The following is a 57,671-nucleotide window of genomic DNA, read 5'->3' as shown; positions in this document are numbered from 1 at the left end:
TCTTTTCAAGGGGTCCTAATGCTTTAGTTACAGCTGTTAGCATACCATCTTCAATACTACCTACAAGTGTATCTCCAGATACAGCAAATTTATCAGACTCATATTTAGGAAAAATCCCTAAAGACTTTCCACCAATAAGTCCCGTACTGTATATACGTACAGTGCTTGATTTTGAAAATTGGAAATCTTCTTCTTCTACTGAAAATTTAACAATCAATTTACCAGTCTTATTTTGGTATGCGATATCTAATACTTTACCAACCACCAGACCATTTATAGTAACAGGTGCTGCAGAGGCTAAACCTTCTACATTACCATATTCTACAAAAAAGGTACGGTTTTTCTCAAGCAAATTTGTGCCTTTAAGATAGCTATATCCAAAAATGAATAATAGTATCGCACCAATTGCGAGGATTCCTGTTTTAACTTCTCTTGAGAGTTTCAAATTGTGTGATTGTTTTAAGAAACAAATTTAACAATAAATCTTGTTAATTATCCTTTGTACTGAGCACTTCTGAAAGTTTAACTTTTTTTCCTCCTTTATAAGCAACTACAAAGGCTGAGGAGTACCCTTTTTCCTGTGCATAGGTTTTCATAAGTTGAATTTTAGTGTAATCTGAAGTATTTCCGTAGTAATACTTGTATAAATCTCCCTCTTTATCACGATCAACATCTTTAAGACCTTTAAAATTTTGAGGTTTTGTTTCTAGTTTTCTTTTACTTGCTGCTAGTTGCACTTTAAAATCAACACCTTTGTAAATATCTTCTTCTGAAATTTTAATAGCTTCCTCAATTTCCTGCTCCGTTATTACTGGGTTTTGCGCTCCACTGGTAGCTAATTTAATATTATTTTTATAAGTAATAATCCCATTTGCTACTTCTCTAGCCAATTCTCTTCTACCTTTTTTTGAATTTACATAAGGACCTTCTTGTTTATTAGTTAAAAAACCAAGTTCAACAAGAACACTAGGCATATATGAACTGTGGAGTACCCAAAAAGGAGCTGAGCGCACACTTCTATCTTTTCTTTTTAGATTGTTAACTATGTTTGTTTGTATTAATCCAGCAAGTGTAATACTTTGATCTAAATATTCTTCTTGCATTAATGTCAAACCAATTAACGATTCAGGTGAGTTAGGATTAAAACCAGCATAATTTTCTTCATAATTTTCTTCTAAGAAAATAACTTCATTTTCCTTTTTAGCTGTTTCTAAGTTTTTTTCAGATTTAGCAACCCCCATTACAAAAGTTCCTATTCCGTGTGCTTGGTTTGTAAAAGCATCACAATGTATAGAAACAAAAATATCTGCATCTGCTTCATTTGCAATTGGCCCTCTTCTGTATAAATCAATTAAAACATCTGTTTTTCTTGTATAAATAACTTTAAAATCTGGAATTTTTTCTAGAATCGCTCCTATTTGCAAAGTAACATCAAGGACAATGTCTTTCTCTATAAAGCCATTACCTAGATTCCCTACATCAGTTCCTCCGTGTCCTGCATCTAAAACTACGACAAAAGGTTTCGTATTTTGTGCCTTTGTAGTGAAACAGATGGCATTGAACATCGTCATTACTGCAATAAATATTAAAGATAAAGGTTTCGTTTTCATATGAGTATCAACGCGGAATTTATAAATTTGTTTTTTTAAATCGAAGCAAAAAAAATATGCTTAGTTTTGACGTTCCAAAAACTAAGCCAAAATACAAAATAATCGACGTATAGGGTGCCGTACAAACAGCTTAATTTATTCATTTTATTCACATTTCTGCTTTGCTTGAATGCACAACTCTTTGCGCAAGAAATTCCTACCACGGAAATCCCAAATATTCCTGCCGAAGAAACACCAGAATCTATTGTGATTCCCGCTACTGAAATACTTCAAGAAGTTAATGAACGTGAAGTAGATAGCACTAAAAATGACACTATAAAAGTACCGAAAGAAGTACTTACAGATATCGTTGAATACTATGGTGAAGACTACGTATATATTGACAACTTAAACAGTAAAATATATTTATACAACAAAGCTTATTTAATCTATGGCGATGTGCGTATTGATGCTGGTGAAATAATACTTGACTACGCTACAAATGAAGTTTATGCTAGAGGTATTGACAGCACAGGAGCTTATACACAAAGACCTGTTTTTACCCAAGGACCTAATGTAGTTGAACCAGATTCTATTAAATTTAATTATGATACTGAGCAAGCAATAGTTTACAACTCAAGAGGTGAAGAATCTGGTTTTAAATACATTGCTGAAAAAACAAAGAAAATAAATGACTCCGTTATATTTCTTCGAAACGTAAAGTTTACTACATCTCGAGATATAGAAAATCCTGACTATTACTTCTATACTCGAAAAGCCAAGTTTGTTCCTAAAAAGAAAATTGTAACAGGACTAACTAATATGTACATTGCAGATGTCCCTACTCCCATTGGACTTCCATTTGCCTATTTTCCTTTGACAGACGATCGTACTTCAGGATTTATTCTCCCAACATTTGGAGAAAATAGTAGTCGTGGATTTTTCTTCCAAAATGGAGGGTATTACTTAGCGCTTTCTGAATATTTCGATTTAACGTTATTAGGTGATTACTATACCAATGGTAGCTACGCTTTACGAACAGAATCATCTTACGCAGTTAAATATAAATTTAGCGGAAACTTAAACCTACGTTATGAAAACATTATTACTGAAGAAAGAGGTTTTCCAGATTTTGCACAGAGTACAATTTATAATATACAATGGAGTCACTCACAAGATCAAAAATCTAGTCCTAATTCTCGATTTAATGCACAAGTAAATTTTGGTAGTAGTGAGTATTTTAGACAGTCAGTTAACATCGTAAACAACTCAAGTGTTTTAAACAACCAGTTAAGTTCGTCTGTTAGTTATTCTAAAACTTTTGAAGGAGAGCCACAGATAAATACTTCAGCAGCAATTAATTTACAACAGAATACACAAACGCAACAAATCAATATGTCCTTGCCAAATGTTACGGCAAACATATCTCGTATTTTTCCATTCGCACCTAAAACAGGTGTCAAAAAAGGAATTATTGATAACATCAATTTACAGTATGATGTGACCGCACAAAACAGAATCAACACTACTGATTCATTGTTTTTTACTGCTGAAATGTTCGATGATGCTTTGATAGGTGTTCAACACAGAATTCCAATAAGTACAAACTTTAAAGTACTTGATTATTTAAGTGCTTCAGCAAGTACAACATTTACTGAAACTTGGACTTTTACAACTTTTGAACAACGATATGATGAAACTGCAAATGATGGTGATGGAGGTGTTGTAACAGATACTGTAAATGGATTTGATAGATATTCAACGTATAATTTTTCAGCAAGTTTAGGAACCACAGTATATGGTTCGTTTAATTTTGGTGATGATAAAAAAATTCAGAAATTAAGACACGTAATGCGTCCTTCGGTTAGCTATTCTGTCAATCCAGGATTTGAACAGTACTATGATGAATATACTATTCCCGCAACAGCAGATCCTGATTTAAATGATGAAATTGTTCAATATTCTCGCTTTCTAGGGACTCTAAATGGAGCGCCAGGACGCGTTTATTCAAGTAATGTGGGCTTAGCTTTAAGCAACACATTTGAAGCCAAAATACGTGATAGCGACACTACTGCTTTAGAACCTAAAAAGGTAATTCTTTTAAACAATTTAAACTTTACAACTAGCTATAACCTTGCTGGTGATTCCTTACAATGGAGCCAATTAAATGTTCGTGGAGCAATCCCTATTATTCCAAAATTAGATATTAACTTTAGTGGTGAACTAGATCCTTACGCTTTAGATAACAACAATCAAAAAATTGATGTTTTCAATATTGATAATGGCGGTAGTTTATTTAGATTAAATCGTGCTAACGTGAGTTTAAACTATTCTTTTTCAAGCAAAGATTTTGAAGGTAAAAGCGAAGAAGATGAACGAGAAGATAATCAAACCTTTAGAAATGGTGGTCGACAGGATGATCTTTTTGGAGATACCACTGATAGATTTAGAGGTGATGATTACGGAGATGACGATGAAGAAAAAACTGTAACCAATAAAGATTGGTATAATTATAAAATTCCTTGGGACTTAAGACTCGCCTACACGATAACCTATAACAATACTGCAAGACAGGATGAGATTTCATCTCAATCCTTAATGTTTAGTTCTAACCTAGAATTGAGCCCGAGATGGAAAGTAGGATTTTCATCAGGATATGATTTTAAAAACAAGGGGGTTACTCAAACAAATTTTAGATTTCAAAGAGATTTAGAAAGTTGGAAAATGAGTTTCAATTGGACTCCTATTGGTTCTGTAAATACTTCTTGGTACTTTTTCGTAGGGATTAAATCATCAATACTTAGCGATATTAAATACGATCAAAGAAGAGAACCTGATCAGGGATTATAATTTTATAATTCTGAAATTTTCATTTAAATCAACATGTAATGAGTAAAAGAATAATTAACACAGACAAAGCCCCTGCTCCTATTGGACCGTACAACCAGGCAGTATTACACGGTAATATGCTTTATACTTCAGGGCAAATTGCTATTAACCCTACTACTGGGGAATTAGAGATAGCAGAAATACAAGCAGAAACTACTTTAGTTATGGAAAATATGAAAGCTGTTTTAGCTGCTGCTGGAATGACTTTTGAAAACGTAATTAAATCATCAATTTTCATAAGTGATATGAACAACTTTAGTAAGATCAATGAAGTATATGCTCGTTACTTTGACGAAGCTACTGCACCAGCTAGAGAAACGGTTGAAGTTGCAAACCTACCTAAGTTCGTAAACGTAGAAATATCAATGATTGCTAGCTTATAGCAACTTGTTATCCATTAAATAAAAACTTAATTAGTCTTCCTCTCGATTACCTTTATCATTTAGATTTTCTGGTGGAAGACTATTATCATCTGGAATAATAGGCTTTTCAGCTGCTTCTTTCTCTTTAGAAATTTTCTTACCAAATAGCTTATTAACTAGTTCGCTTAAAGTATCAAAATCTACTGAATAAGACATTCCTAGTCCTTGTTCAAAAATTTGATCTTCACCAATAAATTGAATATCTGCTTGACGATTAAAGAAATTCATACGTAAAGTTCCATCTTCATTTATTAACCATTGCACTTCAATATCACCGGCAATAGCAGTTTCACTTACACCACCCACAGGTACACCAACTTTACCATTAATCAATATACGCTCGTTAATTTGGGTTTGTAACGTTATACCTACCCTATCTGCTGTTTCAGCATTAGGCAACCTGCTACCTTGAGAATAATCAAGCCCTACACTAAACTTTCCATCTTCATCAGCAAAAAGTTCATTAACAAGTCCGCTTACACGATCAGCTAAAGTTCCTGTAATATTTGCACCCCCTAGGTTATCATTAACAAAACCACCTGTTGCAAGCAAAAATATAGCTTGTTTTTCACGTTCCTCTTGGTTCTGTAATTTAAAATCTAATTCACTTCGAACAGTAGAACCAGTTCTTGGAAAATCTATTCTAAAATTTAAATCGGGTTGTATAATCTCGCCAGTTAAATCAATAAGTACTTCAACAGGTATTTTTTGATTGAATGAAGGGTTATCTAATAAAACTGAAGGATTAGCATCTGTTTCATATTTCGCACTAATATTTAGTCGTGCTCTCTCCGGTTCTCCATCCCAATTGATGTTACCACCAGGAACAACACCAATTTTCTTTTGAATAATTCCGCTATATCTAAAATCGTAAAGTCCTTCAATTACTGTAAATTCTCCCCACATATTAAACTTTCCTAAGGTATTTAGCCTAATTAATAAAGTCCCTGCTCCTCTACCTTTTAATGTGGAGTTATTTACTTTATCAATTACAACTTCTACTTCAGCTTTATCGTTAATGTCAAGATCAAAATCAATTGTCAAACCCTTCACATCTTCACTTACAATTTGCTCTCCACTAATTCTGGCTTGCTTTTCTTCAGGAGAAAGAAATTTTATAAAACTATCATCTCCTATTGATTCTGTATCACTTAAAGGAATTTTAAATGATGTTCCTTCTTCGGTTGTAGCAAATACTTTTATTACTAACTCTTCTACAGGACCAGATATTTCGGCATTACCACTAATAAAGGCAGTACCGTAATAGAGCTCATCCTCATCTGGAGGAGTATCAAGAACTAAAAGTCTTTCTGGTGCTTCTATATCTAGTTTTAAAGCCCAATCACCAAAGTTTTTATGTGTAGCAATACCCGTAAATATTCCTTCTGTTTTGTATTTAGTATCTGTAATTTCCGTTTCGCTTATTTCAAGTTTGTTTTTAGTTAATACAACTTGAGTTGTATTGCTCAAATCAAAATCTGTATTTAAATAAGGAATTTTTAATCCACTTTTGTTTAGATTAAGTCGCCCTTGGATATCAGGTTCATTATAATTTCCTGAGACTTTTGCACTACCTGAAGCAAAACCTCGAATATCTGTAATTACATCACCTCCAAAAGGACTAAATGCTCTTAGATTAAATTCATTAAGTACCACATCAAGATCGATTGTAGGATTTTTAGGAGCTACATCTATTACACCAGTTGCATTAATCGATTTAATTTTATTATTAGTTAATGTAGTATTTATATTATACTTAGTTAAATTTTTATTCCCTTCAATTTCAAGATTTAAATCCCCAAATTCAGTTTCGTTAATAGTAACGTTATCGATTGTAATTGAACTATTAGGGAAGTAAGCTCCATTTTCTTGTAAAAAGCTTAGGCTACCATTTGTATTACCAGACAATTTTAAACTGTCAACTGGTGGAACTAAATTACCAATGTTAACATCTGAAAATTTCACTTTAATATTTTTATAAGTAGAGTCTCTTAAAACCCCTGCCATTGCTATTCGCTCAAGGTTATGGTTTAGCATTAATGAATCTATTCTAACCGTATTAAAATTATCGTCAAATGTGACTTTATTAAGGTTATTATCGTTTTCATTAATAAACCACACATTATCCTTATAAGTGATGTCACTCTTTTTTATTCCTACAACAGATTTACCGTTTGGATTAATTGTGTGATATAATGACATATTAAAAAGATCTTCTTTTTTCTTACCACCTTTAAACTCAGATCTAATATATAATGTGTCTTTATACGTTTTGTTAATTAAGCTAAAATCAATTACATCATACACACCTGTATAAATTGAATCTATTTCGATATAGGTGTTAAATAATGGGTTATCATTATCAACTTGAATATTAATATTCGAAAGATAATTTTCTAAAAGTAAAATTTCAGGAGATTTAAAGTCAAGTTTAAACTTAGATTCGTCTGAAGAAACTGATCCTTTTATTCTAGAATTTTCTCCTAGCTGAATTTGAGGTACAAACAGTTCCACTATTTTATTGTACACTGTAAATTCATAGTCAATATATTGATTGGTAGTTACTTCCTGAGGAATGTAATTTGCATAAATACTACCAATTCCGTTTACAAATAGATTAGGAATATCTTCAATTAAATATTTTCCTGAAATTCGCCCATTAACAATATCTGGAGAGTTAACTTCAATAATATGCTCCCCTTTATTAAAAGAAGATAAAATATTGAAATCGTCAAAATAGTAATCATCTCTTTCATTTTGATAAAACGTTTCTTGGAATTGGATTTTACCAATCACATCATCAATGGTGGTTCCGTACATATCTACGGAAACTTTACCCGCAAAAACACTTACGCTGTCACGTTTAATTAAATTCAATTTGTTGAGTTCAGCAAAATGGACATCCGCTTTAAAGTCGTATTGATTTGCCTCTTCTGAAACATCAATCAAACCATCAAAATCTAACTTGATATTAGGGTCATCAATGGTCAAATCGCCATTAAACACAGGGTTTTTTAATTTCCCGGAAACCGAAATATTCTGGTAATTATACCCTTGGAATACAAAAGATGAAATGGTTCCATTAATTCGAGTATCAACAGTTTGCTGAGTAAAACCGCGTCCATCAAATTTTAGATCTGCTGTGATAGTACCAAGTGAACTAGTTTGCGTAAGTTTCCCTAAGTTAAATGCTTCTAATTTTACATCACCATCATATTCAGCTTTTTTAGTATCAGTATAATTTAACATTGATAATTTAGCCACGGCCTTCCCTAACTCACTTGAAAAAATCCCATCTGTTGTCAATTTTTTTGTTGAAACCTGTGTAGAACCTTCGTATTTAACAACACCTAATGATTTCAAATCACTTGGAAGATTATTACCCAAAACTCTAGGCATCAATCTTCTTAAATCGTAATAACTAGTTTTGATGTTGTGCCTTTGCAGGTTGACACTAAACGCATTACTTCCTTTCAGTAAGTTTTTAAAATAAAAATCTCCTGCAGCATAAGTACTTCCTGTTGCTACCCTTCCATTCTTAAAACTGAAATCATTTAATGTACCATCGATAGTTCCTGAAAAATCAAAAACTTGATTTGAGCCAAATTCATTATAGAACCCATTTAAATCGTTTGTAGCAAGTTTCGAATCTTTAAAATTTCCGACTAAAACCACGCGATTTTCAAAATCGGTGTAACCTTCTTCCCCATAAACCATTTTAATATCTCCTTGAATATTTGATTGCTCTGTTTCAAGCGTCATTTCTTCAAGTCGCATTTCGGTTAATGTATAAGCAAACTTAGTTTTAATATTTTTAATACTAAATCCACGTTGTGCATCTAGTGAAAGGGATTCAATATCAGCAAAAACTTCAGGACCTACAATGCGTAAGTCATCTGCTTTAGCGTTTACATTTTTTAAATTGAATACTTCTGGACTGGCTAGATTTTCATCACTAATTACTATGTGACTATCTAAAATTTGTACTTTATCGCTAGCCATTTTAAATACTGAAGTACTTTCACTACCAGTATTAAAGGAGTCTGCAAACATTGAAAGGTTGTCATTCTCTTCACCTTTATAGGTTTTTACGTATAATTTAGCTTTCGTTAAATCTATATTACCAAATCCTAATTCGCCTTTTATTAAATTTCTAAAGCTAAGTACGTTTGTTTGGAGTTCTTCAGCGTAAATTAGGGTGTCTTGATGGTGATCTGCAATATAAACATCGCGAGCATCTACTTCTCCTCGCCAGTTTAATCCTAATCTTTTAATATGAATGTCTGTACCATAAGTTTCGTTCAAACTATCGGTAACTCTCTCAGCTACTTTGGTTTGAACTGCAGGAATAGATAAAATAATCACCAATAAAAGCAACAGTAATACAAGGATTACGAAGGTACGGACAAGTATTTTTCTAAATTTTTTGATACGCTTATAAAGTTATAATTTTACAACCAAATAATATGCCTTAAACGCTCGTGGACGAAAAAAACTGTTATATTCTTGGTATTGAATCATCTTGCGATGATACTGCCGCTGCCGTAATCAACAATGGGGTTATCTTATCGAATGAGGTTGCTACACAAAAAATTCATGAAGAATATGGTGGTGTGGTTCCTGAACTCGCTTCTAGAGCGCATCAACAAAATATTGTTCCTGTTGTAAATCAAGCCTTAAAAAAGGCAAATATCGACAAAAAACAACTAAGCGCAATAGCATTTACAAGAGGTCCTGGATTAATGGGATCTTTACTTGTAGGCACCTCATTTGCAAAGTCTTTAGCCTATGGTTTAGACATTCCGTTAATAGATGTTAATCATATGCAAGCGCATATATTAGCACATTTTATTAAAGATGAAGGACATTCAACTCCTAAGTTTCCGTTTTTGGCTTTAACTATTAGCGGTGGTCATACCCAAATTGTAAAGGTGTCTAGTTATTTTGAGCAAGAAGTAATTGGTCAAACAATTGATGATGCTGTAGGTGAAGCTTTTGACAAAAGCGCTAAAATTCTTGGACTTCCTTATCCTGGTGGTCCATTGATAGATACATATGCAAAGGAAGGAGATCCTAAACGATTCAAATTTCCGAAGCCTCGTGTTGCTCCATTAGATTTTAGTTTTAGTGGTTTAAAGACTTCAGTACTCTATTTTGTAGAGAAAAATGTACTTGAAAACCCTAATTTCATAGTAGAAAACATGAATGACGTTTGTGCAAGTTTACAATTTACCATTGTTTCGTATTTAATGGATAAATTAAAAAATGCTGTTGCTCATACCGGAATTAAAGAGGTTGCTATAGGCGGTGGAGTTTCGGCTAATAGCGGAATTAGAGCTGCATTACTTGAAGCTGAAAATAAATATGGATGGACCGTACATATACCTAAATTTGAATATTGTACAGATAATGCTGGTATGATTGCTATTGTAGGCGAATTGAAATACAAAGAAGACATGTATGCCGAAAACAATGTTGCAGCTAATGCACGAATGAAACTTTAATTAAGACAACTAACTAACAGATATGCAGCTTTTTTATAGTTCAAATTTAAACTCTAGCTCTACTCTATATCAATTTGATAAGGAAGAGAGCCGACATATAAGCAAAGTATTACGCAAGCAGATAGGTGATACATTACAACTAACTGATGGTGTTGGGAATTTCTACAAAGCAACAATAAATTCTAACGACCCAAAGCGAACTGTTGTCACAATTGAAGAAATAGTTGAAATACAGCCACTTCCATATTTTTTACACATGGCAGTAGCTCCAACAAAACTTAATGATAGATTTGAATGGTTTTTAGAAAAAGCAACAGAAATAGGAATTCATAAAATAACTCCTATAATCTGTGATCATAGTGAACGTAAAATAATTAAACCTGAGCGTTACGAAAAAATTATACATAGTGCAGCAAAGCAATCACTAAAGGCACATTTTCCAATTTTAGAACCTATTAGAACATTCAAAGAATTTATCACGGAAAATCATTCTGAAGCGTTAAAATGCATTGCACATTGTGAAGATGATATTTTAAGAGCACCATTAAGCTCTCTACTTGAAGCTAAAAAATCACAACTTGTTATGATTGGACCAGAAGGAGATTTCTCAATTCCTGAAATACATCTGGCACTAGAAAACGGATTTAAAAGTGTCTCTTTAGGCACTTCAAGATTACGAACTGAAACTGCAGCAATTGTTGCTTGCCATAGTGTTTCTTTCATCCAATAAGTTATTTCGTCCTTTTTTATGGTCGTTTATCTGTACTTTTAACGATATTTCACACTTATTTTGGTGATTTCGTCGAAAATGGCTACAAAAACAAATATTTTACCAATAATTAGAAGTAAATTGCCTTACCCCCTAATTTATAAGTAATTACACAAATTTTGGAAACACTACAAAAAAGAAAATTAAGAACTACATTAAAACAATCTCCAGTCAATAAAACGACTATTGTTAAGGAGCATACAATTACTAATTTAATTGAAGAGCTCAATTCAAATCTTGTTGAATTAAAAGAACCTACATTAATAGAAGATTGGACAAATTTTACAAATGATCTTGGAGCTGAAATATTAGCAAAAATTTCCCTTTAATTATCCCCTTACTTCAATAAAGTATTCGTTATTTTTGATGCTATGAAAGCCTCTTTGTTCTTTATAGCTACACTTTTTAGTGCTACAATTGTTACTGCTCAAGAAATCGCAGTCCTACAATATGGTGGCGGAGGTGATTGGTATAGTAATCCTACAGCATTACCTAATCTAGTAAATTTTTGCAATAAAGAGATAAACACAAAAATTCAAGAAAAAACACAAGTTGTCAAGCCTGATAACATAGACATTTTTGATTTTCCTTTTGTTCATATGACAGGTCACGGAAATGTGTTCTTCACTTTAGAGGAAGCTGAAAATTTAAGAAACTATTTATTAAGTGGTGGATTTCTTCATATTGATGATAACTATGGTATGGATCAATATTTAAGAAAAGAGCTTGTTAAAATTTTTCCAAACGAAGAATTAAAAGAACTTCCATCAAATCACCCTATTTTTTCAAGTAAATATAAGTTTCCCGATGGCTTACCAAAAATACACGAGCATGATAGTTCTCGTCCACAAGCTTTTGGTATTGAAAAAGAAGGTAGACTCGTTTTACTATATACTTTTGAAAGTGATTTAGGCGATGGTTGGGAAAGTGAAGAAGTACACAATGATCCACCACAAGTGAGACTTAAGGCTTTAAGAATGGGAGCCAATATCATTAAATATGCTTTCGAAAACTAACAAAGTGACTTTGCTATGGCGCTTCAGTTATCTCACAACTCCACAACTTTAGGTTTACAAAAAAAATCACTCATCATAATATGTGATGGCGTGGATAGTCCTGCTAATGTAGGCGGATTATTTAGACTGAGTGATGCTTTAGGTATTCAGGAAATTTATTTCTGTAAAAACAGGCCAGATATTAAATCTGTTAGATTAAAACGTACTGCTCGCAATACACAAACTCATATTCCTTACAGCTATTATGAAAATACTGTGAATGCTATTTCCTTTTGTTTAAAAAATGAATATACCGTTGTTGCCCTTGAGTTAAGCAGTAAAAGTCAACCTTTAAACACTTTTAAAAATGATAATAACCAAAAAATAGCCCTCGTACTAGGTAATGAAAAAATGGGTGTTTCAGAAGAAATATTACAAATGATTGAAACACATCTTCACATTAACATGTATGGTAAAAATAGTAGTATGAACGTTGTTCAAGCTGCTGCTATTGCTTGTTATTCATTAACAAAAAATTGACACTCTCATCTTTTGAATCGTGTATATTTACAACGTGAATATTAAAGTTGTAGCATTCGGGATTTTAAGAGCCTTGGCCATTGTAGCTGGTGTGGTTTTATTACTTTGGTTTTTATATAAAATCCAAGCGCTTCTACTATATATAGGTATTGCTGCCGTTATATCTCTAATAGGAAGACCAATAATTATATTCCTTAAAGACAAAGTTCACTTAAAAAATACCGTAGCGGCTATTATTACTTTGTGTATTGCAATAGGAGCGTTTTGCCTATTAGCTTACATTTTTGTTCCTATAATTATAGAAGAAAGTAAAAATATTCAAGACATAGACTTCAATAGCGTAAAGAAAGATTTAAACGAATTAAACATTCAGGCTAGTGATTATCTTGGCGTAGAACAAATTGATTTAGTAGAAGCGGTAAAAAGAACTGAATATGTTAAAAATTTTAATACAGAAGTAGTTCCAAGTTTTGTAGATATCTTTTTTGGAAATGTCGGAAACGTGATAATTGGGGTGTTTTCTGTGCTATTCATTTCATTTTTCTTATTGAAAGAAGAAGATTTAATTAATCATTCTGTAACTGTTTTTGCCAAAAGTGGCACTGAACACAAGTATTTAAAGACACTTAATAAAATACGTGAACTTCTATCTAGATATTTTACTGGACTCTTATTTCAAATATTAATCCTAACCATTTTTTATACAGTATTGTTACTTTTCTTTGATGTCGAAAATGTAATTGCAATTGCAATGATTTGTGCTTTTTTAAATATTGTACCTTATTTAGGACCTATGTTAGGAATGGTATTGATGCTACTTGTTGTCACATCTAACAATTTAGGAGCAGACTTCTCTTCTGAACTTTTACCTCAATTAACATATATTTTTATAGGCTATTCAATTGCTCAACTATTTGACAATTTAATAACTCAACCTATTATATTTGGAAAAAGTGTAAGATCACATCCTTTAGAAATTTTCTTAGTAATACTTATAGGGGGTTTCGTTTTTGGTGTAGCAGGTATGATTCTGGCAGTACCAACATATACAGCATTGAAAGTTATTTCAAAGGAATTTATGTCAGAATATAAAATTGTAAAACGTTTGACCAAAGATTTATATTAGTGAATCCATTATTACTTAAACCCGAAGTTCAAAAATTTATTCGAGAATTTGAGCAAAAAATTACTACCCTAGCTTTTTCTGGAAGCCCCTTTGAGGGCATTACTGTTCAGGAATTAATAATTCAGGTTGAAAGTAGACAAAAGGCTCAAAAAAAGCTTCCTACTTGGTTTAAAACTGATGGAATATTATATCCTCCAAAACTAAATTTAGAACAAACCTCTTCAGAAAAAACAGCTGCATATAAGGCTTCACTGCTACCCTCCACAAGTACTATAGATGTTACTGGTGGTTTTGGTATTGACACTTATTACTTTTCAAAACAACACAATAAAGTTATTCATGTTGAACGTAACGAAAGTTTAGCACAGTTAGTTATACATAATGCTACCATATTAAAAAAGGATAATCTAACAGTACATATTGGCGATGGAATAGAATTATTGAAAGATAAAAAATTTGATTTAATCTATATTGATCCCTCAAGACGAAGTGATGAGAAAGGAAAAGTTTTTCTTTTGGAAGACTGTGAACCAAACGTACCAAAACTACTACCCTATTTATTAAAACATAGTGATCGTTTACTAATTAAAACATCACCAATGCTCGATATAAATGTAGGATTGAATGAACTAGATTATGTGAAATCAATTGATATTGTTGCAGTTGACAATGAAGTCAAAGAGCTTTTATGGATTATTGAAAAACATAACATTTCACCATTAATTATTAATACAATCAATCTTTTAAATAACGAGAATGAAACTTTTAGTTTTAGATACGAGAATGAAGCAATAGCAACATATAAACTTCCTCAGAAATACTTGTATGAACCAAATGCAGCCATATTAAAAAGCGGTGGTTTCAAAGTAGTGTCGTCAAAATTAGGTGTCGACAAATTACACCAACATACACATTTATACACTAATAATGAGTTAGTTAAATTTCCCGGAAGACGTTTTAATATTGAAGCTGTAATACCCTATAATAAAGCTGAAATGCGCCGTGGCATCACATTTGATAAAGCTAACATAACCACTCGTAATTTTCCAGAAAGTGTACAACAATTACGTAAAAAATGGAACATTAAGGACGGTGGTTCTATCTATCTATTTTTCACAACTGTGGAAAATGAAAAAAAAATGATGTTAATTTGTTCAAAAATCAAGAAATGAGAAAAATCTTTACGCTGTTATCCTTAGTATTTTCAATTGCTGCTGTGGCACAAAATGATTGTGACTACAAAATTAATGTAGATACTGATGAAGAAAAATTTCAGTTAACACAGGAAATTCTTACTGAATTTATTGTTGGTGGAAACCAAACCGTATTTATTTACTTTTCATTAATGCGTGAGGAAAACGTAAAAAGTGTTGTGTTACATTTATCATTAAATGCTATGCAACTGCCTCCTAAAGTATGCTATAATGACAAAAGCAGGTTGTCATTTGCTCTTGAAGATGGCTCATTTGTATCAGTCCCTTATTTAGGTGAAGTAACCTGTGGAAGACAAACTCAAGGAGAAGAAACAATGAGTAATAGTACTAGTGAGGCTTCTTTTTATATGGATGATTTTGCTTTAGAAAAATTAAGCTCATCCCCTATGAAAACGCTCCGTATAACAACAATGAATCAAAACTATGATGTTAATTTACAAGATGTTATTAGCAACGAGCAAATAACGGAACCTATCTATCCGAAAAATTATTTTATAAATAATCTTAAATGTATTGAATAGATACTATTTCAGAAAAACAAACAAAAAAAAAGATCTCCGCTTGGAGATCTTTTTTAATTAAAATTAAAAAAACTAAAATTCTAATTTTTAAGAATTTTGATTACTGTATTATCATTCATTGTAAAGAAATAGGTTCCTTTAGAATAAGTTGACATATCAATTGTAATTAATGAAGAAGAAGTAGTATATGATTGCTCAAATAACAACTGTCCCAGTACTGACTGTATTTTGATTTTTGATATAAATCCTGCGTTGTTTTCAATATTTAAAACATTGGTTACTGGATTTGGATAGTAACTAATTTGTTCTTCTAGATAATTAAAATCTACGTCAAGTACAATTTCATTATTAATACCAAATGTGGCTTGTTTAATAATAAAATCGCCTGTACCATTAGGGATTCTAGCGTACCCCATATCTGTTTCTTGTTCTCCAAATTCAACCGATTCTATAATTGTTCCATCTGCGTAAGATAAAATAGCGTTTTCCCCATCAGCAGAAAACTTAATGTCTGCATGCAAACCGTCTTGATCATCATCTTTATCACACCAAACAATTAAATAACTATCAGGATCTAAAGTAAGACCATCAGGAAATGCCCATTGTAATAAATCATCAGGATCATCTGAAAGGTATAAACCATCAAGACTTAAGGTCTCAGTACTATTGTTGTATAATTCAATCCAATCATCAAACTCACCATCTTGATCTGATGCAGTAGTTTCATTCGAAGCCATTAACTCATTAATAACTAAATCTCCTATTGGTAATGGAATATAGTTAGCAGTGATTGAGTAGAATTCGTGTTGCGCTCTTGCTGGTGAAAATGCACCTATATCATCATTTTCTGCATACACATAATATTGTGTGTAATCATTGGTAATAGTATAATCTACACCATAAACATTATCTCCAGCAGCGCCATCATTATGTGCTCCATCGTCAAACATTTGTATTGAATTAAATGGTGCATGTTCATCAGTTCTGTACCCTAATAATACTCCTGATGTATTTGAATTTAGTACAGTAGCAGTAAATGTTATTTCATTACCTACTTCAAGATCTGTAGTTGATACGTCTACGTTTGAAATTGTAGGTTGAGTTACTGTAAAATCTGACAATGCAGATAAATATGTACCACGAGCATCCATTAAATTTGTAAGTCCTGCCGCAGTATTCATTCCTAAATTATAATCTGTATCAATATTCCCAACAAATTGAGCATAAGTATAAAACTTATTTGTGTCTGCTGCAACAGCAGCATCTACTATGGCCTGATAATCATTAGCCATAGTTAAATATGCTGAGTTTGTAATATTCTCCGTTAATATCGTTTTGAAATGCGCTAAATACATTTTTTTGAAACGTGGAATAGAAAGCAATTTTGAAACTAATGGAAAGTCTGTACTAGTATCGTGTAGCAAATGATCCATTTCAGCTTTCTCTGTAGTTGAGTTTAACCCTCCACCACCTGGTCCAGGGCCACCTCCACCTTCGCCAGTATCAGCGAACGTACCAAATGACATATTTAAATCCCAAACTACCGAGTTAAACACTCCGTAATCTGATTGATACAAGTAATAGTTTTGTTTAAAAGCTCCTATATAACTATCAAGGTTTACAATTACATTATCAAAAGCTAACATCCATAATGCTCTGTCAACATCTAAAACAGATTCAATATTTGAGGTGTCGTTATTTAAAATATCAGTAAGCTCTATTAAATCATTCCAGTCTGCAACTGCTACTGTTGGATCAGTATCATCGTCAGATTTAATTTCGTAAGCATCTTCGTAGTTAGAAATAGAAGTTCCTAAATATTCTAGGTTTGGATAATCGTTAGATTGCGGTCCAGCACCATCTGGAGGACTGCAACTAAAAAAAGCATTGTCTTTAGATCCAAATCTAGAATCTACAAATGTTTTAGTAATAGCTTCAGTATTAGTATATAAACCTATTAACTCACCATTTACATATACATTAGCATAATTAGCTTCTGGTGCATCCATATATTGCCTAGCAATATTATAAGCTATAGTTTCACGAACAAATGATGGATCAAAATAAACATTAGCAAGTTTTATATCCTTATAACCTTGATAATCCTGATCAACATAAGTGTCTAACTCAATGTGAAACGGATTTTTATCATAACTCGCATTATAAGAGCTATTCCCTTTATATTTTACGCCCACTTGCTCAAAAAGCTCTCCATTAATTGTTACAGATTCGGCCTCTGTATAATTATTATCTCCAGCCTTTTCAGCATCTAATAGTTCGTCCCAATTAGACTGCGCGAAAACAATTTCAATAGTTTGAATTGTATTAATATCATATAAGTCTTGCCCGCTTACATTAGCTGTAACTGAAGCAAAAACTATAATTGATAACACTAGTTTAAATAGTTGTTTCATTAATTTATGTAATGGTGATTAATTAAATATTTACTATTTGACGATTAAGTAAATGGTATCCTTCGGAAATGTTAAGGAAAGATTAATTTTTTTTTATTTGAATAAAATGATGCTCAAATCTCTTTAATAAGAAGCGCATTTCAGCACAGAATAATTATCAAATAAAGTCCTATTTATGTAACAATAGTTACTGTAAACATGTCTCTCTATTTTTAATTTTACCTTATAAATAAAACATATACAATGGAAAATACTGAAACAATAAGTGTATATCCAATGCCAAGAATTGGAGATCAAGCACCCGATTTTAAAGCAAAAACAACTAAAGGAGATATTCAGTTTTCAACTTTTGCAAAAGACAAATGGACTGTAATGTTTTCACATCCAGCAGATTTTACTCCTGTGTGTACAACTGAAATGAGTGGTTTCGCTCTTCGTCAAGATGAGTTTACAGCATTGAATACGGAATTATTAGGATTAAGCATTGATAGTATTCACTCACATTTAGGATGGGTTAATAATGTACGTGAAAAAACAGGTGTCTATTTTGATTTTCCAATCATTGCAGATATAGATATGAAAGTATCTAAACGCTATGGAATGTTACAACCTAATGAAAGTGAAACTGCAGCAGTAAGAGCTGTATTCTTTATAGATCCTAAAAAGAAAATTCGCTTAATAATGTACTATCCTCTTAATGTAGGTAGAAATATGGATGAAATTTTAAGAGCACTTGAAGCACTTCAAATTTCAGATAAACATAGCGTAGCAATGCCATTAGATTGGAAAAAAGGTGATAAAGTTATAATCCCACCACCAAAAACATTAGACGAAATGAATGCACGTATCGCAGATGATACTTGTGAAAAAGTAGATTTTTATCTAGCCAAAAAATCATTATAATCGACGTATTTATTTTTTAGTTGAGGTTAGATAAAATAAAGCGGCGAGAAATCGTCGCTTTTTTTATAGTGTACGGTAACTTAAGTTACATTAATCTAGAAATTAAAGGAGTAGTTTTACTGTAGTAAAATTAATAAATGAAAAACCTATTACTAATTATGACTTTTTTAAGTTCACTCTTTGGATCAAAAGCACAACAAACTGATGCTATTAAAATATTAAATCCTTCGGAATATCAATCTGCAATAAATACTGAAAACATACAACTTGTAGACGTTCGTACCGCAAATGAATATAATCAAGGAACAATTGGCAAGGCATTAAACATAGATTTTTTTCAAAAAGAACATTTCAACACTAACTTTGAAAAATTAAATAAAGAACAACCTGTATATCTTTTTTGTCGTTCTGGCGCACGAAGTCAAAAAGCAGCTGCAAAACTTATAGCGATGGGGTTCACTAAAATATACGATTTAAAGGGCGGCTACATGAGTTGGCCTTTCAAAAAATAATACTTATGAAAACTGATATAACAGTACAAAACTTAAAATGTGGTGGTTGTGGAAATACTATAACTACACGCTTAGCTATATTACAAGGAATTAGTGACATTAAAGTTGACCCTGAAACATCGATTGTATCATTTAATTACGAGACTGAAGATGATTTAGCACTAGCTGAAATTAATCTTATTAAAATGGGATACCCACCTGAAGGTGTCGAAAACAAAATACTTAGTAAAGCAAAATCTTTTGTAAGTTGCGCAACAGGTAAATTTAATTAGCAACTACTATGGAACTTAAAACTACAGACAAATTAGCAATAGAACGTACTCGACTAGCAAATGAACGTACATTTTTAGCCTATTTTAGGTCATTTATTGTCTTTTTAAGTTCTGGATTTGCAATTATTAAATTAGACATTCTTCAAGAAATCAAATGGGTTGGATTTTTATTAATATTAATTGGTCCTATCCTGTTTTTTATTGGTCTTATTCGATTTTTGTATGTCAAAAGGAATATTCGTAAATTTTATAAATAATGTATTATGAGATTAAAAATATCAAGGATACTCTTCTTAATTATTATTGCTCTAACTTTTATTAACTGTAATAATAGTAACGAAAAAAAATATTCTAAAGTTACTGATGTGGATGAGCAATTAGCCTATACAGCTAAAGACCATCCAGGCAAAAAATTACTAGAGAACAATTGTTATGTTTGTCATAGTCCAAAATCTTCAATGAGTGAACGAATTGCACCTCCAATGGTTGCAGTAAAATCACATTACATTAACAATGATATTAGTAAAAAAGACTTTATTGAAGCAATTTGGAATTTCACAAAAAAGCCTTCTGAAGAAAATGCTAAAATGAGGGGTGCTATCCGTCGCTTTAATCTAATGCCTTACCAAAAATTTAAAGAAGAAGATATTAGGCTAATTGCAGACTATATGTATGATTATAAAATTGACGAACCAGAATGGTTCAAACAACATATAGAGGAAGAAAGTAATAGCAAAATGAAGTATAACAACAGAGGGAAATCTGTTGGAGATTTAGATTCAAACTCAATTATAACACCATCAGAAATAGGACTCGACTATGCTTTAAGTACTAAAAAAGAATTGGGAAAAAACTTAATGGGTACAATTCAAAAAAAGGGAACTTTAGAAGCAGTAGCCTTTTGTAATAAACAAGCATACCCAATTACAGATAGTATGGCTACAGCACAAAATGCTACTATAAGGCGCGTTTCAGACAAACCAAGAAACCCTTCAAATTTAGCAAATACAAAAGAAATTGGGATGATTAATAACTATAAAACTATTGTTGCAACTGGTAAAAAGGTAGAGCCAATTGTTGAAACAAAAGATGGAATCTCACACTTTTATTACCCAATTACAACCAACACGATGTGTTTGCAATGCCACGGTAATACTACAACACATATTGAACCGCTAGTTTTAAATAAAATTAAAGACCTTTACCCTACAGACAAAGCAGTTAATTACGATGTTAACCAAGTTCGCGGTATTTGGGCAATTACCTTTGATGAAACTAATATCAATTAACAACTATTTCACATTTGTAAAACCACTTAATACAACTATTATGAAACAAGTTTTAATAACTTTATTAGCCGTGCTACTTTTTTCAAGTTGTACTAGTGTAGAAAATAATGCTGAAATATTAAGTAAAAACAATCTTTCCTCTAAAGTCGAGTATGATGATAGAATGGTTACAAAAACTGTTTTTGACAGCCATTATAAAATGATTGTATTTGCTTTAAAAAAAGGACAAGATTTAGCGCCTCATAGCGCACCAATGGATGCTCCTTTGCTTATGCTTGAAGGAAGTGCAAAAATTACCATTGGTACTAACGAAACTATCGTTAGCAAGGGCGATATTATCACATTACCAAAAGATTTAGATCACGGAGTTACTCCAGTTACAGACTGTAAATTTCTATTAATTAAATAATTTAACTAAAATAAGTATATTTAAATCTTGAAGTTTTTATTTTCCATATCATTCACTCTTCTAATTCTACTCCAAAACTTTGGTGTGCATACTGATGATATACTTCAATTAGATGATCTTATTGAACATGCAAATTATCATAATGAACAATATGGAGACAGTTTAATTGTTTTTATTTCTAAACATTATGGTGAGCTAAAAGCGGATCATGATAAAGATCATAAAGAGGAACAAGAAGAACATGAACAACTACCTTTTCAACATCAATCTTGTAGTTCTGCATTTACAGGGATTATATTAAATACAACTAAAGAAGAGTTTAGAAACTTAGAGTTTATTGAATTAAAAAAGAATAATTTTTATTATCAATCACCTTCATCATCACTTCATTTAGAAGGGCTCTTTCAGCCTCCTAGGCATTCATAATTAATCAGATTAAATTTATTTAAGCACCTATACTTTTTAAAAAGTTGGGCGCTATTCACATTGATTATTTTATGAAAAATGCTATCATATATTATAAACTTCAGTATTAAGAATAAATTTGTTATTCTTTTATTTACAACGCTAATTATTGGATTTGGGTTGTACTCTTTATCACAAATACCCATTGGTGCTGTACCAGATGTAACGAACAATCAAGTTCAAGTAATCACTACTTCTCGTAATCTTTCTACACAAGATATGGAGAAATTTATCACTTATCCAGTTGAGCTAGAAATGGCAAATTTACCGGGTGTACTTGAAATTCGTTCAGTATCAAAGTTTGGTTTATCAGTTGTTACTATTGTTTTTGAAGACAATATGGGAACCTATTTACCAAGGCAACTAATTGCTGAAAAAATCAAATCGGCTTCAGAGAAAATTCCTGAAGGTTTTGGCTCACCAGAAATGGGGCCAATAACAACAGGTTTGGGTGAAATTTACCAATACATTCTAGATGTAGAACCAGAATTTAAAAATAAATACACTGCTGAAGATCTTCGCACTATTCAAGATTGGGTAGTAAAACGTCAACTTTCAGGAATTCCTGGAGTGGTAGAAGTAAATACTTGGGGAGGTTTTTTAAAACAATACGAAGTTGCAATTAATACTGACAAGTTAAACGCTATGAATATTTCGGCTAATGAAATATTTACAGCTCTTGAACAGAATAATAGTATATCTGGAGGTGGTTATATTGAAAAAGTAAATCAAGCTTATTTTATACGTGGCGAGGGTTTAGTAACATCCTTAGAAGACATTGAAAACATTGTAGTTATAAATATAAATGGGATTCCCATTTACATTAAAGATGTAGCAAAAGTCGGTTTCGGAAATGCTATTCGTTTTGGTGCTATCACGGGAAATGGAGAAGGCGAAAAAGTACTTGGGCAAGTAATGATGCTCAAAGATGCTAACTCTAAAAAAGTAATTGAAGCTGTAAAAGAGCGTGTAGCTTCTATCTCAAAATCATTACCTGAAGGTGTTTTTATTAACGCATTTCTAGACCGGAGTGATTTAATAGCAAAAACAACTTTTACAGTAAGCGAAAATTTAATTTTAGGCTGCCTTATTGTAATTTTTGTAGTGGTTCTATTATTAGGAAATCTACGTTCAGGATTGTTAGTCGCATCAGTAATACCTTTAACCCTATTGTTTGCTCTATCATTAATGTACGTATTTGGTGTTGATGCTAATTTAATGAGTTTAGGTGCTATTGATTTTGGAATCATTATAGACGGAGCAGTTATTATTGTTGAATTTATAGCCTTTAAAATAACTCAAAATAAAACTGAAATTACTACACTCTCTAAAACAGAAGGTCAGCTTTTAAAAGATTCTATTACTCTTAATGGCGCATCAAAAATGATGAATTCTGCCATTTTTGGACAACTCATAATTCTAATTGTATTTATTCCCATTTTATCCTTGAGTGGCGTAGAAGGTAAAATGTTTAAACCAATGGCATTAACCTTCAGTTTTGCTTTAATAGGTGCTATGATACTTTGTTTTACTTACGTTCCTGTGGTAGCTTCTATGTTTTTAAAACCATCAAATGTTACAGATAAGAATATTTCTGTGAGGTTAATGAAATGGTTAAATAAAATTTACGAACCTGTTATTGACTGGGCTTTAAAAAGCAAAAAAATAGTTTTAAGTATTGCGTTAGTACTATTAGCAGGAGCAACTTTTTTATATACGACTATGGGAGCAGAATTTGTACCTACTCTAGATGAAGGTGATTTTGTTATTCAGCCAGTTCTAAAAACTGGAACATCATTAAGTAATACCGTAAAAATTACTACTGAAATAGAAAAAATACTTTTAAAAGAATTTCCAGAAGTTAAACAAGTGGTTACTAGAATAGGCGCTGCTGAAGTACCAACCGATCCAATGTCAATGGAGGAAAGTGATGTCATTATAGTTTTAAACCCAAAAAGTGAATGGACATCTGCAAAAACAAAAGATGAGTTAGCTGATAAATTTAAAGAAGCACTTGCTATTATTCCAGGTATGGAAGTTGAATTTACACAACCAATTGAAATGCGTTTTAACGAACTTATTACGGGTGTTAGAGCAGATATCGCTATTAAAATTTTTGGTGATGATTTAGATATTCTCGCTAAAAAAGGAAATGAAATAGGTAGATTAATTGAAGGCGTAGCAGGAGCAGCAGATATTTCGGTTGAAAAAATAGCTGGATTACCAGAAATGAGTGTACAATATAATCGAGCAAAAATTGCGCGCTATGGTTTAAATATACAGGAGCTAAATGATATGATTTCAATGGGATTTGCTGGTAAAACGGCAGGTAGTGTATTTGAAGGTGAAAAAAGGTTCGATTTAGTTGTTAGGCTAGATAAATCGAAACGTCAAGATATTGAACATCTAAAAAACCTCTATATTGATGTACCTACTGGAGGAAAAATTCCATTAAGTGAATTAGCAACTATAACCTACCAAAAAGGTGCAGCAAAAATTTCGAGAGATGATACTAGACGTAGAATTGTTGTAGGTGTTAATGTAAGAAACCGAGACTTACAATCTGTAGTTGATGATGTGCAACGTTTAATAAACAAAAACATACAACTACCCACTGGATATACCATTACCTATGGAGGTCAATTCGAGAATTTACAAAGTGCAAAATCTAGATTGATGATTGCGGTACCCATTGCACTAATTCTAATTTTTGTTCTTCTTTATTTTGCTTTCAAATCTGTTAAAGAAGCATTAATGATCTACTCTGCAATTCCATTAGCGGCTGTTGGGGGAATTTTATTATTGTGGATGCGTGATTTACCTTTTAGTATTTCGGCTGGAGTTGGATTTATCGCATTGTTTGGTATTGCCGTACTAAATGGAATTGTTTTAATTGAACATTTTAAAGAACTTGAAAAAGAAGGTTTTGAAAGTATTGAAGCATTAATAAAACAAGGAACTAAAGATAGATTACGTGCAGTATTATTGACAGCTTCTGCAGCGGCATTAGGATTCTTACCTATGGCAATTTCAACTAATGCAGGAGCTGAAGTGCAACGGCCACTAGCGACAGTTGTTATAGGTGGACTGATAACTGCTACCCTATTAACTTTAGTAGTTTTACCTGTACTTTATGCTTATTTAAGCAAACGAAAATCAAAAAAGTATAATTCTAAAAAAGGAATATATAGTGCAACTATATTGGTGATATTATTTTCGGTGAATGCTCAAGCACAACAAGAACCACTTAATTTAGAGCAATTGATACCTATTGCAATTGAAAATAATATGGGTTTAAAAACAAGTGAACTTGAAGTTACTAGAGTTGATGCATTAATAAATAGTGCATTTAGTTTTGATAAAACTGAAGTTTTTTACCAATTTGATGAAAACAATCAGGCCTTTAATAATTTACCCTTACGAGTTTTTGGTGTTCAGCAAGATATTAAATTTCCAACAGTTTACTTTTCTGAAAAAAAATTAAACCAGGCGCATTCAAAAGTAGCTTCCTCTAGTTATGAAATAGATAAAAAGAAAATAGAACGTGAACTTACCATAGCTTATTACGATTATCAAATAGCAAGTAAAAAGGAAGAAACTTATATGCGTTTAGATAGTTTATTTACAAATTTTTCTGAAATAGCTGCAAGACGTTTTGAGCTAGGTGAGACTAATTACTTAGAAAAAATTACTGCTGCTTCTAAGCAAAAACTACTTAGTATGAAATATGCACAAGCTCAAAAGGATGTGTTATTAAGTTATACTACCTTATTAAAAATAGTACAAGTTGATGAAGCGATTAGTATTGAGATTGAAGATTCTAAAAAAGTAGAATTATTAAAACTAGAGATAAATAATAGTCCCGAAATTTCATACTACGAAAACAGAATAGTTATGCTAGCAGCAGAACGACGTTTTGAAAAACAAAAGTTATTGCCAGATATCAGTCTTAATTATTTTCAAGGTACAAATTCGCAATTAAATGGTAGTTTATATGGATATCAAATAGGTTTAAAAATACCTATCCTTTTTGGTGGTCAATCTTCTAAAATTAAAGCTTCTAAAATAGCCGAAAATATAGCTAAAGCTCAATCTAGTGAATATGAAGTGCAATTAAGGTCTAAGTTTAACAAACTCTCAATTAATCTTACTCAATTACAAGAAACATTAAATTATTATGAAAACGAAGGAGAAGCACTTTCTTCTGAAATATTAAAAACAGCTAACGGTAGTTTTAGAAATGGTGAAATAGATTTTTATCAATATATCCAAAGCCTAGAAAGCGCATACGAAATACAGTTAGATCATTTAGAAAAACTCAAAGAATACAATAAAACTGTTATTTCAATTAATTACTTAACTTTTTAAAATCAACGTTATGAAACGTAATATATATAAAATAGTAACTCTAACTGTAATAGTATTACTGTGGAGTTGTGGAGAAACAAATAATAAAATAGATACCAATGATACTGATAATTTAACAGTTGATGATGGATTAATAAAAGTAACTCAAACACAATTTGAACAAAATGAGATGAAGCTAGGAAAACTAGAAGAAAAAGCATTTCCTAAAATTATATCAGTAAATGGAATGATTGATGTACCACCAGAAAACAGAGCTGTAGTAAGTGCTACAATGGGAGGTTATATAAAAACAACACCACTACTAGTGGGAGATGTTGTTAAAAAAGGCCAAGTATTAGTTACCATTGAAAACCCTCAATTTGTAAGTCTTCAACAAGAATATATGGAGGTAAATGAACAACTCATGTATTTGAAATCTGAATACGATAGGCAAACTACAATGAAAGCTGAAAATATAACATCTCAAAAAAGTTATTTAAAAGCAGAGAGTGATTATAAAACAGCTGTCGCTAAACATACTGGTTTAGACAAGCAATTAAGGATGCTAAACATTTCTCCATCAAGAGTACGCGAAGGATTAATTAGTTCAATTGTTAGTATGTACGCACCAATTTCAGGAAGTATCACTAAAATGAATATTACAAAAGGGAGTTATGTTTCGCCTGCAACTGAAATATTAGAAATCATTGATACAGATCATATTCATTTAGAACTTTCAGTTTTTGAAAAAGATATTTTGAACATTAAAAAAGGACAAAAAATTGATTTTAAAATTTCCGAAGCCTCTTCAGAGATATATAAAGCTGAAGTGCATCTCGTAGGAACTTCAATACAACCAGATAGAAAAATAGCTGTTCATGGGCATATTGAAAATGAGGATGAAACTAATTTTCTAACAGGTATGTTTGTAGATGCTAATATTATTACTGAAACAACTGTATCTAAAGCATTACCAAGTGAAGCTATAGTTGAAGTTGATAATATTTCTTACATATTAATACTCAACAAAAAAGAAGACAATAGTTATTATTTTAGTCAAGAAGAAATTTCAACTAAGGTAAGTTATAACGGGTTTTCAATTATTGAAAAAGCACCTAACTTAACGCCAACTTCACAGTTTTTAACTAAAGGAGCTTTTAATTTGATAGGAGAATAATTATTCAAAATAAACTTTAGAAAGCAGCACACTAAGCATAATAAAATTAAAGGCTACAACAAACTACTGTGGCCTTTTTTTAAAGTTTCGTAGAAATACGCTTGTAATTGGAGCATTTCTTTTTTACCTGCTTGCTTACCTAATCTTCCCGAAAAATATAGAACAAACCACATTATAAATAAGGTTATTAGTGCAACAATAGGAAAAATGAAAGGATCGCCTAAAGCGATATTTGTATACATCCAGACTCCTGCTCCAATAAAGAGTGTTCCTACTACAAAATGCAAAAACATAAACATGGTCCATACAGTAGGATTAGGACCATAAAGACCTTTAATTATTGTAGGCTGACTTTCAATTTTATATATTTCTAAGTGTAATTGAGGAGACCAAAAATGTTGTTTGTTTTTTGGTATTCGGATAAAAACGTGATCATCAATCCTACTTATTACAAAATCTACCGTGTGTGTTTTAGATTCCTCAAAAGTAGCTAATAGTTTATCTGGAGCATCTGTGGACTCTATTGTAAACCTTGGCCGTAAAACAATTTCATTAGATAATTCCATAAGAATCTAAATATATCTATTTTTTCACTAGACTAAAATTAATAATAAAAAATATAATAAATGATTAATCAAATTTTTTAATTAATAACGGTTTATGTAACCTTAGTCACTTAAAGCACTCAACTCATAGTGTATCTTTATACCATAATTAATAACAATAAATTTAAACTATTATGGATAAGGAAATTTTATTACCAGAACAAGTTATTTCAATGCCTAGAATTGGAGATACAGCACCAGATTTTGAAGCTGTTACTACAAAAGGTAAAATAAAAATGTCAGAATTTGCTAAAGACAAATGGATTGTTTTGTTTTCTCACCCAGCAGATTTTACACCAGTTTGTACAACCGAAATGAGTGGTTTTGCTGTAAGAAAATCTGAATTTGATGCACTTAATACTGAGTTATTAGGATTAAGTATTGATAGCATTCATGCACATTTAGGTTGGGTACAAAATGTAAGAGAAAATACAGGAGTTTATTTTGACTTTCCAATAATTGCAGATATTGACATGAAAGTATCAAAATTATACGGAATGCTACAGCCTAATGAAAGTGAGACTGCAGCTGTAAGAGCCGTATTCTTTATAGATCCATCTAAAAAAATACGTCTTGTAATGTACTACCCTCTAAATGTAGGTAGAAATATGGATGAAATATTAAGAGCATTAGATGCGCTTCAAATGTCTGATGAACACAAAGTGGCAATGCCGCTAGATTGGAAAAGAGGAGACAAAGCAATTTGTCCACCACCTAAAACATTAGACGCTCTAAACCAACGTCTTGAAGATAAATCTATAGAGAAAATTACTTGGTATCTTGCTAAAAAAGATATCTAATTTAACAAAGGGCTTTGGTATATTTACTAAAGCCTTATTAAATTTATTTATTATGAATATAAAACAATTTGAATACAAACCTCTTGCCCACTATTCTTATGCAATTGTAAGTAATGGTGAAATGGCGGTAATAGATCCAGAACGTGATCCAAAAGCGTATTATGATTTTGCTAAAGTAAATAATGCTACTATAATTGCAGTTATTGAAACTCATCCACACGCAGATTTTGTGAGCTCTCATTTACAAATTCATAAAGAAACTGGAGCAACAATTTATAACAGTGAAAAATTAGGTGCAGATTACCCTCACAAAGCTTTTGATGACGGCGACTCAATCACAATAGGAGATATTACTCTAAAAGCTATAAACACGCCAGGACACTCACCAGACAGTATTACCATTGTAGCAACAAATAAAGACAAAACTGCATTATTTACAGGAGACACACTATTTATTGGTGATGTAGGAAGGCCTGATTTACGTGAAAAAGCTGGTAACATGAAAGCAAAACGTGAAGAACTTGCCAACATGATGTACAATACGATTACAACAAAATTTAACAACTTGCCAGACAATGCTTTAGTATATCCAGCTCACGGAGCAGGATCATTGTGTGGTAAAAATTTAAGTGAAGCAAATAGCAGCACGCTTGGAAATGAACGCTTAGGCAATTGGGCTTTTAAAAAACAAACCAAAGAAGAATTTATGAATACCATACTAGATGGGCAGCCATTTATACCTTCATATTTTGGTTTTGATGTAGATACTAACAAGGCAGGAGCCGAAAGTTTAAAACCTTCAATAGAAAGTATTCCATTTAAAAATAGTGAAAATGCCAAAGGTTTAATTGTAGATATACGTGATGAAGCAGATTTTAAAAAGGGACATTTATCAGGAAGTATTAACATAATGGGTGTTTCTGAAACTGAAAAATTTGAAACTTGGCTAGGAGCAATTGTACAGCCTAATGAACCATTTACACTAGTAATAGATTCAGAAGAGCAGAAAAATTATATTTTAAATAGAGTTGCAAAAATTGGCTATGAAAAGCAAGTGACACAAGTAATTACTATTTCAGAAGAAAATCTTTTAAAAACCGAAAAATTAAATTTGGTAGATTTTAAAGAAAACCCAGAAAACTATACCATCATAGATATAAGAAACACCAGTGAGGTTAATGAAGAGCGCTTTTTTGACACTGCAAAATCATACCCTTTAAACGAGTTAAGAGAAAATGCAAATAACATACCTATAAACAAGCCTGTAGTTGTTCATTGTGCTGGTGGTTATAGAAGTGCTGCAGGAAGTAGTATTCTAGAAAATATATTAAAAAATACTACCGTATATGATTTAAGTGACGACATTAATAATTTTAAATAATATAATTATGGAAAATAAGAATAACATTGGCTTAGATGTAATAGCATCTCAAACTACCGCAAAAGAACTAAACGATTTATTAGCAAATTATCAATTGTTTTATATGAATCTTAGAGGATTTCATTGGAATATTAAAGGAAAGAATTTTTTCGAATTACATTTAAAATTTGAAGAATTATATAATGATGCATTAGAAAAAGTTGATGAAATTGCAGAGCGCGTTCTTACCTTAAGTGCTACTCCAGTACATACTTTTGCACAATACATTGAAATGAGTGATATAAAAGCAAAAGAGAATGTTACCGATGGTGAAGATGCTATTAAAAGCATATTAAAGACTTTAAGCATCTTACTTATAAAAGAACGAGCAATATTAAATTTGGCTGGTGATGCTAATGATGAAGGAACTGCAGCATTAATGAGTGATTATATTGTACAACAAGAAAAATTAGTATGGATGCTTTCCGCATATCAAAACTAGAATATATTTATTTTAAATTTTAAAACCCCTTTTGATATTCTCAAAAGGGGTTTTATTTTTTACTTAAAAATCATACTTCACAAAAAATGAGAAGTTTCTTCCTGGATCGTTAATGGGAACACTATCAAAATCTGCTTGATTTTTAAATGAGAAATTTAAATGGTTATTATACGTTTCATCAAATAAATTTAATACTGCAAAACCTACACTCAAATCCTTAAAAGGCTTAGCCCCTATTTTTAAATCTAAGGTTTCATATCCTGAAGTTTCTTGCTCACCAAAACTAAGAGCAATATTGTCTTGTTTAGATGTAATTATATAATTTAATGAAGCCCAATAAAAATCTTTATCAAACCCTAAACCTAAACGAGTAACCAAAGGCGGCGTTAAAGGTAAAGACTCATCTAAATCACTATTTTTGGCGTAAATATAAGATACACCTGTAATAAAGTTAAAATATGAAGCAAAATCGATTACTGCTTCAGCTTCAAAACCTGTTTTATATGCTTTATCAATATTTACAAATCGTTTAACCTCTTGCGGAGTTGCAGTTGGCATAAATTTTCTCTCTAAAGTTGGATCAATCACGGCAACAATATAATTCTCATAAATAGAATAGTACCCTGAAATACTATAGCGCAATGCTTCAAAAGTAGTATCAAAACGCTTATGACCTTTAAACCCTATTTCAAATTGGTTATTAACTTCGGCATCTAAATTTGGATTTCCTACATATTCATACGAATCTTGCCCTACTGTAAAATGATTAATATAACGTTCAATCATATTTGCAGAACGAACACCACGACCAAAAGCAACTTCAAGAGTTTTATTTTCTGAAATTTGATGTTTTCCTGAAACCGTAGCCGAAATATTATGTTCTTCACGCTGATTTAAATTTGAATACAATTCCTGAAAATCTGCTTCAGGATCTTGAATATCTGAAACTACTAAATCATAACGAATCCCTGCCGTTAGAATAGTTTTATCAGATATTGCATATTTATTTTCAGCAAATAATCCATAATCATTCACAAATGAATCTTGCCAAATTTTATCTTGAAACACCACTGGTTCTGGTAATAATTCTCCCATCATATTTCTTTTTACAGAGCGAGTTCTTCCACCATCTCTAGCGATAAGTACAGCATCTAAACCACCATATAAAATCCACTTTTCAGTAGGTTTCATTTTTAATTCTAGCTTCCCTCCTGTTGTTGAAGCGTCAATACTTGATAAAGCATCGGTTGTCATCGATGTTGTTCTTCTAGCATTAGACATAATATGATCTACAAACGAATAATATATTTTTGCATTTACTTCATCTATTAAACCGCTTAAATCTGATATTTTATAATCTAAAGACAAAATAGAACTATTGTCTTCATCAGTATCCATTGGCAATCCTGCGTGCAATACATCACGCCCAAACGATTGACGCCAGTGTGCTTGCACTCTTTGAGTTTCGGTAATATTATACCCTAATCTTAAACCATAATCTAAACTTCTAAATGCTGATGGAATTTCAGTCCCATCTCCATCTTTATAATTTCCAAAATCACGATACCCAGCATTAGCAGTAATATCATATTTGTCAGTTATTTGATGAAGTTTTAGCGACGTTACAAGCGAATTTCCGTTAGTTTCATAACCACTACTCACTGTTCCGTGAAAACCATCACCTAACTGCTGTGGTTTTTGAGTTACTAAGTTTATTATCCCTCCAAAAGTAGCTCCGTATCTAACGGTATAAGGACCTTTAATAACCTCAATACGTTCAATATCTTCTGGGACTACATGCGTAGTAATTGGGTCCATACGGTTAGGGCAAGCATGCATTGCTTTTGTACCTCCATCAAACTGAATATTTAATTGTTCGTATTGGGAAGCTCTAAATGATGGATCTATCGCATAATTACCTCGCTTTATTAAAGAGAATCCATTAAAGTCGCTAAATAAATCGGCTACATTTATTGGTTGGACAACATCTTTTGTTAAATCAGTTTTTAATGTTGTTAGAACTGGATCAGATGTACTTTTTCCAGTAATAATAACGGTATTTAACTCAACTACTTTTTTAGCAGTAGAATCTTGTTCTTTTTTAGATATCTCTTGCGCAAATAGACAAGTAGACATTAGTGTGCTTAGAAGCACTAAATATGTAAGTTTCATATATTATATTTCTTAATTCTAAAGTATAGCGTTATTGAGAACACATAGTAATAATGAGTTCTCTAAAAAAAAATTATAAGAATTATGAAACTTTTGGAGGATGAAAAATTGAATTTGCTGAGGTTTCTTTATAGTGTACCACACGCCAATGAATAATAGTTTTAGGAATAGAAATTAAAACTTCAAAATTTTCCGAAAACTCAGGTGAAAAATAGACTAATTGATCCCATTCTATTGCTGGAAAAGTAGAGCTTTCATCTGTGGAAGTATCTTGGTTTATTTTAGTTAAAAAACATTTACCATTGCATTCTAATTTTACGTTGTCTTTATTTTCGCAAAGTTGCTCAACAAAACTGTCTAAATCTAGTACATACCAACCATAAACAACAGTAGATCTAAAGCTATTGCTTAAAAGTATTAATGAAAGTATGGTAGCGATAAATAATTTCACATTACAAAAATAAACTGCTTTTTCTTCTTAAAGGGTAACAAATGTCACCTTATTAATGATAATGTAAGAAATAGTGCAAATAATAAATTTTTAAAATTTCATAATAAGAAATATGATACAATTAATTTATAGTGAGTTATAAAAAAGAGACTTAATGCAACCTATGTTACATATTATCTAAAGTTCTGTACTGTATCTTTGTATTATTAAATAACCAGTAATAAAGTTGTTTTAGTATGGAAGATATGCTCTTTTACGATAGGATGCAATTTGCATTTACCATCACATTTCACTACTTATTTCCTCAATTAACAATGGGATTATCCCTGATGGTAGTCTATTTTAAATGGAGATTTCTTAGAACTAAAATTGATAAATATAATGATGCTGCCAAATTTTGGATGAAGATTTTCGCACTCAACTTTGCTATGGGTGTAGTAACTGGTATCCCCATGGAATTCCAATTTGGGACAAATTGGGCCAAATTTTCTGAACTTACTGGAGGAATCATTGGTCAAACCCTTGCAATGGAAGGAATGTTTTCATTTTTTCTTGAATCATCCTTTTTAGGACTCTTCTTATTTGGAGAAAAACTTCTTGGTCAAAAACTACATTTTATAACCGGCTTTTTAGTCTTTTTAGGATCTTGGGCAAGTGGTTATTTAATTATTGCTACACATTCTTGGATGCAAAACCCTGTTGGTTATGAAATACTAGAGAATGGTAGGTATGTGCTCAATAATTTTGGAGCTTTATTTTCTAACCCTTGGCTTTTACCATCTTATATACATAACCAGATGGCATCTATAATTACATCATCATTTGTAGTTGCTGCCATTGGAGCCTTTTACTTACTTAATAATAAGCACAATGATTTTGGAAAACTATTTGTTAAAACTGGAGTATTGTTTGGTTTAGTTTCAAGTGTTTTAGTAGCATTCCCTACGGGAGATTTAGCAGCTAAAAATGTTATAGAATATCAGCCAGTAACTTTTGCAGCTATGGAAGGTATTTTCGAAACTGAAGAAGGTGGTTCTGAAATTATATTGATAGGTCAACCGGATGTTGATAATAAAAAGCTTGATAATAAAATTGCAGTACCAAATATTCTCAGTTTTTTAACCTATCAAAGATGGGATGCCAAAATTAAAGGACTTAATGAATTTGATGAAAGCGTCTACCCTACTAATATTCCTGGATTATATTATGCATATCATATAATGGTGGGCTTAGGAACAATATTTATAGCATTAATGCTTATTGCTAGTGTTCAATTATATCGTAAAAAATTATACACTACTAAGTGGATTTTATGGCTGCTACTTTTCATGTTACCATTTCCGTACATAGCAAATACTACGGGCTGGTATACAGCAGAACTTGGACGACAACCTTGGTTAGTTTATAACTTATTACGTACTGCAGATGGTATTTCACCTACAGTTTCATCTGGAAATACGCTATTTACATTGCTTGGTTTTATTGGTCTTTATTTACTATTAGGACTATTATTTATCATGCTAGCAGGAAAGATTATTAATAAAGGACCTGAAACAACTAAACACATCTAATTATGGAGTTATTTTGGTATATCGTTTTAATGACAATGTTAACCATTTACGTAATTCTTGATGGTTACGATTTTGGTGCAGGAATTATTCATTTATTTTTTGCGAAAAAAGAGAAAGATAAAAAAGCTATTACTAACGCTATTGGTCCATTTTGGGATGCAAACGAAGTGTGGCTTATTGCAGTAGGAGGCGTTTTATTTTTTGCTTTCCCTACGCTTTACGCTTCCTCTTTTAGTGGTTTTTATCTACCTTTAATTATGATTTTATGGCTACTAATTTTTAGAGCGATAGGTCTTGAATTAAGAGGTTTAGTTCATAATAAAATGTGGGAAGCCATCTGGGATAAAGCTTTTGGTATTTCTAGTTTTCTATTAGCCTTATTTTTTGGTATTGCTTTAGGTAATATTGTAAGGGGTGTTAATTTAGGTATGGTAACAAACGGTGTGTCAACTCACGAAGCACATTATTTCTTTCTACCATTATGGAATACTACTTTTAGTCCTCAAGCAGAACAACTTGGTATTATAGATTGGTTTACATTATTACTAGGAGTTATTGGCGTAATAGCATTAGCAATTCACGGAGCTAACTGGATTATATTTAAAACAAATTCAGGTTTAAATCAAAAATTAAAAAAAGTAATATTTAACTTAAACTTTGTTCTATTAGCGTTAGTTATATTTTCATTAACAATTTGGCATATTATTGAACCTAAACCATTTCATAATTTTATGGAATACCCTTGGCTTTGGATATTTCCGCTAATAACTTTTACAGGAATATTTGGATTATTCAACGTGAAAACATTTAAGAAAGATGGTTTAGGTTTTTTGTTTTCATCGCTATTTTTATTTGGAGGTTTAGTTTCAACCGTATCATCAATATTCCCTAAAGTATTACCTTCTACTAATAATGTAAACCCTTCACTAACACTTTACAATGTTGCTGCTGATGAGTATGGATTGACTGTAGGAGTATATTGGTTTGTTATCGCAGCAATATTGGTTGCCATTTATATGTTTATTCAATATCGCGTATTTAGAGGTAAAATGGATGACGTTGGGTATGGAGAACATTAATTAAACCTTTTAAAACAACTGTTATGACAGATACACTTATATCAATAATTAGTGTTTTTATTGGCATTTTAGGAGCAACAGTTTTAGGCGCAGCAAAGAAAAAATATAGTTTTGGATTTACTGGAAATACCCTTGCAGGAGTTTTTGGAAGTATATTTTTTATTAAACTATTTGAGAGATTAGGGTTTGATCCCGTTTCAATAATGAGAACAGGAACAGTAAATTATATACTCTTCACCATTAATATGCTAGTTTCATTTATTGGAGGAGCTATTGGTTTAGTTGCAATAAAATACCTTGAAAAAAAAATGAACAAATAAGTAATATAGTAGTACATAATTGTTCATTTAAATTGGTTGTTATTCATCGTTTTTTTTCTTTGTCAATTTATATGCAAGCCATATAAATCCAACTAGAAAATGCAAAATAATAATTCCTGCAACTATATAAAGTGTTGTATTTGAATTGCTTCCCATAGTGGTTGTTTTTAATTTAGTTAAGTAAAATTAAGAATCCATTTTTAAAAGAAATGTGACGAATGTTACTTTTTAGTATATATTTTAATAAAAATTAGGAGTCTTTAAACTAGCGTTACTTACGATTGAAATTTCTACTCAAAACTGATATAAATCAGTTATAAACAAACAGATTACAACTACTTTTAATAATAATTATTTCAAATAAAAGATGATGGAAAAACATACATACAATGTGAATGTAAAATGGACACACGATAGAAAAGGAATTATGTGTTCTCCAGAATTAACTAATAAAGAAACCAATCAATCAAATTGTTTAGAAGTTGCTACTCCACCAGAATTTCCAGGAGGGATTCCAAACATTTGGTCACCAGAACATTTGTTTACAGCAGCAGTAAGTAGTTGTTTAATGACAACATTTTTAGCAATTGCTGAATTTTCAAAATTAGAATACGAAAGTTTTAAATGCGATTCAAAAGGTATTTTAGAAAAAGTTGATGGCAAGTTTGTAATTAGTGAAGTGTTACTTTTTCCAGAAGTTGTTATAACTAATACTTCTAAAATAGAACGAACAGAACGTATCATTGAAAAGGCTGAAAAAGCTTGTTTAATTTCAAATTCAATTAATTCTAAAATTACCATGAAATCGAGAGTTATTGTTCAGGATTAATTTTAAAAAAAGGTGCTATTTCAGTATTATCAATGCGTAAATAGAAACCATTTATTGAGGTGAAAAAACTAATTAACCCTTATGTAACTTTGGTTACAGTAAACTCTTAACTAGCAAATTACCTTTATAAAAAAATATATAAATGGCTAAAATAGTTATTCTTGGAGCTGGTATTTCTGGACATGTTTCAGCAGCACATTTACGTAGAAAATTATCTAAAGAACATGAAGTTGTAGTAGTGTCTCCTAATAGTAATTACCAATGGATTCCTTCAAATATATGGGTAGGTATTGGTAGAATGAAATCTGAACAAATTTTGTTCCCACTTGCTCCTTTATACAAAAGGAAAAATATCGATTTTAAGCAAGCAAAAGCTATTTCTTTTTATCCAGAAGGTGATAAAACAGAAATGAAACCTTATGTACTATCTGAATACGTTGTAGGAAAGGACAAAGGAAAACAAGAAAAAATTACTTACGATTATTTAATAAATGCAACGGGGCCAAGACTAAATTTTGAAGCCACCGAAGGTTTAATTCCTGGAGAAAACAAAACATATTCAGTCTGTACTTATACACACGCAGATCACGCTTGGGATGGACTAAAAAGCCTAATCCAAGAAATGAAAAATGGTAAAAAAGCAAAAATTTTAATTGGAACCGGTCACGCTAAGTCAACCTGTCAAGGTGCAGCTTTTGAATACATATTAAATGTTGAGCAAGAATTACGTAAACACAAAGTACGTGATATGGCTGAAGTAACCTGGATCTCTAACGAATATAAATTAGGCGATTTTGGGATGGACGGAATGTTGTTGAGCTATGGAGATATGACAATGAAGTCGAATGAAATGGTCGAAATGATTTTTGAAGACAGAGATATAAAATGGATACTTGGAGCTGGAGTGAATAGAATTGAAGATGGAATTGCACACTATGAAAATTTAGAAGGTGAATTTAAAACAGAAGCATATGATTTTGCAATGTTGATTCCGTCTTTTTCAGGACACGGTTTTAAAGCTTATGATAAAAATGAAAATGATATAACTACAAAGCTTTTTAATGGTTTTATGATAGTTGATGCAGATTATACTGCTAAACCTTATGAAGAATGGTCTGTAAAAGATTGGCCTGAAACTTATCAAAATCCAAGTTACAGTAACATTTTTGCGCCAGGTATTGCATTTGCACCACCACACGCAATCTCTAAACCACGTAAAAGTAAAAATGGTACGGTTATCTCCCCTGCACCACCAAGAACAGGTATGCCATCAGGAATAACGGCTAAACTAGTCGCAGATAATATTATAGACAGTATTAAAAGTGGTAAAGTATCATTGCATCATAAAGGAAGTTTAGGAAATATGGGTGCTGCTTGTATTGCTTCGGCAGGATTTGGTATTACAAAAGGAAGTGGTGTTAGTATTACAACATTCCCAATTGTACCAGATTATGAAAAATATCCCAAAACGCAAGGCAGAAAATTAGGGAAAACTTTTGGAGAAATTGGATTAGCAGGACATTGGCTAAAATTAGCCCTCCACTACGCCTTTATCTATAAAGCAAAAATGAAACCCTTTTGGTGGTTGATTCCCGAATAGGAATCACATCAAAAAAGGTTGATTCCCGAATAGGAATCACATCAAAAAAGGTTGATTCCCGAATAGGAATCAAATCAAAAAAAGGTTAGTTCCTTAATTGGGATTATTTAATGTAGAAAAAGGTTTATAAGAATTTATTCTGAAATTTTAATACAGAAAACATGACACAAAGAATATCAAAATATCAAAGATTTAAGATGATGAATCCCATCATTCAGTTTTTCAAATTCATTTATTTAAGCATTAAAATAATGGTAGTTGTAGCTGGAGGACACGGAGGCACTAGAAAAGTAAACTGATGTGGTTATCAGTTTTGGTTAGTTGGTTAATGGCATTTATATTTTATATAAATGCCATTTTTTCTTGGTAACTAATGTTACCAAACGCTACTTTAAATAAAGTTATTTTTGACACAACAAATTATTAGTTTAATGAAAAACATACACCTATCTATATTTAGTATTTTGTTTTTGGTGCTTTCTATGCAAGCGCAAGAAATAACTCCAATAACAAAAGCTGACGTATTATTAAAAGTAATAGAAAGCAACACTTCTATTAAAATTTCCGAACAAGAATTTATAGAAGCAAGAGCAGATTACAGACAAACCAATGCTGTCTTTTTACCAAACATTACTGCAAGTCATACCGGTATTACAACCACAAATCCCCTGATGGCATTTGGCTCTAAACTTAATCAAGAGGTTTTAACTCAAAATGATTTCAATCCTGCATTACTAAACGACCCTACACATACCGAAAACTTCGCTACCAAATTTGAAATTCAACAACCATTAATAAATCTAGATGGTGTATTTCAAAGAAAAGCTGCGAAATCTAAAATGGAAGCTATGTCACTAAAACAAGTGAGAACTAGCGACTATTTAGCTTTAGAAGTTGACAAAGCATATATGCAATTACAGCTTGCCTATAAAGGAGTTGATGTTTTAGAAAAAGCATTAGCAACTACTTTAGAAAATAAAAAATTGACTGACAATAGCTTTAAACAAGGATACTTACAACGCGTCGATGTTTTAAATATGGAAGTGCGTGTTACTGATGTTCAAAACCAATTACAAACTGCAAAAAGCAATGTCCAAAATGCCTCAGATTATTTATCATTTTTAATGAATGACAAAGCATATGTAATGTATAAACCTAGTGATACACTAGCTATAAATACCTTTGAGGTATCAACAAATAAAGGTGTTTCAGAGAATAGATCTGATATTAAAGCGATGGAACTAGCATCAAGTGCTTATGAAGCAATTAACAAAGCTGATAAGATGGCATTTTTACCGCGTCTAAATGCCTTTGGAAGTTATGAGTTGTATGATGATCAAGTTTTTCAAGGCAATGCTAACGGCTATTTATTAGGAGCTCAATTGAGTTGGGATGTATTTCAGGGTTCTAAACGCTTCGGAAAAGCCCAAAAAAGTAAAGCGGAATTCCAAAAATCAAAATTAGAATATGAGCAATATGTTTCTAAAAGTAACTTAGAAATGAACAGAGCTAAAAGATCTCTTATTGATGCTGAAAACAAACTTAAAATGAATCGCTTAGCCTTAGAGCAATCTAAAGAATCACTAAGAATTAGAGAAAATAGATTTAAAGAAGGACTTGAAAAAACTTCAGATTTATTACTTGCTGAAACGCAATACGCCCAAAAACAACTAGAATATTACCAAACCATTTTTGAATATAATTACGCTCAAGCTTATTTAGAGTATTTAACTAAAGAATAGTTTAAGAAGCATCTTTTTCAGTAAGTAATTAATAAAACAAAACTAACAAAATGAAAAAATATACATACATAGTAATAGCGCTCGCAACATTTTTATTTATGGCTAGTTGCGGTAGTGAAGATAAAAAAGCTCCTGTTGATAATACGCCTGTAATTCGTGTTAAAGTGAACCAGATTACTGAAAATGGTAATAGTCCTTTTTTAAGTGCAAGCGGAAAAATACAAGCTTCAAATAGTGCCAACTTAAGCACTAGAATGATGGGTTATGTAAATAAAGTGCACGTAAATGTTGGTGATAAAGTACGTAAAGGTCAACTTTTAGTTTCAATTAATAATACAGACTTACAAGCAAAAAGAGCTCAAGTAAATGCAAGTATTACAGAAGCAACAGCAGCTTTTAACAATGCACAAAAGGATTATAATCGTTTCAATAATTTGTTTGCAGAAAACAGTGCTTCACAGAAAGAAGTGGATGATATAACAGCAAATTTTGAGATGGCAAAAGCACGTTTAGAGGCTACTAAACAAATGAAAAATGAGATTAGTGCCCAATTTGCATATAGTAACATCACAGCTCCTTTTAGCGGTACTATTACAAGCAAAAATATTGAAACTGGAGATATGGCAAATCCAGGAGTTCCTTTAATATCTATTGAAACTCCAGGAAGTTTTGAAGTGATGGCAATGGTTCCAGAAACTGAAATTTCTCAAATAAAGAAAGATATTGAAGTATCAGTTTTAGTGAAAGCAATGAACACAACTTTAAAAGGTAAAGTTACTGAAGTAAGTACTTCTGCAAAAAACACAGGAGGTCAATATTTAGTGAAAATTGCTTTAGATAAAACAGAAACTAATATTCTATCTGGAATGTTTGTAACGGTACAATTTCCAGTTGAAAAACAATCTAATACTGAAATGGTGTTAATACCTAAACAAGCACTTATTATTAATGGTCAATTATCTGGTGTTTACACTGTAAGCCAAAGTAATACTGCATTATTACGCTGGTTACGTCTAGGAAGAACCTTTGGTGATCAAGTTGAAGTTTTATCTGGTTTAACAGCTAATGAAACTTACATTTTCTCTGCGGAAGGAAAACTGTACAATGGAGCTAGAGTTACTATTAAGTAAAAGCAAATAAAAAAATTCGTTCTAATTTTTATAATAATGGCGATATTTTAAAAAAAAGAATAATTAGCAAGCAGAACTTATTGCGTTAAGGATAGAAGTGAAAATCCTTTTTAATATCACATAGAGCGTATGCGAAATGTGGTACTAAAAAAATTGAAACGGATAGCCTGTTAAAACGCCCAAAATATAATAAAATAATGAAAGAAGGAATCGCAGGAAAAATTGCAAAAATCTTTATACAATCTAAGCTCACAGTGTTGTTGATGATTGTATTTATGGTGGTTGGAGTATATAGTTCTTTTTTAATCCCGAGGGAAGAAGAACCACAGATTGATGTGCCTATGGCAGATATCTTTATAGGATATCCTGGTGCAAGTCCTACCGAAGTAGAATCTAGAGTAATCAAGCCGCTAGAACAATTAATCTCTAATATCAAAGGTGTTGAGTATGTATATTCGACATCAATGAAAGAGCAAGGAATGGTCATTGTTCAGTTTTATGTGGGTGAAGATATTGAACGATCTTTTGTAAAATTATACAATGAGATTAATAAACATATGGACAAAATGCCTGAGGGTGTTACGTTTCCATTAGTAAAAACTCGTGCAATTGATGATGTACCAATGTTAGGAGTTACATTGTGGAGTGAAAATTATGATGATTTTCAATTAGGGCAAATGGCTCACGAGCTTGAAGCTGAAATTAAAAAGGTAAAAGATGTTGCTATTACACACAAAATAGGCGGTAGAGATAGACAGTTACGAGTAGTGCTCGATAAAGACAAACTTGCTTCAAGTGGATTAGATTTTCTTTCTGTTGCTGAAATGATCAAGGCGAATAATAGTCAGCTTATTTCTGGAAGCTTTGATAAAAATGATACCGAGTTTTTAGTAAATACAGGTAAATTTTTATCGTCTGCAACTGATGTTGAAAACCTTGTAGTTGGTGTGCAACAAAACCAACCTGTTTATTTAAAACAGGTAGCTTCCATATTTGATGGACCTGAAGTTCCTCAAAATTATGTGAGTTTAGGTTTTGGTCAGGGGAGCGAAAAGGCTTTAGATTACAATTCTGAATATCCTGCCGTAACTATTTCTGTTGCAAAAAGAAAAGGTGCCGATGCAATGAAAATTTCAGAAGTAATTATCGATAAAGTTAATCATCTAAGAAAAACGTTAATTCCAGATGATGTAAAAGTTGAAATTACTAGAAATTATGGAGAAACAGCTTCTCACAAAGTTTCTGAATTATTATGGCACTTAATTGGTTCTATTTTCGCTGTTACACTTGTTGTTATGCTAGCTATGGGATGGCGAGGAGGTTTAGTTGTATTTCTTTCTGTACCTATCACATTTGCACTTACACTGCTAAGTTATTACATGCTCGATTATACGCTTAACCGTATAACACTGTTTGCTTTAGTTTTTGTGACGGGTATTGTTGTTGATGACTCCATAATTATTGCGGAGAATATGCACCGACATTTTAAAATGAAACGCTTACCCTTTAAAGATGCTGCATTATATGCTATAAATGAGGTAGGTAATCCAACTATTCTTGCAACGTTTACAGTGATTGCTTCTGTATTACCTATGGCTTTTGTTTCGGGTTTAATGGGTCCTTATATGGCACCAATGCCAATAGGTGCATCTATAGCGATGATTTTGTCATTATTTGTTGCACTTACAATTACGCCATATTTAGGTTATATATTTTTAAAAGAAAAAGACAAAAAAGGGAAAGTTGAAAAGGTTGAGAAACCTTTAGAAGAAACACTAATATATAGAGTTTATAATAAGTTTGAACGTCCTTTAATGGAAAGTAAAGCTAAAAGATGGTTGTTTTTAGGAGGTACTTTTCTTGTATTAATGGGAACTATGGTTTTGTTTTTCACAAACTCAGTTGTTGTAAAAATGCTTCCTTTTGATAATAAAAATGAATTTCAGGTAGTGATAGATATGCCTGAAGGTACTACCCTAGAACGAACTGCTGTAGTAACACAAGAAATTGCTCAATATTTAGCTACACGCCCAGAAGTGGTAAATTATCAAAATTATATTGGGACCTCTGCTCCTATTACTTTTAATGGTTTAGTGCGTCATTACGATTTACGAGGTGGTAGTAATATGGCTGATATCCAAGTAAACCTAATTGATAAAAGTGAGCGTAGTGCACAGAGTCACGATATAGCTAAATTATTTCGTCCTGACATTATTAAAATAGCTTCTAAATATAACGCTAATGTTAAATTAGTAGAAGTGCCACCAGGACCTCCTGTACTTTCAACTATTGTTGCAGAAATTTATGGCCCTGATTATGATGAGCAAATAAAAATTGCTAATAGCGTTCAAAACATACTTAAAGAAACTGATGATGTGGTTGACATAGACTGGATGGTAGAAGATGATCAAATTGAATATCAATTTGACATTAATAAAGAGAAAGCAATTTTATATGGTGTTGCGCCACAACAAATTGCTTATACAATGAATATGGCCTTATCTAATAGACCAATAACAATGCTTTATGATGAAAATGCTACTAATCAAATAGGTTTAGTTTTAGCATTAGATGAAAAAGAGAAATCTACCATTTCAGATATTTCACAACTTAAAGTACAGTCTAAGCAAGGCAATATGGTTCCTATCGCAGATTTAGTTACTATAAACAAAGCTATCAGTTCAAAAAGCATTTATAGAAAAAACCAAAAGCGTGTGGTGTACGTAATGGCTGATATGGCTGGTAAACTAGAAAGTCCTGCTTATGCTATTTTAGGTATGGAAAAAAAGTTAGATAATATTCCATTACCTCAAGGTTATAAAATTAATGAAATGTACTTAGGGCAACCTGATTATGAAGATGATTACACTGTGAAATGGGATGGAGAATGGCAAATTACTCTTGAAGTTTTTAGAGACTTAGGAATTGCCTTTTTAGGAGCAATTATCTTAATTTATATATTGATTGTAGGATGGTTTCAGAACTTTAAGGCTCCTATTGTTATGATGGTTGCAATACCATTATCACTTATTGGAATTATTATTGGTCACTGGATAATGGGAGCATTTTTTACTGCTACGTCATTTATTGGAATGATTGCATTAGCTGGTATTATGGTCCGGAATTCCGTATTACTGATTGACTTTATTAATTTACGTACAGCAGAAGGGGTCCCTTTAAAACAGGCTGCTATTGAAGCTGGAGCTGTTAGAACAACTCCTATTCTATTAACAGCAGGTACCGTAGTTATAGGTGCTTTTGTAATATTATTCGATCCAATTTTTCAAGGTTTAGCTATTTCATTAATGGGAGGTACTATTGTATCTACAGTATTAACGTTATTAGTTGTTCCACTAGTGTACTATATGATTGAGAAAAAAAATTATAAATAATAAAAATCAGAATTATGTTAAATAAATATTTTAGAATTATTGTTGGCGTAATGGTACTTTTAAGCGTTGTACTAACAGTTTATGTAAACGAAAATTGGATGTGGTTTACTGTCTTTATAGGCGTTAATTTAATCCAGTCTGCTTTTACAAAATGGTGTCTTTTAGAAACAATTTTAATGAAATTAGGAGTCAAAAAAGGGAATGGAGCAAGTTGTTCTGTGCCATCTTCAAAGTGATATATTAAGATTTAAAAATCTAAATTAAAAAAATCTCCAAATGGAGATTTTTTTTTGTTCTAATTATCATAAGAATAACTGCATAAAAAATTTAGCTAGAGTATATATTATAGCTTAAAAAAAAAGGCTACAAAACAAAAAAATCTTCATAATCCACTGTAAAACAGTTTCTTATAAAGATTTAATGTGAGCCCGACAGGATTCGAACCTGTGACCGCCTCCTTAGAAGGGAGGTGCTCTATCCAGCTGAGCTACGAGCCCTCTCGTAATTAATTAAATGTCGGGGTAGCAAGATTCGAACTTGCGACCTCCTCGTCCCAAACGAGGCGCGATAACCGGGCTACGCTATACCCCGAAAATAATAGCTGAACTATTTACTTTCAAATAAAAAAGAATAAAGTATTACTACTCTATTCTTCTTGACATTTGCGGAGAGACAGGGATTCGAACCCTGGGTAAGTGTTTCCACCTACGACGATTTAGCAAACCGCTCCTTTCGGCCACTCAGGCACCTCTCCAGTATTTCAATGATTGCATATTTAAATGCGGTTGCAAAGGTAAATTTAATTAAACATTCTCACAATATAATTAGACACTTTTTTTACTTAAAAATGATATTTTTTTAAGATTAAAATAAACCTTATTTATAAACTTATTATTTTCAACAACATAGCTCTACACCTAATTTAATAAGTAAATAATAAATTTTGAAATAATTGTAACTTTAGTTATTTCAAACCTATTGAATCGATATATAGAATGCTATAATATCGCTCTAAATAATATAGTTCTTACTCAGGATACTCTACTCTTAAATGATAAATATTATTCAACTTCTTTTTAAGTACTTTCTTAATTAATTCAATTTCTTTAAATGTGATATTGGAATTTAAAAACTGTCCTTGTTCCATTTGTCCATTAATAATTTTTTCAACAAACGAATCTATTTTAGTTGACGTAGGATTCTTCAAACTTTTACTAGCTGCTTCAACGCTATCACTCATCATTAATATAGCTGTTTCCTTAGAAAAAGGCATTGGCCCAGGATATCTAAAATCTTCCATAGCTGCTTCTCCTTGGGTTTCTAATTCTAATTTATAGAAATAGTAGACTAAGCTTGTTCCATGATGTGTTCTTATAAAATCTATGATTCTGTCTGGTAGTTTATTTTTTCTAGCAATTTCAATTCCTTTAATTACGTGACCAACAATTATTGATGCACTTTCAATAGGATCTAATTCACTATGTGTGTTAACATTATTTACTTGGTTTTCTGTAAAATATGTAGGGTTTGCCATTTTACCTATATCGTGATACAATGCTCCTACTCTAACTAACATTGAATTTGCCCCTATTTCTTGAGCAGCAGCTTCAGCCAAATTGGCTACATTTAAGGAATGATGAAATGTTCCTGGTGCCTTATCAGATAACTCTTTAAGCAGTTTAGAATTAGTATCACTTAACTCTAAAAGTGAAACATCGGAAACCAATCCAAATAACTTTTCATAGAAGTAAATTAAAGGGTGAGCAAATAATGTAGCTAAACCACATAATACAAAATACCCAAAATTTTCAATTGCTACATTTTCAATATTCCCCTCATGTATTAATATAAATGCGAAATACCCTACTATATAAACTAAAGTTATCTGTCCAACTGAAATAAATAAATTAGCTCGCTTATAAAGCTCTGAAGCCGTTAAAATAGTTACAATACCAGCTATTATTTGTAAGAATATATATTCAAAACTGTTTGGCACTATAAACCCTAAAAGTAGAATAGTTAATACATGAACAAATAACCCCAAACGTGCATCGAAAAATGCTTTTAAAATTAACGGTAAAATACACAATGGCACAACGTAAACGTACTTAGCATCAAGCTTTACCACTATTGTAGTAAGCAATACCATCAATAAAATATTGAAAAATATAAAAGTAATTTTAGTGCTATTATTATAGATTTCGGGTCTGTATTGTTTCAGAAATAAAAACAACATTAGCAAAACTAGCATTACCAATAAGCTATACCCAACAATAAGCCATAAGTAATTAGATTTAGACCATACCTGAGATTGGTATTCCGCTCTTAAAGAATCAAGAATTTGATAGGTGTCACCTTCAACAACTTCTCCTTTTGCAATAATCCTCCCCCCTTTTTCAATAATCCCTCTATTAGGATTAATTGTTTCAATTTGGCTTGCAATAGTAGTTTCGGTAAGGTCTTTATCAAATGTAACATTAGACTGAACAACTCTATTTAAAATCTTTTTTAAGAGAACTTCATTCCTATCGGTTTTAGCATTTGCGAAAGGTTGTCCAATAACTTCATCGAGTTTTTCTACTTGTAAAAGTTGCTGAAAAGTAGCTTCAGTTATAGTATTGTCATTTTTTAGATAAATTAACTGTTCGTCATTATAAGGATAAATTTGATCTGTAACGCCCTTCTCATATATATTATCGACAAGTTTTATACCTGTCTGTTTTATTTCGGAAACCGAAATATCATACAACGAGTCTATATAAGTTTCATTTAAAAGGCGTTCAAAATTAATTTTCACTTCATTAACTAATCCTTTTTTAACATTGAAAAACGGAACCGTATTAGCTCTAATTTTCTGCTCTTCGGCAGCTAAGGTTTCAGCATCCTTTTTAATAGTAAAACCAAAAGGCGCATATAAGTTTTCGTATTGCCAAGGTTTTCCTTTTTGAAAATTATATTTAAACTGTCCCCCTTTAGGAAAAAGGTAAATAATTAAAAACGTGGACGCAATGAACAAAAACACTTTATAAATAAGTGATTGATTACGTGATAAAGTTCCTAAAATTCGTTCCATATTTTTGAGCTGCTGAGTAAAGGTATACAACTACAATGATTTATCCCAAAACCGAGCGAATGAATGATTGATAAATTAGTTAATAATCCGTAAATTTGCAAGAATAATTACGCACTATTAAGGCAGTAATATCCCTATTTATAACCGTAATTAACTAGAATATAACATACTATAACGAGTTAAAATTTCAGAAATACTATGAGCAAGAAAGTTGTAATCGTTTCAGCAATACGCACACCTATAGGTAGTTTTATGGGTTCATTATCTTCTTTAACAGCAGTACAATTAGGTAGTGCCGCTATAAAAGGTGCATTAGACAACATCAATCTAGATCCTTCTCTTGTAGAAGAGGTGTATATGGGGAACGTTGTTCAAGCTGGTGTAGGACAAGCTCCTGCTAGGCAAGCTGCTCTTGGTGCTGGTATCTCAAATAAAGTGCCATGTACTACTGTAAATAAGGTTTGTGCTTCAGGAATGAAAGCAGTTATGAATGCAGCTCAAGCAATTGCTTTGGGTGATGCTTCAGTAGTTGTTGCTGGTGGTATGGAAAGTATGAGTAACATTCCTCATTACGTACATATGCGTAACGGAGTCAAGTTTGGTCCTGCAACGCTAATAGACGGTATGCAAAAAGACGGTCTAGTTGATGCTTATGATCAAAACGCAATGGGTGTTTGTGCAGATATGTGCGCAAGCGAACACAACTTTAGCCGTGAAGATCAAGATGCATTTGCAGTACAATCTTACAACAGATCTGCAAAAGCATGGAGTGAAGGAAAATTTAAAGATGAAGTTGTTCCTGTAGCAGTACCACAACGCCGTGGTGACGCTCTTATAGTTGATGAAGATGAAGAATTCAAAAATGTAAAAATGGAAAAAATTCCTGCTTTACGTGCTGCATTTACTAAAGAAGGAACTGTAACTGCTGCAAATGCATCTACCATTAATGATGGTGCTGGTGCGATGATATTAATGAGTGAAGAAAAAGCTAAGGAATTAAACTTAACACCTCTTGCATATATTAAAGGATATGCAGATGCTGCTCATGAACCAGAATGGTTTACTACTGCTCCTTCCCTAGCATTGCCAAAGGCATTAGCGAAAGCTGGAGTATCACAAGACGATGTAGATTTCTTTGAATTTAACGAAGCTTTTGCTGTAGTAGGTTTAGCAAATATGAAAATTTTAGGATTAAACGACGCTAACGTAAATGTAAATGGTGGTGCTGTATCATTAGGTCATCCACTAGGTTGTAGCGGAGTTAGAATACTTATTACATTAGTAAATGTAATGAAACAAAATAAAGGTAAACTAGGAGCCGCAGCTATTTGCAATGGTGGTGGTGGTGCTTCTGCAATGGTTTTAGAATTAGCTTAATAAAAAGACCAAGACCACACTCCTATAATGAAATACGCAATTTGTAACCTTAGTATTGTCCCTTTGAGGGCTGAAGCTGCTGATAGTAGCGAAATGGTTACACAGGTACTTTACGGTGAAAGTTTTAAAGTATTAGAAGAACGTAAAAAATGGAGTCGTATTCGTTTAGATTATGATAAGTATGAAGGTTGGATTGACAATAAACAATTTGTTTTTTTAACCGAAGAAATTCATACCGAATTAAAAAATCAACAACCTATTTTAACAGAGGATCTTGTTGATATGATTCAAACTGAAGAAAACCAAATGCTATCCGTAATTATGGGAAGTACTTTAAATGGTCTATCCTTTTTGAGTCATAAATTTGAAGGCCGAAATTTTCAAAACGTATACCCTAAGGAGCGTTTTATTGAAACTGCTTTACTGTATTTAAATTCTCCTTATTTATGGGGAGGAAAAACTCCTTTCGGAATTGATTGCAGTGGCTTTACTCAAATGGTCTATAAATTAAATGGACACAAGCTATTACGAGATGCTAGCCAGCAAGCAACCCAAGGTGAAGCTTTAAGTTTCATTGAAGAAAGTGAACCTGGAGATTTAGCCTTTTTTGATAATGCAGATGGGGCTATTGTACACGTAGGTATTATAATGGAAGATCACTATATAATACACGCACACGGAAAAGTGCGTATAGATCGATTAGACCACACAGGTATATTTAACTACGAAAAGAATACACACACTCATAAGCTTAGAGTAATAAAGCGAATTGTTTAATTACTTATTTATATAAAATAAAAAAATCCCGAACTTTCGTTCGGGATTTTTTTTGTGTAATTTAATAATGCTATTATTACATAGCTCCCCATTCCTTCAACGATTTCTTGTTTAATGCTACATAATCCATATTTCCAGCAGTTTGTGCTTGCTCCATAGATTTTTTTGCAGCTTTAATAGCTCCTTTAGTATCTCCCGCTTTAGCGTAGATTAAAGATTGTTGTCTCTTATACCAGTAAGCACCATCATTCATTGAAACAGCTTGATCAATCCACGTTTTCGCTTTATTGATATCTTTTCCATTTTCTAAGTAATATACTGCAGCTGAGTAATAGTCATTAGCAGCAGGACCATTCATAACAGATTCGATACTTTTAGAAACCATCTTGTCTGTCATTGTAGTAAACGGTACTGAAACATATGTCTTATCCCACATCAATCCTAAATTTGCACCATCAGTTTTTACATCATCAAGTGAAATTGTGAAAGTTTCAACAGACATAGGCATTGCAGAAGTTTTCGCTGTTACCGAAGCAACTACTTTACTATCATCCCATTTTTCTGGAGTTCCCCAGTTATTTGTATCATTATAAAAATATACTTCCCAGTTTACAGCACCAGGCTTAGTAAATACGGCATATTCTCCAGCTTTAACTTCTTTTCCCCCTATCATAACGTCATCTCCAAAAGTGACCATAGTGTTTTTGTTTGCTCCAGTTCTCCACATTTTGTCATAAGGAACTAAATCTCCAAAAATTGTTCTACCTTTCATAGAAGGTCTAGAGTACTCAATAGTTACATCTGTCAATCCTACTTTTTGATCCATCTTTTGTGTTGGACTTGGTGCAGGTGTTTGAATTTGAGCCATAGCGCTAAAAGACAAACAAACAACAGCTAAATAAAAAAATACATTTTTCATAATTATAAATTTGTTTAAATTTTTTAAGTGTTGCGAATTTAGCGAAGTGACTTTTAGATAAGAGTTAACAAAAACTTAAAAAATAGAATCATTACTTAATACTCAATTATCTATTCTACTGTCATATTTTATCCTGATTAAAAAAAATAAAAAAAGTTTATTGAAATATGAATATAGAACGTTACTAACACCGCAAATATAATTATACTAACCATGGCTAACACATTTCAAAAACACTCTTAAAAACGTTAACATACTGTTTTGTTGTAATATATGTTAATATTTTGTTTAAGGGAATTATTAAAATGTAAAACATAATTATCTTAGTCGAAAATTTGTGCTATGAAAACTTACTTAAAAAATATTACAGGGAAAATGAGATCTAGATTTAAGAAAAAAATGTCTAAAACAGATTATTATAGATTACTCACAATGAATAACAAAGTGTTGTCACGCCGTTAATCTATACTATCAAAATAACTAATGAAAATATACACTAAACGTTCACTTCAAAAGCTACCCATATCAAAGGAAGTTGCTTGGGAATTTCTTTCTAACCCAAAAAATTTAAAAACAATAACTCCTGACTATATGGGTTTTAATATACTTTCTGGAGCTGATAGACCCATGTACTCCGGTCAAATTATTCAATATATTGTGACTCCTGTCTTAGGAATAAAAACCAAATGGGTTACAGAAATTACACACGTTGTTAATAATAGTTATTTTGTTGACGAGCAACGCTTTGGACCTTATTCTTTATGGCATCATAAGCATTTTATTAAAGAAATTCCAGGTGGTGTAGAAATGGAAGATGTTATTGATTATAAAGTACCAATGGGTATTTTAGGACAATTAGTGCATCCTATAATTGTAAAACCAAAATTAGATGAAATATTCAATTATAGAAGAGAAAAGTTAATTGAGCTTTTCGGAATCTACCCTGAGTAATTCTCACTTCAAAAAATATTTATGAAAAACATATTACTTATAGGAGGTTCCTACGGAATAGGAAATGAAATAGCACTTAAAATTTCAGAAGAAAATAACGTTATTATCGCTTCAAGAACTAATAAAAATGTCCCTGAGAATGTTAAACACATTGAATTTGATGTTTCTACTGATGCTATTTCTACTTTAGAATTACCAAACGAAATTCACGGTTTAGTATATTGTCCAGGAAGTATTAATCTGAAACCGTTTAAACGAATTTCACCAGAAGCTTTTCAACAAGATTTAGACATTAATTTTATTGGATTAGTAAAAGTTGTACAAGGTATTTTACCAAAACTTGTCGCTTCTAAAAATTCAAGTTTAGTGTTTTTTAGCACCGTAGCTGTAGGTTTAGGTATGCCATTTCACACAAGTGTAGCTGCATCAAAAGGAGCAATTGAAGGCTTTGCTAAAGCTTTAGCGGCCGAGTATGCTCCTACTATGAGAGTGAACGTAATAGCTCCTTCCCTAACTGATACTCCCCTTGCAGGCAGACTGCTTTCTACTGATGAGAAAAAAGAAAAGATGGGCGAACGTCATCCTTTAAAAAGAATAGGAACAGCAAAGGATATTTCAAATATAGCCGCATTTTTGCTTAGCGAAGATAGTTCTTGGATGTCTGGCCAAGTAGTTGGTGTTGACGGAGGAATGTCTACTTTAAAAACAGATTGATTTGGCTGAAAAATTAAATATATTTTGGTTCCGAAGGGACTTACGACTTGAAGATAATGTTGGGTTTCATAAAGCATTAAATGGGAAATATCCCGTAATGCCTATCTTTATTTTTGATTCTGAAATTTTAAATGAATTACCCAAAGATGATGCGCGTGTTACGTTTATACACGAAACCTTACAAGAAATGCGCAATAAACTTCAAGAACGCGGTAGTAGTTTAGCTATTTACCACGGTAAGCCAATTGATGTTTATAAAAATATAGTAACAGATTATAATATTCAAAATGTAATTACCAATCGTGATTACGAAGTATATGCTCAAGAAAGAGACAAGGAAATTAAGAAATTTTTATCTACGCAAAAGCAAGACAGTGACTCTAATGACAGTTCTGAAATAGGATTCTATGACTACAAAGATCAAGTAATATTTGAAAAAGATGATGTAGTTAAAGCAGATGGTGATCCTTATGTAGTTTACACGCCATTTAAAAATAAATGGAAAGATACTTTTGAACCTAAAACAGATTTAAAAAATTATCCTTGTGAAAAACACTTTGATAATTTATACGCACATAGTAGGCTTCCAAATATGAGTCTATCTGACATAGGTTTCGAAAAATCTAAAATTGATGTACCTTCATACAAAGTGACTCCTTCATTAATAAATAATTATGAAGACACAAGAAATTTCCCTGCTATTGATGGAACTTCACATTTAGGCCCACATTTACGTTTTGGAACTGTAAGTGTTAGAAAGATGATGGAAAAAGCTATTGCTGAGAAGAATGAAGTTTTCTGGAGTGAGTTGATATGGCGTGAGTTTTTTACTCAAATAATTTGGCACTTCCCAAAAACACAACACGATGCTTTTAGAAGTAAATACGATCGAATTAAATGGCGTAATAACGAAGATGAATTTGAAAAATGGAAAACCGGAACTACAGGTTATGCATTAGTTGATGCAGGAATGCGACAATTGAACAAAACTGGATATATGCATAATCGTGTACGTATGTTAGTTGCTAGTTTTTTATGTAAACACTTATTAATTGATTGGCGATGGGGAGAGGCATATTTTGCTGAAAAACTATTGGATTATGAGCAAGCGAGTAATGTAGGTAATTGGCAGTGGGCAGCTGGAAGTGGTGTTGATGCAGCTCCTTATTTCAGAATTTTCAACCCAATTACTCAAGTTGATAAATTTGATAAAGACAAAAAATACATTAAAAATTGGATTCCAGAATTCGGAACGGACACATATCCCGAAATGATGGTTGACCATAAAGAAGCAAGAGAGCGTTGCTTAAAAGTTTATAAAGAGGCTGTTTCTTAAATTGCTTCTTTTTTTTTGACAAATTAGTTAATTAACAAGTCATTAATATTTCCGTAGAGATTAATAGTATTAATTTTGCAAGCCCTAAACAATTTTACTACTCTTGCACAGTTATTAAAATGCACTATTACATAAATCAAATGAAAACACGTTTCCTACTAATCGGCTTATTATTTGCCGCCACCATCTCACTTAAAGCACAAGATTCTCAAGATATTGATGACTCTTCAATTAAAGGTCAATTTGTTGAAGTTATTGACAAGTCTAATAATTACCAAGAATTTAAGGTAATTAAGAAAACCCAACTTGCCACTTTAAGAAAAAATATTCTTGATTCGATTTCTAATTTAGAAAAAGAGATCGTTGCTAAAGACGAAACTATCGCTTCTCAATCTGGTAAAATTAGTAATCTAGAGAACAAACTCGCTAGTACTCAGGAAAGTTTGACAATTTCAATGGGTAAAGAGGATGGTATTTCACTTTTTGGTATTCCAATGCAAAAAACAGCTTACAACACATTGTTGTTTTCTATTATTGGGTTCTTGTTACTAGCCCTGCTTTTATTCATATATAAGTACAATAGTAGTAATAGCATTACTAAAGAAGCTAATGCCAAATTTGATGAAACTGAAGCTGCTTTTGAAGCATACCGCCAGAAAAAGTTAGAAGATGAACAAGTATTACGACGTAAATTACAAGATGAAATAAATAAGAATCGTTAATAACGGTTATTCAAAATAAAAAAATCCCAATTTCAAATTTTTGAAATTGGGATTTTTTTATGCCTTATATAATTTAAGAATCGAGCCTTGTAATCTTAGCCCCTATCGCTCTTAAACGTTCGTCGATATTTTCATATCCACGATCAATTTGTTCTATATTATGTATAGTACTAGTTCCTTTTGCTGATAACGCTGCTATAAGTAATGAAATCCCGGCTCTAATATCTGGAGAAACCATTGTAGTAGCTTTTAACTCAGATGTAAAGTCGTGACCCATTACGGTTGCTCTGTGCGGATCACATAATATAATCCTTGCACCCATATCAATTAACTTATCTACAAAAAACAATCTACTTTCAAACATTTTTTGATGTATAAGTACACTTCCTTTAGCTTGTGTACAAACTACTAAAACAATACTCAATAAATCTGGTGTAAATCCAGGCCAAGGTGCATCCGCTACTGTTAATGTTGAACCATCAATATATCCTTGAATTTCATAATGCTCTTGAGAAGGGATAAAAATATCATCACCTCGCTTTTCTAATGTGATTCCTAATTTTCTAAATGTGTTAGGGATTAAACCTAAGTTTTCCCAACTTACATTTTTAATAGTAATTTCACTACGAGTCATCGCTGCTAAACCTATCCAACTCCCTATTTCAATCATATCTGGAAGTACCCGATGTGTACAACCGCCTAATTTTTTAACACCGTCAATGATTAACATATTAGAACCAACACCTTTAATATCAGCTCCCATAGAGTTCAACATCTTACAAAGTTGCTGCAAATATGGCTCACAAGCTGCGTTATAGATAGTTGTTGTTCCTTTTGCTAAAACAGCTGCCATTACAATATTAGCTGTTCCTGTTACAGATGCTTGATCAAGTAACATATATGCTCCTGTGAGTCCTTTGGGTGCTTCAACACCATAAAAACGTTCCTCTTTATTATATCTAAATTTAGCTCCAAGATTGATGAAACCTTCAAAGTGTGTATCTAATCTACGGCGTCCTATTTTATCTCCTCCAGGACGTGGAATATATCCTTTCCCAAAACGAGCAAGCAACGGTCCAACAATCATTATAGATCCTCGAAGCGAACTTCCTTCTTTTTTAAAAAGTTCAGACTCTAAATATTCTAGGTTGATATCATCAGACTTAAAGGCAAATTTACCTTTACCTAATTTTTGAATTTTTACACCCAAGTTTCCTAAAATACCAATAAGCTTATTGACATCTACAATGTCTGGAATATTTTCAATTATTACTTCTTCAGGAGTAAGTAATACAGCACACAATATTTGTAATGCTTCGTTTTTAGCTCCTTGTGGATGGATGTCTCCTTTTAATCTATGACCTCCCTCAATTTGAAACGTTCCCATAAAATAGTGTGAAAAATTTAGTAGCGCTTACGGCCTCTGTTATTATTATTTTTATGACTGTGGTTAGATTTTTTCTGACCACCATTACTCGTACTTGGACTATTGTAACGTTTTTTATTCTTCAATAAGGCAGCAGCGTTACTCAAACTATCTTTACTTTCTCTTAAATCTAATTTACCTTCAGAAAGTTCAAAAAGATGCTTAAAAATTACATCATCTTCAACAGTATCTTTATTCCAATTTAAAAAACACTTTTTCATGTGGTTCGCAATTGTAAGGACAAGACCGTCTTTCATATCACCATCTTCCCAACTAATAGCAACATCAATCATTTGCTTTATATTATTTCCGTAGAAACGATATTTAGGAAAGTTTTGTGGGTATTCTAAAGGTTCTGGTCTTTCAGCTAATTGCTCTCTAGATGGCTTACCGTATGGTGATTCAACATCAAGTTTAAAATCTGAAATTATAAACAATTGATCCCACAGCTTATGTTGAAAATCTGCCACATCACGAAGATGCGGGTTCATGTTTCCCATTACTGCAATAATGCTCTTTGCTTGTTTATTTCTTTTTTCTGGATCTTCCTCAGCTATTGCTTGGTCGACCATTTTTTGAATATGACGCCCATATTCGGGGATAATAAGATGCGGACGCTCTGTATTATATTCTATATCTGTAATCAAAATTGTATGTTTAAAGTGGGAAAAATTCTCCTGAAGTATTATAATTATGCAAAATACAAATATTATAGTGAAATTACTCCCTCAATACTTGAAACTTGCTTGTATTTCTCTACCACTTTCTCAGGCGTATCCATTGTTACTTTTATAGATACACTTGTAAAAGTACCTTTTGAAGAGTCTCTAGTTGTAATTGCTGCACCTGTTTCATCAAATATAGCTTCAATATCAGCTATTTTTTGATTATCGGCTGGTACAATAAATTTGTATAAATACGGTGCAGGCCAAGTGGTGTCACCTCTTAATTGCTCTAATAATCTAACGTAAAATTCGTCTGTTTTTTTATCTAAAGACATAGTGTAATGTAATATAAAATGAGTCTTTTATTACTTCGGAAATGTTACAAAATTTCAACTTTTACTAATAATATAAAAATCATTAATATTTCCGAAGGTATGTCAACAAAGATACACTTTCAAGAGCAAAATAAATTCACGTACTTTGTAGAAATTATTGATAGATTAACTATCCTAATATATGGCAGAAACAACAAAGCGAATTGTAATTACAGGCGGACCTAGTTCTGGCAAAACATCTCTCATAAATCATCTTGACTCACAGGGCTTTATATGTATGGAAGAAGTTTCTAGGCAAGTAATACTTGAGGCTAGAAAAGATGGCATTGAACAGCTTTTTTTAACTGACCCAATGCTCTTTAGCACAAAATTATTAAACTATAGACATCAGCAATTTTTAGATGCCTTAGAAAGTGATCAATCACAGCTTTTTTATGATCGTGGAATGCCCGATGTAATTGCATAT

General features: G+C 32.0%; 51 protein-coding genes and 3 tRNA genes (2 of these 54 cut by a window edge). 39 read left to right on the top strand and 15 right to left on the bottom strand.

Going from position 1 to position 57,671, the window contains the following annotated elements:
- Positions 1-445: the 5' end (the start) of an MlaD family protein gene (locus tag GBH57_RS07500; RefSeq protein ID WP_151673665.1), read on the bottom strand. Its footprint begins 509 nt before the window's first position; 445 of the gene's 954 nt are visible here — the first part of the coding sequence; it begins with the start codon at positions 443-445; its stop codon lies beyond the left edge, outside the window.
- Between the two features lie 43 nt (positions 446-488).
- Positions 489-1,610 (bottom strand): N-acetylmuramoyl-L-alanine amidase family protein, encoded by a 1,122-nt coding sequence (locus tag GBH57_RS07495; protein WP_151673664.1) that lies wholly within the window; start codon positions 1,608-1,610, stop codon positions 489-491.
- Between the two features lie 165 nt (positions 1,611-1,775).
- Here GBH57_RS07495 and GBH57_RS07490 point away from each other — a divergent pair, with 165 nt between their 5' ends.
- Positions 1,776-4,439, top strand: coding sequence for a putative LPS assembly protein LptD (locus GBH57_RS07490; protein ID WP_308640227.1), 2,664 nt, complete (start codon positions 1,776-1,778; stop codon positions 4,437-4,439).
- Between the two features lie 38 nt (positions 4,440-4,477).
- Positions 4,478-4,861, top strand: coding sequence for a Rid family detoxifying hydrolase (locus tag GBH57_RS07485; RefSeq protein ID WP_151673662.1), 384 nt, complete (start codon positions 4,478-4,480; stop codon positions 4,859-4,861).
- A 30-nt stretch (positions 4,862-4,891) separates the two neighbouring features.
- Here GBH57_RS07485 and GBH57_RS07480 read toward each other — a convergent pair whose 3' ends face one another.
- Positions 4,892-9,265, bottom strand: coding sequence for a translocation/assembly module TamB domain-containing protein (locus tag GBH57_RS07480; protein ID WP_235904671.1), 4,374 nt, complete (start codon positions 9,263-9,265; stop codon positions 4,892-4,894).
- 116 nt (positions 9,266-9,381) lie between these two features.
- Here GBH57_RS07480 and tsaD point away from each other — a divergent pair, with 116 nt between their 5' ends.
- The 8 genes from tsaD (at position 9,382) to GBH57_RS07440 (ending at position 15,569) form a co-directional block, all read left to right on the top strand.
- Positions 9,382-10,404: a tRNA (adenosine(37)-N6)-threonylcarbamoyltransferase complex transferase subunit TsaD gene (gene tsaD, locus GBH57_RS07475; protein WP_151673660.1), complete on the top strand. Its 1,023-nt coding sequence runs from the start codon at positions 9,382-9,384 to the stop codon at positions 10,402-10,404.
- Between the two features lie 22 nt (positions 10,405-10,426).
- Complete coding sequence (locus GBH57_RS07470; protein ID WP_151673659.1) at positions 10,427-11,134, top strand: 16S rRNA (uracil(1498)-N(3))-methyltransferase; 708 nt, start codon at positions 10,427-10,429, stop codon at positions 11,132-11,134.
- A gap of 158 nt (positions 11,135-11,292) precedes the next feature.
- Positions 11,293-11,502, top strand: coding sequence for a hypothetical protein (locus tag GBH57_RS07465; protein WP_151673658.1), 210 nt, complete (start codon positions 11,293-11,295; stop codon positions 11,500-11,502).
- Between the two features lie 42 nt (positions 11,503-11,544).
- Positions 11,545-12,189, top strand: a complete 645-nt coding sequence (locus tag GBH57_RS07460; RefSeq protein ID WP_151673656.1) for a DUF4159 domain-containing protein — start codon at positions 11,545-11,547, stop codon at positions 12,187-12,189.
- A 15-nt stretch (positions 12,190-12,204) separates the two neighbouring features.
- Positions 12,205-12,708, top strand: coding sequence for a TrmH family RNA methyltransferase (locus tag GBH57_RS07455; protein ID WP_151673654.1), 504 nt, complete (start codon positions 12,205-12,207; stop codon positions 12,706-12,708).
- A gap of 34 nt (positions 12,709-12,742) precedes the next feature.
- Positions 12,743-13,834, top strand: coding sequence for an AI-2E family transporter (locus GBH57_RS07450; RefSeq protein ID WP_151673652.1), 1,092 nt, complete (start codon positions 12,743-12,745; stop codon positions 13,832-13,834).
- Positions 13,834-15,006 carry a class I SAM-dependent methyltransferase gene (locus GBH57_RS07445; protein ID WP_151673650.1) on the top strand — a complete coding sequence of 391 codons (1,173 nt, stop codon included), beginning with the start codon at positions 13,834-13,836 and terminating at the stop codon, positions 15,004-15,006. The genes GBH57_RS07450 and GBH57_RS07445 overlap by 1 nt, the downstream gene beginning before the upstream one ends.
- Positions 15,003-15,569 (top strand): hypothetical protein, encoded by a 567-nt coding sequence (locus tag GBH57_RS07440; RefSeq protein WP_151673648.1) that lies wholly within the window; start codon positions 15,003-15,005, stop codon positions 15,567-15,569. Before GBH57_RS07445 ends, GBH57_RS07440 begins: the two co-directional genes overlap by 4 nt.
- An 80-nt stretch (positions 15,570-15,649) precedes the next feature.
- Here GBH57_RS07440 and GBH57_RS07435 read toward each other — a convergent pair whose 3' ends face one another.
- The gene (locus tag GBH57_RS07435; RefSeq protein ID WP_151673646.1) at positions 15,650-17,983 is read right to left on the bottom strand and encodes a CotH kinase family protein; all 2,334 of its coding nucleotides are present in this window, start codon (positions 17,981-17,983) and stop codon (positions 15,650-15,652) included.
- A gap of 243 nt (positions 17,984-18,226) precedes the next feature.
- Between GBH57_RS07435 and GBH57_RS07430 the strand changes: the two genes are divergently transcribed.
- The 9 genes from GBH57_RS07430 (at position 18,227) to GBH57_RS07390 (ending at position 27,357) form a co-directional block, all read left to right on the top strand.
- Positions 18,227-18,886, top strand: coding sequence for a peroxiredoxin (locus GBH57_RS07430; protein WP_151673644.1), 660 nt, complete (start codon positions 18,227-18,229; stop codon positions 18,884-18,886).
- Between the two features lie 137 nt (positions 18,887-19,023).
- Positions 19,024-19,398 (top strand): rhodanese-like domain-containing protein, encoded by a 375-nt coding sequence (locus GBH57_RS07425; protein WP_235904665.1) that lies wholly within the window; start codon positions 19,024-19,026, stop codon positions 19,396-19,398.
- 5 nt (positions 19,399-19,403) lie between these two features.
- Positions 19,404-19,670, top strand: a complete 267-nt coding sequence (locus tag GBH57_RS07420; protein WP_151673642.1) for a heavy-metal-associated domain-containing protein — start codon at positions 19,404-19,406, stop codon at positions 19,668-19,670.
- An 8-nt stretch (positions 19,671-19,678) separates the two neighbouring features.
- Positions 19,679-19,927, top strand: coding sequence for a DUF202 domain-containing protein (locus GBH57_RS07415; RefSeq protein ID WP_151673640.1), 249 nt, complete (start codon positions 19,679-19,681; stop codon positions 19,925-19,927).
- 6 nt (positions 19,928-19,933) lie between these two features.
- Positions 19,934-20,959 (top strand): c-type heme family protein, encoded by a 1,026-nt coding sequence (locus GBH57_RS07410; protein ID WP_151673638.1) that lies wholly within the window; start codon positions 19,934-19,936, stop codon positions 20,957-20,959.
- A gap of 40 nt (positions 20,960-20,999) precedes the next feature.
- On the top strand, positions 21,000-21,368 hold the full coding sequence (locus GBH57_RS07405; RefSeq protein ID WP_151673636.1) for a cupin domain-containing protein: 369 nt from the start codon (positions 21,000-21,002) through the stop codon (positions 21,366-21,368).
- A gap of 84 nt (positions 21,369-21,452) precedes the next feature.
- Positions 21,453-21,794: a hypothetical protein gene (locus GBH57_RS07400; protein ID WP_235904664.1), complete on the top strand. Its 342-nt coding sequence runs from the start codon at positions 21,453-21,455 to the stop codon at positions 21,792-21,794.
- A 78-nt stretch (positions 21,795-21,872) separates the two neighbouring features.
- A complete protein-coding gene (locus GBH57_RS07395) occupies positions 21,873-26,201 on the top strand; it encodes a CusA/CzcA family heavy metal efflux RND transporter (RefSeq protein WP_151673632.1) in 4,329 nt (1,442 codons plus the stop codon).
- Positions 26,202-26,211: 10 nt separating this feature from the next.
- Positions 26,212-27,357, top strand: coding sequence for an efflux RND transporter periplasmic adaptor subunit (locus tag GBH57_RS07390; protein WP_151673629.1), 1,146 nt, complete (start codon positions 26,212-26,214; stop codon positions 27,355-27,357).
- 53 nt (positions 27,358-27,410) lie between these two features.
- Here the strand turns inward: GBH57_RS07390 and GBH57_RS07385 are convergent, their stop codons facing one another.
- The gene (locus GBH57_RS07385) at positions 27,411-27,923 is read right to left on the bottom strand and encodes a GTP-binding protein (RefSeq protein ID WP_151673627.1); all 513 of its coding nucleotides are present in this window, start codon (positions 27,921-27,923) and stop codon (positions 27,411-27,413) included.
- A 173-nt stretch (positions 27,924-28,096) separates the two neighbouring features.
- Here GBH57_RS07385 and GBH57_RS07380 point away from each other — a divergent pair, with 173 nt between their 5' ends.
- Genes GBH57_RS07380 through GBH57_RS07370 form a run of 3 tightly spaced genes read left to right on the top strand, consistent with a single transcriptional unit; the run spans position 28,097 to position 30,624 of the window.
- Positions 28,097-28,762 (top strand): peroxiredoxin, encoded by a 666-nt coding sequence (locus tag GBH57_RS07380; RefSeq protein WP_151673625.1) that lies wholly within the window; start codon positions 28,097-28,099, stop codon positions 28,760-28,762.
- Between the two features lie 52 nt (positions 28,763-28,814).
- A complete protein-coding gene (locus tag GBH57_RS07375; RefSeq protein ID WP_151673623.1) occupies positions 28,815-30,143 on the top strand; it encodes an MBL fold metallo-hydrolase in 1,329 nt (442 codons plus the stop codon).
- A 7-nt stretch (positions 30,144-30,150) separates the two neighbouring features.
- Positions 30,151-30,624 (top strand): Dps family protein, encoded by a 474-nt coding sequence (locus tag GBH57_RS07370; protein ID WP_151673621.1) that lies wholly within the window; start codon positions 30,151-30,153, stop codon positions 30,622-30,624.
- A 63-nt stretch (positions 30,625-30,687) separates the two neighbouring features.
- On the opposite strand, the gene GBH57_RS07365 is transcribed toward GBH57_RS07370, so the two are convergent.
- Together GBH57_RS07365 and GBH57_RS07360 are read right to left on the bottom strand one after the other, a co-directional pair.
- Positions 30,688-32,796 (bottom strand): TonB-dependent receptor domain-containing protein, encoded by a 2,109-nt coding sequence (locus tag GBH57_RS07365; protein WP_151673619.1) that lies wholly within the window; start codon positions 32,794-32,796, stop codon positions 30,688-30,690.
- A gap of 82 nt (positions 32,797-32,878) precedes the next feature.
- On the bottom strand, positions 32,879-33,247 hold the full coding sequence (locus GBH57_RS07360; protein ID WP_151673617.1) for a hypothetical protein: 369 nt from the start codon (positions 33,245-33,247) through the stop codon (positions 32,879-32,881).
- Between the two features lie 236 nt (positions 33,248-33,483).
- Between GBH57_RS07360 and GBH57_RS07355 the strand changes: the two genes are divergently transcribed.
- The 10 genes from GBH57_RS07355 to GBH57_RS07315 all read left to right on the top strand — a co-directional run bounded on the left by GBH57_RS07355 (position 33,484) and on the right by GBH57_RS07315 (position 45,146).
- Positions 33,484-34,818 (top strand): cytochrome ubiquinol oxidase subunit I, encoded by a 1,335-nt coding sequence (locus GBH57_RS07355; RefSeq protein ID WP_151673615.1) that lies wholly within the window; start codon positions 33,484-33,486, stop codon positions 34,816-34,818.
- Positions 34,819-34,820: 2 nt separating this feature from the next.
- The gene (gene cydB, locus GBH57_RS07350; protein ID WP_151673613.1) at positions 34,821-35,897 is read left to right on the top strand and encodes a cytochrome d ubiquinol oxidase subunit II; all 1,077 of its coding nucleotides are present in this window, start codon (positions 34,821-34,823) and stop codon (positions 35,895-35,897) included.
- A 23-nt stretch (positions 35,898-35,920) separates the two neighbouring features.
- On the top strand, positions 35,921-36,217 hold the full coding sequence (locus tag GBH57_RS07345) for a hypothetical protein (protein ID WP_151673611.1): 297 nt from the start codon (positions 35,921-35,923) through the stop codon (positions 36,215-36,217).
- A 370-nt stretch (positions 36,218-36,587) separates the two neighbouring features.
- Positions 36,588-37,046, top strand: a complete 459-nt coding sequence (locus tag GBH57_RS07340) for an OsmC family protein (protein WP_151673609.1) — start codon at positions 36,588-36,590, stop codon at positions 37,044-37,046.
- A 142-nt stretch (positions 37,047-37,188) separates the two neighbouring features.
- Positions 37,189-38,646, top strand: a complete 1,458-nt coding sequence (locus GBH57_RS07335; protein ID WP_151673607.1) for an NAD(P)/FAD-dependent oxidoreductase — start codon at positions 37,189-37,191, stop codon at positions 38,644-38,646.
- A 161-nt stretch (positions 38,647-38,807) separates the two neighbouring features.
- A complete protein-coding gene (locus GBH57_RS16100) occupies positions 38,808-38,945 on the top strand; it encodes a hypothetical protein (protein WP_162851987.1) in 138 nt (45 codons plus the stop codon).
- Between the two features lie 132 nt (positions 38,946-39,077).
- Positions 39,078-40,388: a TolC family protein gene (locus GBH57_RS07330; RefSeq protein ID WP_151673605.1), complete on the top strand. Its 1,311-nt coding sequence runs from the start codon at positions 39,078-39,080 to the stop codon at positions 40,386-40,388.
- A 50-nt stretch (positions 40,389-40,438) separates the two neighbouring features.
- Entirely contained in the window at positions 40,439-41,518 is a 1,080-nt protein-coding gene (locus GBH57_RS07325) for an efflux RND transporter periplasmic adaptor subunit (RefSeq protein WP_151673603.1), read from the top strand.
- Positions 41,519-41,715: 197 nt separating this feature from the next.
- A complete protein-coding gene (locus GBH57_RS07320) occupies positions 41,716-44,910 on the top strand; it encodes an efflux RND transporter permease subunit (protein ID WP_151673601.1) in 3,195 nt (1,064 codons plus the stop codon).
- Positions 44,911-44,924: 14 nt separating this feature from the next.
- Positions 44,925-45,146 carry a YgaP family membrane protein gene (locus GBH57_RS07315; RefSeq protein ID WP_151673599.1) on the top strand — a complete coding sequence of 74 codons (222 nt, stop codon included), beginning with the start codon at positions 44,925-44,927 and terminating at the stop codon, positions 45,144-45,146.
- Between the two features lie 187 nt (positions 45,147-45,333).
- On the opposite strand, the gene GBH57_RS07310 is transcribed toward GBH57_RS07315, so the two are convergent.
- The 4 genes from GBH57_RS07310 to GBH57_RS07295 form a co-directional block, all read right to left on the bottom strand.
- Positions 45,334-45,407: transfer RNA gene (locus GBH57_RS07310), tRNA-Arg, on the bottom strand.
- Positions 45,408-45,426: 19 nt separating this feature from the next.
- Positions 45,427-45,501, bottom strand: a tRNA-Pro gene (locus tag GBH57_RS07305).
- Positions 45,502-45,575: 74 nt separating this feature from the next.
- Positions 45,576-45,664: transfer RNA gene (locus tag GBH57_RS07300), tRNA-Ser, on the bottom strand.
- 273 nt (positions 45,665-45,937) lie between these two features.
- Entirely contained in the window at positions 45,938-47,983 is a 2,046-nt protein-coding gene (locus GBH57_RS07295; protein WP_151673597.1) for an HD family phosphohydrolase, read from the bottom strand.
- A gap of 198 nt (positions 47,984-48,181) precedes the next feature.
- Here GBH57_RS07295 and GBH57_RS07290 point away from each other — a divergent pair, with 198 nt between their 5' ends.
- The gene (locus GBH57_RS07290) at positions 48,182-49,360 is read left to right on the top strand and encodes an acetyl-CoA C-acyltransferase (RefSeq protein WP_151673595.1); all 1,179 of its coding nucleotides are present in this window, start codon (positions 48,182-48,184) and stop codon (positions 49,358-49,360) included.
- Positions 49,361-49,387: 27 nt separating this feature from the next.
- Entirely contained in the window at positions 49,388-50,137 is a 750-nt protein-coding gene (locus GBH57_RS07285; RefSeq protein ID WP_151673594.1) for a C40 family peptidase, read from the top strand.
- A gap of 76 nt (positions 50,138-50,213) precedes the next feature.
- Here the strand turns inward: GBH57_RS07285 and GBH57_RS07280 are convergent, their stop codons facing one another.
- Positions 50,214-51,056, bottom strand: coding sequence for a DUF2911 domain-containing protein (locus GBH57_RS07280; RefSeq protein ID WP_151673592.1), 843 nt, complete (start codon positions 51,054-51,056; stop codon positions 50,214-50,216).
- 483 nt (positions 51,057-51,539) lie between these two features.
- Here GBH57_RS07280 and GBH57_RS07275 point away from each other — a divergent pair, with 483 nt between their 5' ends.
- From GBH57_RS07275 to GBH57_RS07260, 4 genes are all read left to right on the top strand, one after another.
- Positions 51,540-52,007, top strand: a complete 468-nt coding sequence (locus tag GBH57_RS07275; RefSeq protein ID WP_151673590.1) for an SRPBCC family protein — start codon at positions 51,540-51,542, stop codon at positions 52,005-52,007.
- 21 nt (positions 52,008-52,028) lie between these two features.
- On the top strand, positions 52,029-52,721 hold the full coding sequence (locus tag GBH57_RS07270) for an SDR family NAD(P)-dependent oxidoreductase (protein WP_151673588.1): 693 nt from the start codon (positions 52,029-52,031) through the stop codon (positions 52,719-52,721).
- Position 52,722: 1 nt separating this feature from the next.
- Complete coding sequence (locus GBH57_RS07265; RefSeq protein ID WP_151673586.1) at positions 52,723-54,057, top strand: cryptochrome/photolyase family protein; 1,335 nt, start codon at positions 52,723-52,725, stop codon at positions 54,055-54,057.
- Positions 54,058-54,197: 140 nt separating this feature from the next.
- Positions 54,198-54,779: a tRNA (guanine-N1)-methyltransferase gene (locus GBH57_RS07260; RefSeq protein ID WP_151673584.1), complete on the top strand. Its 582-nt coding sequence runs from the start codon at positions 54,198-54,200 to the stop codon at positions 54,777-54,779.
- A gap of 73 nt (positions 54,780-54,852) precedes the next feature.
- Here GBH57_RS07260 and murA read toward each other — a convergent pair whose 3' ends face one another.
- From murA to GBH57_RS07245, 3 genes are all read right to left on the bottom strand, one after another.
- Positions 54,853-56,166, bottom strand: coding sequence for a UDP-N-acetylglucosamine 1-carboxyvinyltransferase (gene murA / locus GBH57_RS07255; RefSeq protein ID WP_151673582.1), 1,314 nt, complete (start codon positions 56,164-56,166; stop codon positions 54,853-54,855).
- Between the two features lie 17 nt (positions 56,167-56,183).
- Entirely contained in the window at positions 56,184-56,852 is a 669-nt protein-coding gene (locus GBH57_RS07250; protein WP_151673580.1) for a DUF4290 domain-containing protein, read from the bottom strand.
- Between the two features lie 62 nt (positions 56,853-56,914).
- Positions 56,915-57,205 carry a DUF493 family protein gene (locus tag GBH57_RS07245; protein ID WP_151673578.1) on the bottom strand — a complete coding sequence of 97 codons (291 nt, stop codon included), beginning with the start codon at positions 57,203-57,205 and terminating at the stop codon, positions 56,915-56,917.
- 181 nt (positions 57,206-57,386) lie between these two features.
- Between GBH57_RS07245 and GBH57_RS07240 the strand changes: the two genes are divergently transcribed.
- Positions 57,387-57,671: the 5' portion of an AAA family ATPase gene (locus GBH57_RS07240; protein ID WP_151673576.1), read on the top strand. The gene runs 267 nt beyond the window's last position; only the first 285 of its 552 coding nucleotides appear in the window; it begins with the start codon at positions 57,387-57,389; its stop codon lies beyond the right edge, outside the window.

It is taken from the genome of Patiriisocius marinus, assembly GCF_008974325.1.
Classification (GTDB): Bacteria; Bacteroidota; Bacteroidia; order Flavobacteriales; family Flavobacteriaceae; genus Patiriisocius; species Patiriisocius marinus.
Note: the sequence above shows the minus strand (reverse complement) of the source record. Positions and strands in the feature narration are given on the sequence as shown.

Coding starts and splice junctions, on each gene's coding strand:
- GBH57_RS07285 (WP_151673594.1), top strand. CDS start 49,388: ATGAAATACGCAATTTGTAACCTTAGTATTGTCCCTTTGAGGGCTGAA.
- GBH57_RS07320 (WP_151673601.1), top strand. CDS start 41,716: ATGAAAGAAGGAATCGCAGGAAAAATTGCAAAAATCTTTATACAATCT.
- GBH57_RS07245 (WP_151673578.1), bottom strand. CDS start 57,205: ATGTCTTTAGATAAAAAAACAGACGAATTTTACGTTAGATTATTAGAG.
- GBH57_RS07260 (WP_151673584.1), top strand. CDS start 54,198: ATGAAAACACGTTTCCTACTAATCGGCTTATTATTTGCCGCCACCATC.
- GBH57_RS07355 (WP_151673615.1), top strand. CDS start 33,484: ATGGAAGATATGCTCTTTTACGATAGGATGCAATTTGCATTTACCATC.
- GBH57_RS07425 (WP_235904665.1), top strand. CDS start 19,024: ATGAAAAACCTATTACTAATTATGACTTTTTTAAGTTCACTCTTTGGA.
- GBH57_RS07290 (WP_151673595.1), top strand. CDS start 48,182: ATGAGCAAGAAAGTTGTAATCGTTTCAGCAATACGCACACCTATAGGT.
- GBH57_RS07415 (WP_151673640.1), top strand. CDS start 19,679: ATGGAACTTAAAACTACAGACAAATTAGCAATAGAACGTACTCGACTA.
- GBH57_RS07420 (WP_151673642.1), top strand. CDS start 19,404: ATGAAAACTGATATAACAGTACAAAACTTAAAATGTGGTGGTTGTGGA.
- GBH57_RS07405 (WP_151673636.1), top strand. CDS start 21,000: ATGAAACAAGTTTTAATAACTTTATTAGCCGTGCTACTTTTTTCAAGT.
- GBH57_RS07375 (WP_151673623.1), top strand. CDS start 28,815: ATGAATATAAAACAATTTGAATACAAACCTCTTGCCCACTATTCTTAT.
- GBH57_RS07395 (WP_151673632.1), top strand. CDS start 21,873: ATGCTATCATATATTATAAACTTCAGTATTAAGAATAAATTTGTTATT.
- GBH57_RS07280 (WP_151673592.1), bottom strand. CDS start 51,056: ATGAAAAATGTATTTTTTTATTTAGCTGTTGTTTGTTTGTCTTTTAGC.
- GBH57_RS07495 (WP_151673664.1), bottom strand. CDS start 1,610: ATGAAAACGAAACCTTTATCTTTAATATTTATTGCAGTAATGACGATG.
- GBH57_RS07380 (WP_151673625.1), top strand. CDS start 28,097: ATGGATAAGGAAATTTTATTACCAGAACAAGTTATTTCAATGCCTAGA.
- GBH57_RS07440 (WP_151673648.1), top strand. CDS start 15,003: ATGAGAAAAATCTTTACGCTGTTATCCTTAGTATTTTCAATTGCTGCT.
- GBH57_RS07435 (WP_151673646.1), bottom strand. CDS start 17,983: ATGAAACAACTATTTAAACTAGTGTTATCAATTATAGTTTTTGCTTCA.
- cydB (WP_151673613.1), top strand. CDS start 34,821: ATGGAGTTATTTTGGTATATCGTTTTAATGACAATGTTAACCATTTAC.
- GBH57_RS07470 (WP_151673659.1), top strand. CDS start 10,427: ATGCAGCTTTTTTATAGTTCAAATTTAAACTCTAGCTCTACTCTATAT.
- GBH57_RS07460 (WP_151673656.1), top strand. CDS start 11,545: ATGAAAGCCTCTTTGTTCTTTATAGCTACACTTTTTAGTGCTACAATT.
- GBH57_RS07485 (WP_151673662.1), top strand. CDS start 4,478: ATGAGTAAAAGAATAATTAACACAGACAAAGCCCCTGCTCCTATTGGA.
- GBH57_RS07455 (WP_151673654.1), top strand. CDS start 12,205: ATGGCGCTTCAGTTATCTCACAACTCCACAACTTTAGGTTTACAAAAA.
- GBH57_RS07275 (WP_151673590.1), top strand. CDS start 51,540: ATGAAAATATACACTAAACGTTCACTTCAAAAGCTACCCATATCAAAG.
- GBH57_RS07410 (WP_151673638.1), top strand. CDS start 19,934: ATGAGATTAAAAATATCAAGGATACTCTTCTTAATTATTATTGCTCTA.
- murA (WP_151673582.1), bottom strand. CDS start 56,166: ATGGGAACGTTTCAAATTGAGGGAGGTCATAGATTAAAAGGAGACATC.
- GBH57_RS07335 (WP_151673607.1), top strand. CDS start 37,189: ATGGCTAAAATAGTTATTCTTGGAGCTGGTATTTCTGGACATGTTTCA.
- GBH57_RS07345 (WP_151673611.1), top strand. CDS start 35,921: ATGACAGATACACTTATATCAATAATTAGTGTTTTTATTGGCATTTTA.
- GBH57_RS07330 (WP_151673605.1), top strand. CDS start 39,078: ATGAAAAACATACACCTATCTATATTTAGTATTTTGTTTTTGGTGCTT.
- GBH57_RS07270 (WP_151673588.1), top strand. CDS start 52,029: ATGAAAAACATATTACTTATAGGAGGTTCCTACGGAATAGGAAATGAA.
- GBH57_RS07295 (WP_151673597.1), bottom strand. CDS start 47,983: ATGGAACGAATTTTAGGAACTTTATCACGTAATCAATCACTTATTTAT.
- GBH57_RS07365 (WP_151673619.1), bottom strand. CDS start 32,796: ATGAAACTTACATATTTAGTGCTTCTAAGCACACTAATGTCTACTTGT.
- GBH57_RS16100 (WP_162851987.1), top strand. CDS start 38,808: ATGACACAAAGAATATCAAAATATCAAAGATTTAAGATGATGAATCCC.
- GBH57_RS07315 (WP_151673599.1), top strand. CDS start 44,925: ATGTTAAATAAATATTTTAGAATTATTGTTGGCGTAATGGTACTTTTA.
- GBH57_RS07340 (WP_151673609.1), top strand. CDS start 36,588: ATGGAAAAACATACATACAATGTGAATGTAAAATGGACACACGATAGA.
- GBH57_RS07370 (WP_151673621.1), top strand. CDS start 30,151: ATGGAAAATAAGAATAACATTGGCTTAGATGTAATAGCATCTCAAACT.
- GBH57_RS07385 (WP_151673627.1), bottom strand. CDS start 27,923: ATGGAATTATCTAATGAAATTGTTTTACGGCCAAGGTTTACAATAGAG.
- GBH57_RS07430 (WP_151673644.1), top strand. CDS start 18,227: ATGGAAAATACTGAAACAATAAGTGTATATCCAATGCCAAGAATTGGA.
- GBH57_RS07390 (WP_151673629.1), top strand. CDS start 26,212: ATGAAACGTAATATATATAAAATAGTAACTCTAACTGTAATAGTATTA.
- GBH57_RS07325 (WP_151673603.1), top strand. CDS start 40,439: ATGAAAAAATATACATACATAGTAATAGCGCTCGCAACATTTTTATTT.